Origin of the sequence: Mucilaginibacter sp. OAE612, from assembly GCF_041806395.1 — a bacterium.
Classification (GTDB): Bacteria; Bacteroidota; Bacteroidia; order Sphingobacteriales; family Sphingobacteriaceae; genus Mucilaginibacter; species Mucilaginibacter rubeus.
This window is the reverse complement of sequence record NZ_JBGMUW010000001.1, coordinates 922,743-980,236: the sequence shown is the minus strand read 5'-3', so window position 1 is coordinate 980,236 and position 57,494 is coordinate 922,743. Positions and strand designations below refer to the sequence as shown.

General features: G+C 42.7%; 54 protein-coding genes, 1 pseudogene and 1 riboswitch (2 of these 56 cut by a window edge). Of the genes and pseudogenes, 26 read left to right on the top strand and 29 right to left on the bottom strand.

Annotated elements, in window-relative coordinates:
• Positions 1-620, bottom strand: partial view of a polysaccharide deacetylase family protein gene (locus ABID99_RS04220; protein WP_373612966.1) — the 5' portion only. It extends 442 nt beyond the left edge of the window; the window shows 620 of its 1,062 coding nt (coding positions 1-620); its start codon is at positions 618-620; the stop codon falls past the left edge of the window.
• A 117-nt stretch (positions 621-737) separates the two neighbouring features.
• Between ABID99_RS04220 and ABID99_RS04215 the strand changes: the two genes are divergently transcribed.
• From ABID99_RS04215 to ABID99_RS04205, 3 genes and pseudogenes are all read left to right on the top strand, one after another.
• A complete protein-coding gene (locus ABID99_RS04215; protein WP_188834027.1) occupies positions 738-1,010 on the top strand; it encodes a hypothetical protein in 273 nt (90 codons plus the stop codon).
• Positions 1,007-1,769: pseudogene (locus ABID99_RS04210) on the top strand (MBL fold metallo-hydrolase). The gene ABID99_RS04215 and the pseudogene ABID99_RS04210 overlap by 4 nt, the downstream one beginning before the upstream one ends.
• A 62-nt stretch (positions 1,770-1,831) precedes the next feature.
• Positions 1,832-2,257, top strand: a complete 426-nt coding sequence (locus tag ABID99_RS04205) for a BLUF domain-containing protein (RefSeq protein WP_188833919.1) — start codon at positions 1,832-1,834, stop codon at positions 2,255-2,257.
• Here the strand turns inward: ABID99_RS04205 and ABID99_RS04200 are convergent.
• Together ABID99_RS04200 and ABID99_RS04195 are read right to left on the bottom strand one after the other, a co-directional pair.
• Positions 2,254-2,532, bottom strand: a complete 279-nt coding sequence (locus tag ABID99_RS04200; protein ID WP_090527829.1) for a DUF3072 domain-containing protein — start codon at positions 2,530-2,532, stop codon at positions 2,254-2,256. The genes ABID99_RS04205 and ABID99_RS04200 overlap by 4 nt on opposite strands.
• 67 nt (positions 2,533-2,599) lie before the next feature.
• Positions 2,600-3,067 carry a hypothetical protein gene (locus ABID99_RS04195; protein ID WP_373612965.1) on the bottom strand — a complete coding sequence of 156 codons (468 nt, stop codon included), beginning with the start codon at positions 3,065-3,067 and terminating at the stop codon, positions 2,600-2,602.
• A 187-nt stretch (positions 3,068-3,254) separates the two neighbouring features.
• Here ABID99_RS04195 and ABID99_RS04190 point away from each other — a divergent pair, with 187 nt between their 5' ends.
• Together ABID99_RS04190 and ABID99_RS04185 are read left to right on the top strand one after the other, a co-directional pair.
• Positions 3,255-4,844: a GDSL-type esterase/lipase family protein gene (locus ABID99_RS04190; RefSeq protein WP_373612964.1), complete on the top strand. Its 1,590-nt coding sequence runs from the start codon at positions 3,255-3,257 to the stop codon at positions 4,842-4,844.
• Positions 4,845-5,121: 277 nt separating this feature from the next.
• Positions 5,122-5,625 (top strand): hypothetical protein, encoded by a 504-nt coding sequence (locus tag ABID99_RS04185; RefSeq protein ID WP_373612963.1) that lies wholly within the window; start codon positions 5,122-5,124, stop codon positions 5,623-5,625.
• On the opposite strand, the gene ABID99_RS04180 is transcribed toward ABID99_RS04185, so the two are convergent.
• From ABID99_RS04180 to ABID99_RS04170, 3 genes are all read right to left on the bottom strand, one after another.
• Positions 5,617-6,555, bottom strand: coding sequence for a DUF72 domain-containing protein (locus tag ABID99_RS04180; protein WP_373612962.1), 939 nt, complete (start codon positions 6,553-6,555; stop codon positions 5,617-5,619). The two genes, ABID99_RS04185 and ABID99_RS04180, sit on opposite strands and share 9 nt — an antisense overlap.
• 136 nt (positions 6,556-6,691) lie before the next feature.
• Positions 6,692-7,453: an SDR family oxidoreductase gene (locus ABID99_RS04175; protein ID WP_373612961.1), complete on the bottom strand. Its 762-nt coding sequence runs from the start codon at positions 7,451-7,453 to the stop codon at positions 6,692-6,694.
• A 281-nt stretch (positions 7,454-7,734) separates the two neighbouring features.
• Positions 7,735-7,849: riboswitch (SAM riboswitch) on the top strand.
• A gap of 149 nt (positions 7,850-7,998) precedes the next feature.
• Positions 7,999-9,444, bottom strand: a complete 1,446-nt coding sequence (locus tag ABID99_RS04170) for a DUF3943 domain-containing protein (RefSeq protein ID WP_354486324.1) — start codon at positions 9,442-9,444, stop codon at positions 7,999-8,001.
• A gap of 253 nt (positions 9,445-9,697) precedes the next feature.
• On the opposite strand from ABID99_RS04170, the gene ABID99_RS04165 reads away from it, so the two are divergent.
• Positions 9,698-10,099 (top strand): transmembrane 220 family protein, encoded by a 402-nt coding sequence (locus ABID99_RS04165; protein ID WP_176628551.1) that lies wholly within the window; start codon positions 9,698-9,700, stop codon positions 10,097-10,099.
• Positions 10,100-10,168: 69 nt separating this feature from the next.
• Here the strand turns inward: ABID99_RS04165 and ABID99_RS04160 are convergent, their stop codons facing one another.
• On the bottom strand, positions 10,169-11,017 hold the full coding sequence (locus ABID99_RS04160) for a transglutaminase family protein (protein ID WP_373612960.1): 849 nt from the start codon (positions 11,015-11,017) through the stop codon (positions 10,169-10,171).
• Between the two features lie 4 nt (positions 11,018-11,021).
• On the bottom strand, positions 11,022-11,759 hold the full coding sequence (locus ABID99_RS04155; protein ID WP_090527862.1) for a peptidase: 738 nt from the start codon (positions 11,757-11,759) through the stop codon (positions 11,022-11,024).
• A 140-nt stretch (positions 11,760-11,899) separates the two neighbouring features.
• Here ABID99_RS04155 and ABID99_RS04150 point away from each other — a divergent pair, with 140 nt between their 5' ends.
• Positions 11,900-12,913 (top strand): nucleoside hydrolase, encoded by a 1,014-nt coding sequence (locus ABID99_RS04150; protein WP_373612958.1) that lies wholly within the window; start codon positions 11,900-11,902, stop codon positions 12,911-12,913.
• A gap of 285 nt (positions 12,914-13,198) precedes the next feature.
• Here ABID99_RS04150 and ABID99_RS04145 read toward each other — a convergent pair whose 3' ends face one another.
• The gene (locus tag ABID99_RS04145; RefSeq protein ID WP_176628548.1) at positions 13,199-13,912 is read right to left on the bottom strand and encodes a YdcF family protein; all 714 of its coding nucleotides are present in this window, start codon (positions 13,910-13,912) and stop codon (positions 13,199-13,201) included.
• Positions 13,913-14,051: 139 nt separating this feature from the next.
• Between ABID99_RS04145 and ABID99_RS04140 the strand changes: the two genes are divergently transcribed.
• Positions 14,052-14,261, top strand: coding sequence for a hypothetical protein (locus ABID99_RS04140; RefSeq protein ID WP_090527874.1), 210 nt, complete (start codon positions 14,052-14,054; stop codon positions 14,259-14,261).
• Positions 14,262-14,613: 352 nt separating this feature from the next.
• On the opposite strand, the gene ABID99_RS04135 is transcribed toward ABID99_RS04140, so the two are convergent.
• Both ABID99_RS04135 and ABID99_RS04130 read right to left on the bottom strand, forming a co-directional pair.
• The gene (locus tag ABID99_RS04135) at positions 14,614-15,015 is read right to left on the bottom strand and encodes a helix-turn-helix domain-containing protein (protein ID WP_373612957.1); all 402 of its coding nucleotides are present in this window, start codon (positions 15,013-15,015) and stop codon (positions 14,614-14,616) included.
• A gap of 9 nt (positions 15,016-15,024) precedes the next feature.
• Complete coding sequence (locus ABID99_RS04130; RefSeq protein ID WP_373612956.1) at positions 15,025-16,659, bottom strand: amidase; 1,635 nt, start codon at positions 16,657-16,659, stop codon at positions 15,025-15,027.
• Positions 16,660-16,721: 62 nt separating this feature from the next.
• On the opposite strand from ABID99_RS04130, the gene ABID99_RS04125 reads away from it, so the two are divergent.
• Complete coding sequence (locus tag ABID99_RS04125) at positions 16,722-17,093, top strand: hypothetical protein (RefSeq protein ID WP_373612955.1); 372 nt, start codon at positions 16,722-16,724, stop codon at positions 17,091-17,093.
• Between the two features lie 255 nt (positions 17,094-17,348).
• On the opposite strand, the gene ABID99_RS04120 is transcribed toward ABID99_RS04125, so the two are convergent.
• From ABID99_RS04120 to argH, 4 genes are all read right to left on the bottom strand, one after another.
• On the bottom strand, positions 17,349-18,041 hold the full coding sequence (locus tag ABID99_RS04120; RefSeq protein WP_354486318.1) for a DUF1345 domain-containing protein: 693 nt from the start codon (positions 18,039-18,041) through the stop codon (positions 17,349-17,351).
• A gap of 56 nt (positions 18,042-18,097) precedes the next feature.
• On the bottom strand, positions 18,098-18,304 hold the full coding sequence (locus ABID99_RS04115; RefSeq protein WP_091211944.1) for a YwbE family protein: 207 nt from the start codon (positions 18,302-18,304) through the stop codon (positions 18,098-18,100).
• A gap of 120 nt (positions 18,305-18,424) precedes the next feature.
• Complete coding sequence (locus ABID99_RS04110; protein ID WP_373612954.1) at positions 18,425-19,522, bottom strand: thioredoxin-like domain-containing protein; 1,098 nt, start codon at positions 19,520-19,522, stop codon at positions 18,425-18,427.
• Positions 19,523-19,567: 45 nt separating this feature from the next.
• Positions 19,568-20,902: an argininosuccinate lyase gene (argH, locus tag ABID99_RS04105; RefSeq protein ID WP_373612953.1), complete on the bottom strand. Its 1,335-nt coding sequence runs from the start codon at positions 20,900-20,902 to the stop codon at positions 19,568-19,570.
• 286 nt (positions 20,903-21,188) lie between these two features.
• Here argH and ABID99_RS04100 point away from each other — a divergent pair, with 286 nt between their 5' ends.
• The 5 genes from ABID99_RS04100 (at position 21,189) to ABID99_RS04080 (ending at position 27,812) form a co-directional block, all read left to right on the top strand.
• Entirely contained in the window at positions 21,189-23,858 is a 2,670-nt protein-coding gene (locus ABID99_RS04100) for a family 78 glycoside hydrolase catalytic domain (protein WP_373612952.1), read from the top strand.
• A 138-nt stretch (positions 23,859-23,996) separates the two neighbouring features.
• Positions 23,997-24,641, top strand: a complete 645-nt coding sequence (locus ABID99_RS04095; protein WP_176628541.1) for an START domain-containing protein — start codon at positions 23,997-23,999, stop codon at positions 24,639-24,641.
• A 455-nt stretch (positions 24,642-25,096) separates the two neighbouring features.
• On the top strand, positions 25,097-25,834 hold the full coding sequence (locus tag ABID99_RS04090; RefSeq protein ID WP_373612951.1) for a (Fe-S)-binding protein: 738 nt from the start codon (positions 25,097-25,099) through the stop codon (positions 25,832-25,834).
• On the top strand, positions 25,834-27,222 hold the full coding sequence (locus ABID99_RS04085; RefSeq protein ID WP_373612949.1) for a lactate utilization protein B: 1,389 nt from the start codon (positions 25,834-25,836) through the stop codon (positions 27,220-27,222). Before ABID99_RS04090 ends, ABID99_RS04085 begins: the two co-directional genes overlap by 1 nt.
• Positions 27,219-27,812: a lactate utilization protein C gene (locus tag ABID99_RS04080; RefSeq protein WP_373612948.1), complete on the top strand. Its 594-nt coding sequence runs from the start codon at positions 27,219-27,221 to the stop codon at positions 27,810-27,812. The genes ABID99_RS04085 and ABID99_RS04080 overlap by 4 nt, the downstream gene beginning before the upstream one ends.
• 217 nt (positions 27,813-28,029) lie before the next feature.
• Here ABID99_RS04080 and ABID99_RS04075 read toward each other — a convergent pair whose 3' ends face one another.
• Positions 28,030-29,070: an IS110 family transposase gene (locus ABID99_RS04075; RefSeq protein WP_091169225.1), complete on the bottom strand. Its 1,041-nt coding sequence runs from the start codon at positions 29,068-29,070 to the stop codon at positions 28,030-28,032.
• Between the two features lie 687 nt (positions 29,071-29,757).
• Between ABID99_RS04075 and ABID99_RS04070 the strand changes: the two genes are divergently transcribed.
• The 4 genes from ABID99_RS04070 (at position 29,758) to ABID99_RS04055 (ending at position 33,251) form a co-directional block, all read left to right on the top strand.
• On the top strand, positions 29,758-30,495 hold the full coding sequence (locus tag ABID99_RS04070; protein ID WP_373612947.1) for an SDR family oxidoreductase: 738 nt from the start codon (positions 29,758-29,760) through the stop codon (positions 30,493-30,495).
• An 80-nt stretch (positions 30,496-30,575) separates the two neighbouring features.
• Entirely contained in the window at positions 30,576-32,117 is a 1,542-nt protein-coding gene (locus tag ABID99_RS04065; RefSeq protein ID WP_373612945.1) for an MDR family MFS transporter, read from the top strand.
• A gap of 26 nt (positions 32,118-32,143) precedes the next feature.
• Positions 32,144-32,746: a TetR/AcrR family transcriptional regulator gene (locus ABID99_RS04060; protein WP_373612944.1), complete on the top strand. Its 603-nt coding sequence runs from the start codon at positions 32,144-32,146 to the stop codon at positions 32,744-32,746.
• A gap of 115 nt (positions 32,747-32,861) precedes the next feature.
• A complete protein-coding gene (locus ABID99_RS04055; protein WP_090527920.1) occupies positions 32,862-33,251 on the top strand; it encodes a two-component system response regulator in 390 nt (129 codons plus the stop codon).
• Positions 33,252-33,338: 87 nt separating this feature from the next.
• On the opposite strand, the gene ABID99_RS04050 is transcribed toward ABID99_RS04055, so the two are convergent.
• The gene (locus ABID99_RS04050) at positions 33,339-33,800 is read right to left on the bottom strand and encodes a DUF4268 domain-containing protein (RefSeq protein WP_373612942.1); all 462 of its coding nucleotides are present in this window, start codon (positions 33,798-33,800) and stop codon (positions 33,339-33,341) included.
• A gap of 231 nt (positions 33,801-34,031) precedes the next feature.
• Between ABID99_RS04050 and ABID99_RS04045 the strand changes: the two genes are divergently transcribed.
• Positions 34,032-34,319, top strand: coding sequence for a DUF3892 domain-containing protein (locus ABID99_RS04045; RefSeq protein WP_354486311.1), 288 nt, complete (start codon positions 34,032-34,034; stop codon positions 34,317-34,319).
• Between the two features lie 57 nt (positions 34,320-34,376).
• On the opposite strand, the gene ABID99_RS04040 is transcribed toward ABID99_RS04045, so the two are convergent.
• Complete coding sequence (locus tag ABID99_RS04040) at positions 34,377-34,733, bottom strand: nuclear transport factor 2 family protein (protein WP_373612941.1); 357 nt, start codon at positions 34,731-34,733, stop codon at positions 34,377-34,379.
• A 139-nt stretch (positions 34,734-34,872) separates the two neighbouring features.
• On the opposite strand from ABID99_RS04040, the gene ABID99_RS04035 reads away from it, so the two are divergent.
• The 3 genes from ABID99_RS04035 to ABID99_RS04025 all read left to right on the top strand — a co-directional run bounded on the left by ABID99_RS04035 (position 34,873) and on the right by ABID99_RS04025 (position 37,065).
• Positions 34,873-35,364 (top strand): hypothetical protein, encoded by a 492-nt coding sequence (locus ABID99_RS04035; RefSeq protein ID WP_373612939.1) that lies wholly within the window; start codon positions 34,873-34,875, stop codon positions 35,362-35,364.
• A 618-nt stretch (positions 35,365-35,982) separates the two neighbouring features.
• On the top strand, positions 35,983-36,555 hold the full coding sequence (locus ABID99_RS04030; RefSeq protein WP_090527932.1) for a Crp/Fnr family transcriptional regulator: 573 nt from the start codon (positions 35,983-35,985) through the stop codon (positions 36,553-36,555).
• A gap of 72 nt (positions 36,556-36,627) precedes the next feature.
• Positions 36,628-37,065 (top strand): carboxymuconolactone decarboxylase family protein, encoded by a 438-nt coding sequence (locus ABID99_RS04025; RefSeq protein ID WP_090527934.1) that lies wholly within the window; start codon positions 36,628-36,630, stop codon positions 37,063-37,065.
• 70 nt (positions 37,066-37,135) lie between these two features.
• Here ABID99_RS04025 and ABID99_RS04020 read toward each other — a convergent pair whose 3' ends face one another.
• A complete protein-coding gene (locus tag ABID99_RS04020) occupies positions 37,136-37,426 on the bottom strand; it encodes a YciI family protein (RefSeq protein ID WP_373612938.1) in 291 nt (96 codons plus the stop codon).
• A gap of 96 nt (positions 37,427-37,522) precedes the next feature.
• On the opposite strand from ABID99_RS04020, the gene ABID99_RS04015 reads away from it, so the two are divergent.
• A complete protein-coding gene (locus tag ABID99_RS04015; protein WP_112652862.1) occupies positions 37,523-37,873 on the top strand; it encodes a nuclear transport factor 2 family protein in 351 nt (116 codons plus the stop codon).
• 84 nt (positions 37,874-37,957) lie between these two features.
• Here ABID99_RS04015 and ABID99_RS04010 read toward each other — a convergent pair whose 3' ends face one another.
• Together ABID99_RS04010 and ABID99_RS04005 are read right to left on the bottom strand one after the other, a co-directional pair.
• Complete coding sequence (locus tag ABID99_RS04010) at positions 37,958-39,175, bottom strand: sialate O-acetylesterase (RefSeq protein WP_373612937.1); 1,218 nt, start codon at positions 39,173-39,175, stop codon at positions 37,958-37,960.
• 14 nt (positions 39,176-39,189) lie between these two features.
• Positions 39,190-39,915, bottom strand: coding sequence for a sialate O-acetylesterase (locus tag ABID99_RS04005; protein WP_373612936.1), 726 nt, complete (start codon positions 39,913-39,915; stop codon positions 39,190-39,192).
• A gap of 794 nt (positions 39,916-40,709) precedes the next feature.
• Here ABID99_RS04005 and katG point away from each other — a divergent pair.
• Positions 40,710-42,986: a catalase/peroxidase HPI gene (katG, locus tag ABID99_RS04000; protein WP_188833947.1), complete on the top strand. Its 2,277-nt coding sequence runs from the start codon at positions 40,710-40,712 to the stop codon at positions 42,984-42,986.
• A 470-nt stretch (positions 42,987-43,456) separates the two neighbouring features.
• On the opposite strand, the gene fbp is transcribed toward katG, so the two are convergent.
• Together fbp and ppsA are read right to left on the bottom strand one after the other, a co-directional pair.
• Positions 43,457-44,503, bottom strand: a complete 1,047-nt coding sequence (gene fbp, locus ABID99_RS03995) for a class 1 fructose-bisphosphatase (protein WP_373612935.1) — start codon at positions 44,501-44,503, stop codon at positions 43,457-43,459.
• 76 nt (positions 44,504-44,579) lie between these two features.
• The gene (ppsA, locus tag ABID99_RS03990) at positions 44,580-47,033 is read right to left on the bottom strand and encodes a phosphoenolpyruvate synthase (RefSeq protein WP_373612934.1); all 2,454 of its coding nucleotides are present in this window, start codon (positions 47,031-47,033) and stop codon (positions 44,580-44,582) included.
• 127 nt (positions 47,034-47,160) lie between these two features.
• Between ppsA and ABID99_RS03985 the strand changes: the two genes are divergently transcribed.
• A complete protein-coding gene (locus ABID99_RS03985; RefSeq protein WP_373612933.1) occupies positions 47,161-48,048 on the top strand; it encodes an AraC family transcriptional regulator in 888 nt (295 codons plus the stop codon).
• Positions 48,049-48,126: 78 nt separating this feature from the next.
• Here the strand turns inward: ABID99_RS03985 and ABID99_RS03980 are convergent, their stop codons facing one another.
• The 3 genes from ABID99_RS03980 to ABID99_RS03970 form a co-directional block, all read right to left on the bottom strand.
• Complete coding sequence (locus ABID99_RS03980; protein ID WP_090527961.1) at positions 48,127-49,719, bottom strand: RagB/SusD family nutrient uptake outer membrane protein; 1,593 nt, start codon at positions 49,717-49,719, stop codon at positions 48,127-48,129.
• Positions 49,720-49,739: 20 nt separating this feature from the next.
• Positions 49,740-53,009: a SusC/RagA family TonB-linked outer membrane protein gene (locus ABID99_RS03975; protein WP_373612931.1), complete on the bottom strand. Its 3,270-nt coding sequence runs from the start codon at positions 53,007-53,009 to the stop codon at positions 49,740-49,742.
• A gap of 269 nt (positions 53,010-53,278) precedes the next feature.
• On the bottom strand, positions 53,279-54,286 hold the full coding sequence (locus tag ABID99_RS03970) for a FecR family protein (protein ID WP_373612930.1): 1,008 nt from the start codon (positions 54,284-54,286) through the stop codon (positions 53,279-53,281).
• Positions 54,287-54,493: 207 nt separating this feature from the next.
• Between ABID99_RS03970 and ABID99_RS03965 the strand changes: the two genes are divergently transcribed.
• The gene (locus tag ABID99_RS03965) at positions 54,494-55,135 is read left to right on the top strand and encodes a class I SAM-dependent methyltransferase (RefSeq protein ID WP_373612928.1); all 642 of its coding nucleotides are present in this window, start codon (positions 54,494-54,496) and stop codon (positions 55,133-55,135) included.
• Between the two features lie 14 nt (positions 55,136-55,149).
• Here ABID99_RS03965 and ABID99_RS03960 read toward each other — a convergent pair whose 3' ends face one another.
• From ABID99_RS03960 to ABID99_RS03950, 3 genes are all read right to left on the bottom strand, one after another.
• On the bottom strand, positions 55,150-55,743 hold the full coding sequence (locus ABID99_RS03960) for a sigma-70 family RNA polymerase sigma factor (RefSeq protein WP_354486299.1): 594 nt from the start codon (positions 55,741-55,743) through the stop codon (positions 55,150-55,152).
• Between the two features lie 248 nt (positions 55,744-55,991).
• Positions 55,992-56,861, bottom strand: a complete 870-nt coding sequence (locus ABID99_RS03955; RefSeq protein WP_090527975.1) for an inositol oxygenase family protein — start codon at positions 56,859-56,861, stop codon at positions 55,992-55,994.
• 292 nt (positions 56,862-57,153) lie between these two features.
• Positions 57,154-57,494, bottom strand: partial view of a glycoside hydrolase family 28 protein gene (locus ABID99_RS03950; RefSeq protein ID WP_373612927.1) — the 3' portion only. It continues 1,189 nt past the right edge of the window; the window shows 341 of its 1,530 coding nt (coding positions 1,190-1,530); the start codon falls outside the window, past its right edge — the gene reads right to left on this strand; the stop codon is at positions 57,154-57,156.

Genomic DNA, 57,494 nt, shown 5'->3' with positions numbered 1-57,494 from the left:
GCATTCTTTGCTTCCTCGCGGTAAAATAGATCCTCGCCTCCGGGCAACATTACCGGTATCTTTTTTTCGATGCCGAGGTTAATATATTTTTCGAGAAAAGCCGGCTTGGCAAATAAAGTACCCATATGCGAGTCGAGATGGGTTGGTATAAAGCCCATGGTTAAGGCACGGTCAAGCTGGGCGCGGATCTCCTTATCAATCTCATCGGCAGTAGCATGGAAATAAACGGCGACTACTCCGGGCCAGAAAGCGCCTTCTTTATCAATCAGTCCCTGAACTGTTGCCTTACCCGCAAGCGGCCCCCATCGGTAATTTTTCCATTCGGAAGTTAAGGTTAAGTGCAGCCCTGCATCAATTCCCGGGTGCTGATCCATATAATGCTTAAAATCTGGTACCCAGGGGCAGGGCATCATCACACTGGTTGAAGTGGCTACACCCTCACCAATGGCTTTCTCCACCCCTTCGTTCGATTCATGCGACATGCCGGCATCATCAACATGCAGGATAATTACACGTGCGTCTTTAGGCCAGCCAAGCTTTTCGGCATAGGTTTTGGTTTGCTGGGCATAAACAGCAATGCTAAAAACAATGCCTGTAACGGTAAGCAGTAAGTTCTTCATCCGGATGGTTTTAGGGTATAACAGGTTAATAAAATTAGAAATTAAATTAGCAAATGTGACATGCAAATGCCAATTTAAGCCCGGCAAATACACCCATTTTTGCTACTTTTGAAATTAATGCTACCCGCGACTAACCATACCCTCGAGAAATTGGAACTGCTGTTAAAAACGGCCGGTTACAAGGTGCGTTATGAAAAGGGTAACTTCAAAACCGGCGCCTGCCTGTTGCTTAACAGTAAAATGATCGTTGTTAACCGTTTCTCTAACCTGGAAAGCAAGATCCTTGCCTTAACTGAATTATTACGTGAACTTGAGGTAGATTACAAATTGCTCGATGATAAACAGATTGCATTTTTGCAGGATATTAAACAAACAAAACTGCAGCTGTGACCATAACATTTTTAGGAACCGGAACGTCACAGGGTGTACCTGTTATTGCTTGTAACTGCGAGGTGTGCCTCTCAACAGATAAGCATGATAATCGCCTGCGCAGTTCTGTTTTAATTGAAGCCGAAGATAAGGTTATCGCTATTGATTCGGGCCCCGATTTCAGGTATCAGATGCTCCGTGCCAAAGTACAGCACCTTGACGCTATTGTTTTTTACGCATGAGCATAAAGACCATATTGCCGGCATGGATGATATCCGCGCGTTTAATTACAAACAAAATGCCCCGATTGATATTTATGCCGACGAAAGGGTGCAAAAAGCCCTTGTGCGTGAATTTCCCTATATTTTTGATGGCACTGGTTACCCGGGCATTCCGCAGGTAAACATGCACATTATTGGGCTTGATCTCTTCATGATCGGCAATGTTGAGCTGATCCCTATCGAAGTATTCCATTACAGATTGCCTATAAAAGGCTTCAGGATTAAAGATTTTACTTACTTAACCGATGCCAAAACGATTCCGGACGCCGAGAAGGAAAAAATAAAGGGCACAAAAATATTAGTGATCAATGCACTGCAGAAGGAAACTCATATCTCCCACTTTACGCTTGAAGAAGCCATAGCTTTTGCAAACGATATTGGGGCAGAGACTACTTACTTTACGCATATAAGCCACAGGCTGGGCAAACATGCTGATGTTTCTAAAGAGCTACCTGCCGGTATCGAGCTGGCGTATGACGGTTTAAAACTGGAGATTTAACCCCAACATTAAATCTGCGTTTCTAAATTTCCCGTATCTTGGGGCAAAATTTCTTCTCATCTATGGAATATCTTGTTTATATAAGTACCGCTAAAAAGTTAATGGGCGATGATGAATTATTGAACCTGCTGCAAACAGCACGAATAAAAAATTTCGCCCATAACGTCACCGGTATGCTCCTATACAGTGAAGGTACTTTTATACAGGCGCTTGAGGGCGAAACAGAAGACCTTTACAAAATTTATAACGCAATCCAACTTGATTCACGTCATCGTAACATTGTCCTGATGATAACCGGAATGGTTGAGGAAAGAATTTTCCCAAAATGGTCAATGGCTTTTGCATCAGTAAATGCAGGCTTGCTGAAAAATGTAGAAGGATTTCTTAATCCGGCAAATAAAAATGACATTGCCGATAACAACCATACTGCTGTAATCATGCTCAAAACATTTGCCGAAACCAACGGGCTATCCGTATCTTTTAATTAATTATTTAATCCCCTGCCTGTTTTATGCTGCAGTTCGTCTATCCGTTTTGACGCTTCGGCCTTAGTAAGCGATCCGTCAAACTCTTCACCGGCTTCGTCGGATAATGTTTTGAGATAGGAGTGCTGCGCGCCGGTCATGGGTTCATCACCGGTTGTCCAATCATCCGGATCTTTTACCGTGTTTGAGCCTTTTAGTTTATTTTGATTGATGATCTCTTCATCGTCCGATTCGTCAAAAAAGCCATTGTCGGGTATATCATTTGGGTTGATAGCCATAACTATTTGTTTTATAATTACAACTGTTACCGGGGCACATTGTTTTTATTTTCAAAGGGATTGAAGGTCACAGCTCAATAAAGCTCACCCTGTCGATAGTTCCTCTGTATTGTTTTAAATGTCCTTTATCGCTTGCATCAACCACACCCCGAATAGTTACTTTACGTTTATTCATCCGGATAAACTGGCCATCGTTATAGGTAAACAAACCTATATGAGTGCCCGGCAGATAAAGGGGGCAATCCTGGCTAAAATCAATCCAAATGGCATTATATAATGCGTGGCTCGAGAAGAGGCTGTCATTAAAAAGCGCGGATTGCTCATTTCCTTCCTTGTACTTACCGCTCACTTCAACATATTGTTTATCATATTTTTCAATATGACTGGCCAGCTCTGTAAATGAAATCTTTTTATAATCTTTTGAACTATTGCAATCGCTTTGAAAAATCCTTTTTTGTTTGGCACATGCACCAAGCAAAACTAACAGCGGCAAAACCCGGAGCAAATTTTTGATATGTATAAATACCGCGGTCATTTTAAATTGGAAATGATTAAGATAATGAAAATATCTGTCAATAATCCTGATAACAGATATTTTACAGCGAGGTTACAGGTGCTGTAATTAAAACGGAATTTATCTTTGCTAAAACGTTTAGGCAACTTGCGTTTTAGCTTTATGCTGTTATTTTTGTACATCAACATTTAACCTGAATTAACCTCCCATGAAATTAAAACTGATAGGCACCTTACTCCTATTGTCGGCACTTGGCGTACAGGCCCAGCAAAAAGTTATTCCGCTGTACCCCGGCGCGGCCCGCGGTTCCGAAAACTGGACCTGGGACGAAGGTGAAAGCGATAAAAATGCCTTCAACACCAAAGTGGTTTACAACGTTACGCACCCTTCTCTAAATGTTTTCCTGCCCGATTCAACTATTGCTAATGGTACAGCGGTAGTTATTTGCCCGGGCGGCGGTTTTCATACCCTTTCTATCAACAGTGAGGGCTATGACGTGGCCAAATGGCTCAATAAACAGGGAGTTACCTGTTTTGTACTAAAATACAGGCTGGCACATAGCCTCACTACCGACCCTGTAAAGGAGCTGGTAACTAAAATGAGCCAAAAAGATTTCCCTAAACAGGTAGCCCCTATCATTCCGCTGGCAATTGCCGATGCACGTGCAGCGCTTACTTATGTACGCGAGCATGCTTCCGAATACCATGTTTCGCCGCAACGTATCGGCATCATGGGCTTTTCGGCGGGTGGAACATTAGCAAGCGCGGCCGCTTTAAATTATACGGCCGCTAATAAGCCCGACTTTGACGCACCCATTTATCCTTATGTACCGCCCGAACTGCTCTCAAAAATCCCTGACGACGCGCCGCCGATGTTTATAGTTGCAGCTACTGATGATCAGCTTGGCCTTGCGCCGCACAGCATTGAGCTTTATAGCAAATGGCTGGCATCAAAACATAGCGCCGAACTGCACATGTACGCAAAAGGCGGCCATGGCTTTGGCATGCGCAAACAAAACCTGCCTGCTGATAACTGGATTGAGCGTTTTAACGACTGGCTGGAGCTTAAAGGCTTTCTGAAACCTGTAGATCCAAAGATAAAAACAGTTAAAGAAAAGACTGAACAATGGGAGGCTTACCACAAACAATGGGAAGACGCATTCCATAAAGATTGGGCGAATATGACCCGTTACAAGGCTGACAATGAAAAGGTAAAGGCATCGGCGCCAAACCCTAAAAGCGTAGTTTATATGGGCGATTCTATTACCGATTTTTGGATCAGCAGGGACTCATCGTTCTGGAATGGTAAACCTTATTATGACCGCGGGATCAGCGGGCAAACTACCACTCAGATGCTGGTACGTTTCCGGGAAGATGTGATCGATCTGAAACCGGGCGCCGTAGTGATCCTGGCAGGCATCAATGACATCGCCCAAAATAACGGCCCAATAGCTATTGAAGATATTTTTGGTAATATCGAATCCATGGCATTGCTGGCCAAAGCTGCCAATATAAAAGTGGTATTATGTTCGGTGCTGCCTGCCTATGCTTTTCCATGGCGCCCCGGGATGGAACCGGCGCAAAAAGTAATCCAACTTAATGCCCTGATCAAAGCCTTCGCCGATGCTAATAAAATGGTTTATGTAGATTACCATAGCGCCATGGCCGACGAGCGCAAAGGCTTGCCGAAGAACCTTGCTGCCGATGGTGTACATCCAACTGTTGAAGGATACCGGATAATGGGGCCATTGGTTGAAAAAGGGATCGCGGAAGCGTTGAAGACGAAGCAGGCCAGATAAACTTTAGCAAATGTTGCTGAGTTTTGGAATCTGCCGGACTTTTAAGGAGGAATGATAAAGCCGGGGAAGACTTGCGAAGTTTTAAAAACTTCGCAAGTCTGTCTTCTACAACATGGCCTGGGGACACGCCTTTAAAACAGGCAAACAAATACCTTCTTTTAAAAATGTTGATGTTTTTAACTTAGTAAATCGGATATTGGGGCTTAAATACAATAGCAAGGTTGATGGTACCGGCCAGCTTGCTGATAACATCCTTACAAAAAAATAAAAACATCCTATGAAAAACGCATTCAGGCTCCTGATCTTCATATTATCGCCACTGGCTCTACACGCCCAAAACCCTGCCGTAGTAAAGCAGCAGGCAACCCTAATGACCCAAAGCATGACTAAAGGCGACTATAAAAGCATAGTTAATTATACCTACCCCAAAGCCGTTCAAATGGCCGGAGGCAAAGAAAAAATGACGGCCATGATTAGTGCCGCTATGCAACAGATGAAAGCAGCGGGCATTAGTTTTGAAAGTATCACGGTAGGCACACCGGGCAAATTTTATAAAGCAGGAAAAGAAACCCACTGCCTGCTGCCCGAGACGATTATAATGGCAAGCCCAAAAGGCCGTATGGCCATGCATAGTAACCTGCTGGCAGTTAGCGGCGATGGCGGAAAAAGTTGGTCGTTCCTGGATATGAACAATTCAACTGCTGATAAAGTGCAGCAACTGATCCCCAACTTTAACCCGGCCCTAAAAATTCCGCCGGCTACTACCGAACCTTTACAATAACAGCGAGGTTTGGGGTGTTGGCTTATTATCGTCCCTTTGGATAAACGTTGGGCGCATAAGCTGTGTGCCCAATGCTTTATTTAATTCTTCAATCACGTAATCGGCCAGCTCGGGCGAGTAACGCTCATCATGCTGGTGCATAAAAAACCATACCGATTTAAGGCCTTGCTCCTTCCAGTTTTTGATCCGTTCAACCCACTCGTCAACGCGGGCATAATCTGTAGGGTGTAAACTATTGCCTACAAACCGGATAAAAGCATGCGGTGTAGGCAAAGCCATATGCACCACATCCCGGCGGCCGCTGGCATCAGTAATAACAGAACCGATGTTTAAATCGCGGAAAAGGTTAAATACCCTGTCGCGGTTTTCAGCTACGGCAAACCACTCTTTATGGCGCAGCTCAACAAACACCGGGAGGTCTTTTGGTAGTTGCTCAAGATAGGCCTTAAGCTCCGGGAAACTCTTTGGTGTGTAGTTATCGCTCAACTGCAAAAACAGCGGGCCAAGTTTTTCGCCAAAAGCCAAGACACCTTCATAATAGGTGGTTGTAATATCTTCGGCATTTTTTAAGCGGCGGATATGGCTGATGCTCTGCGAAAATTTAGGGCAAAATTTAAACTCAGGATTACTATCGGCCTTGGCCTTCCATTTGGCAATGGTATCGGGGCCGTAAACATTGTAAAAAGTGGCGTTAAGCTCAATACAGTCAAAGTGTTTAACGTATTCATCTAAAAAATTAGCGTCTTTGGTTTTTGGCGGATAAATTTTCCCAATCCATTCTTTGCGCCCCCATTTTGCGCAGCCAACATGTACTTGCAAAGGCACATCATTTTTCGCAGCGGCAAGCGTATCAACAGTTATCTGCGGATCGGCCGGCAAGGTAAAATCAACCCTTGCTAATTCTTCATCGGTTACTCTGCCAAATTCCATATCGCTTTTTTGTGGGAAAGATAGGAAATTGTCTGAATCAGAATTTACAGGATTAACGAATTTTCAGAATAAATGATTTGTTCGCAATACATCCTGTTAATTTAAAAATTCTGTAAATTCTGATTCAGACAATCAACTACAAGAACATCCCACCCGAAGCTTCGATACGCTGAGCGTTGATCCAGCGGGCATCTTCGGTGCAGAGAAACGCTACTATACCACCGATATCATCCGGTTGGCCTACCCTGCCCAAGGCTGTTGACTTCGACATCATTTCTTCCAAACCGGGATGCGAATCAAATGCCGCTTTGGTAAAATCGGTTTGGATAATACCCGGAGCCACAACGTTTGCGGCTATACCACGGCTGCCTAACTCTTTTGCAAGGTATTTGGTGAATACCTCAATAGCGCCCTTCATAGAGGCATAAGCGGCATACCCGGGAGTTGAGAAACGGGCCAGCCCGGTCGAAAAATTAATGATCCGGCCACCATCAGCAATTACGGGTAAGCTCTTTTGTGTTAAGAAGTAAACGCCTTTAAAATGCACATTAAACAGGTTATCAAAATCCTCTTCCGTAGTTTGCGCAAATGGCGAAGCGGCATCAATACCTGCATTGTTGATCAGGAAATCAAAGGTATCCCGGCCCCACTTTTTGTTAAGCGTTGCTTTTAATGTTGTAATAAAAGCATCAAAGGTAGATACTATACCTGTATCCAACTGTAAAGCAACGGCCTTTTGCCCCATTGATTCAATTTCGGCAACTACGGCTTCAGCTTCTTCTTTCTTGCTACGGTAAGTAACAATAACGTCAATACCTTTTTGGGCGATATGTTTAGCGGCATTTTTGCCAAGGCCACGGCTGCCGCCGGTTATTAATGCAATTTTATTTGTTCCCATTGTGATGTTTTTTAATGTTTTAACAATACAAAGGTGCAATAGTTAGGAATGAAAATTATGGTGACTACTTCAGATTAAATGGTGACCATTTCAGTCTTTTTTTAAAAATACCTCTACCAGAAACTCCCAAAAAGCATTGGATCGAAACAGCTTCAATAAATTTATCAGCCTCAAAATCAATGAAGAACAAATAAAAATTAAATTAAACTACTTAAACTATAGGAATTATATAATTTATTATTACATTTGCACTGTCAACAACGACAAAGTGTTCTTTTAATAACTTATCAAGAAAGACTGAGGGAAAGGCCCATAGACGTCTTAGCAACCTGTACATCCGCATAATGTAAAAGGTGCTAATTCCTGCTCCTGTGCAAAACGGGAGAGAGATAATTATATCTACACCCCACAACCGATCTGATTAAGTGAATTTTTATGGTTTTCAAGTCGCGTGACCGAGAGGATAGGTGGGGGTCCGCAATACCCTAAACGGCAGTTCGAATCTGCCCGCGACATCAAATTTTTCCAATCCTTTTTTTTATAGCTTACAGGTTAACTCTGTACCTTGTTGAGATCCGCAGGTACGGGTAAATTTTGTCTACATCCGGGTGATTTTTATAGTTTCCTTCCAGCCTGAAATATCCGGGTTCGGCACTTATCGAGAGATCTTTTAACACACGATAACTTATCTCATTGGTTATGGTATGTAAAAAATAGTGCGACTTATTTCCATTGATAGTCATGAGCCAGCTACCGCGATAATTAATACTATAATAAAATCTGTTACCTATATTAAAACCAGCTCTGCCGTTTATGGCGAAACCCGAGCCGTAGTCATAATTACGCCCTCTATACAGGTAGGGATCGGGAGCGGCTCCTAAAATGATAAGCCCCGCACCCACCGCCGTATTCACTTTAAAGCCATTCAATAATCTAAATTCGGATAGTAAATTAGCCTTTACGCTTTGCCCTCCGTAAAAGAAAGCGGCATTACGTATATAATCATAATTAGCCGATATGATGATCAGGTTTTCCACGCTATCCGATATTGACACGTCCCATCCTGCAAGAGATCCATAAACACTGATCACATTAACCGCACTGCTATCGTCTTTTCCAAACTCGGCTGTGATGGAAATATTGCTGAAAGGTGTGTGCAAATTTTCGTTAGAAGCGCCGTAAAGCAGCTTCGCCCGGCCAAACCAACCAAACCGTCCATGGGTTAACAATCCCTGGTTGCCGCTGTTAAACTTACGTGCGCCCAGATCAAATTCGGCACTTACTTTTGATGAATCATCCTGCGACCTATTTGCCGGCCCAACAACCTTTCCCCATTTTCCATCAATAATGCGGTTAAGCCCATTCATCGGGTTAACCAAAAAACCCAGCACCTCACTGGCCTGCCGTTTAAAACCGCGGCGATGGTTATTAATGATCTTATTTGATAGCCGATAGGTCATTTCACCCAATACTATGCCGCCAAAGCTGGTGTTGATAAAATCATTAGGGGCGGGTGCCTGGTTTTCGGCAAATGTTTCCCACAGGTAACTGCCCACCATAGTAGCCGGTACTGATTGCCAAAAACTATAACCATTACTCCTGAAAGCGCTATAAAACATGCTGCCGTGATATGGATGTCCAAACTGGTTGGTTTGAAACGGATCATTGTCCCAGGTCCAACTGCCTGGGTTCAGGTTATGGCCTGTTGTTTTCCAGGAAATCCGGGCATAATCAACGTTGACTATATAGCGATCATATGTCCAGGGCGCAATCTCGGCGAGGCCAAGCTCTAAGGCAGCCCTTCCAAAACGTTTCTGTTTTGCCGGCGGATCTGAAAATCGTGTTATGGTATCTTTTTCCTTACGCAGGTCAAAAATATTAACCTGGGCCCCTACTTGCCGGCTGCAGAAAAGCATGAACAGTAAAAGCGGCAGTATAATTCCTAACCTTCCGGAGTATTGCCTGGTAAAATGGTAATCCGTTAAAGTCATATACACTAACAATTTAAAAGATACAGCTACGAAAGTTATAAAGGATGAAGTGAATTAGGTTAAAAAATGTTTGAACAATATTTAATTAATGTTAAGGCGGATATAATTTTGATAATGCATTGGGCGGTAATGGGTGCCAATAATTGTTATTTCCTTATTTAAGTACTGAAACATATTTTCATATATTTAGCATTGCTTAACCTGTATATTAAGCACCATAACCAGTATAAATTATTGCAATTACTTTTTACTTATGAAGATCTTCAATATCATATGGGTTGTACTTTTTGTCACATTTGCAGGTTTACAGTATAACGATCCAGATCCTTACCTTTGGATGCCTATTTACCTTTATTGTGCCTGGTTTTGCTACCTGGCAGCAAAAAAAGAATTTTACCCCATTGGCTATGCAGCCGGCATAATCATTTTTACAGGTTATGCCATTTATAAGATATTTGATAACAACGGCCTTATCGACTGGTTTAAGTTCCATCATGCCGAAAGCCTTGTGCAAACCATGAAAGCCGAAAAGCCCTGGATTGAAGAAGTGCGTGAGTTTTTCGGGTTACTGATCTGTGTAGCAGTACTGGCAATTAACTGGATCTATGCTATAAGAGAAAACAAAAAAGTACCGGTAAAAAAGGGAAAAAAGTAAGCCCCCTCTAAATCTCCCCCGGTAGGGGAGACTTTTAAGGTCCCTCTCTCCTGGAGATGAGGCTTCTTTTTACAAATACGACAACCCATTAAATTCCCCATCACTATAATAAAAGGGCTCAAAACCGTCTTCGGCAAGTTCACAACTTACCTGCATGGTGGTAAAAGTAACATCGCCAAAAATATTGGCTATGGCCGAGTCGGCAGCATCATGGCCGGTAGCTATTTTGATAAGGCCGTTTAAAGGTATCAGCCGCGTTGCATCAAACAGGATCCACTTGCCGCCAAGATAAGCCTCAAAGCAGGCGTGGAAATCGGCAGGTTTAAGACGATAGGCGTACCCTGTAAAATAGCGGGCAGGTATGGTAAGCGCACGGCAAAGGGCAATGCCCAAGTGTGCAAAATCACGGCAAACGCCGGCCTGCTCGGTAACGGTATCAAAAGCTGATGTTTGTGAATTGGTTGATCCGCTTAAATATTGTACGTTTTTATTGATCCAGTTGGTTAATTCAACCACCTGCTCAAAAGGGTTGGTAACATGCCCGAACATATTATGTGCAAGCCGGTATAATTTGTCCGACTGACAATAGCGGCTTGGATTTAAATATGGCAGCACCGGCGAAGGCAGCTCAGAAACGTGGGTTTCCTGTAAATTACCGAAATTGGTTATTTCATAACAATTATCAACCGTAGCTTTGTAGGTAACTTTAATATTGGGCGTATCGGCACTTACATCAAAACGTACCAAACGATTTTCGCCTTGCAGGGTTTGCAGCTCTTCAAACTTGATATATGGTTCCAGGCCAAATTCTTCACTTATTACCGTTTGATTTGGGCTGCGTAACGCGTGTATGTTTAAAATCAATGTGCCCGGCGACCGTACTACATATTCCATTTGGGTAAACACATCGAATTTCATGTTATCAGCTTTCTGTTTTTATTTCTTCTAATTTGTTAAATGTGGCATCCATCCAATCCTCCGAAATATGCTCAAGTGCCAGTTTCAGTTCCTCGGCCCATTGGGTTGAGATATGTTCAAGGTCCTGCTTATTATAACGCTGCTCAACAATATTGAAACTATCCTTTTTATAAACAGCCACATCTATCGGAAAATCGACATTGTTCGAGCTTACCCTTGTTGAATCGAATGAAAGAAAACCTGTTTTTAGCGCCAGTTTCAGGCTCGAATCTTCATTAAGGATACGGTTAAGGATAGCTTTACCATGCCCCGAATTTCCGATAACCACGTATGGCGCCCCCTGCCCTAACTCCACCCAGTTTCCTTCGGGATATAGCAAAAAAAGCTTGTGTTCATCATCATCGCGCAGTTGCCCGCCAATGATGGTATTCAGGTCAAATCGTAACCCGGCTGCATCAAGCGACGCTTTATCTTCCTGTGCGGCACGCTTTACCTGTTCGCCAAATGCATTCACGGCCTTATACATCTTATTAAACTCGGCTGTCTCCAATAATTCATTAAAATATATCACGGCCTTATCACGCACCGAGCGCAAACCGCTGGTCATGATAAACAGCGAAAAATGATCCTTTTGTTCTATAGTGATCTTCTTTTTTACAGTGGTATCCGTCCCCGAAGTTATACGGGTATCGGCAATGGCCAATAAGCCCTCTTTAACTTTAATTCCCAGGCAATAAGTCATTTGATTAGCGTCGTTCGTTATAAATTAATACTTGCCAAAGTAATTAAATAATGCGAGATTTATTTACCGGTTATTCATAAACCATTTATTTGCCGATACATCTTTTTCGGGCCTAACTACCTTTTATTTTATTGCATACAATGAAATTCAAATCAGCATTACTCATCCTGGCATTTATTTTTAACCTCAACTTTGTCAAAGCGCAAAAACACAGCCCTGTCCCTGTTATTTTCGACACGGATATCGCCGGAGATTATGACGATGTTGGTGCGATGGCTATGCTGTATGCCTTTGCAGATAAGGGTGAGGCCAAAATATTAGCAACCATATCCTGCAATGCCTTCGAAACTACCGCACCAACCATCAGTGTGATCAACACCTATTTTGGCAAGCCCAATATCCCCATAGGTATTGTAAAAAAAGACAAACCTAATAAAGACTGTGCACAGCAATGGGCCCAGGCTATTATTGCCAAATATCCGCATAACATAAAATCAAACAGCCAGGCAGTTGAAGCGGTAGCACTTTACCGCAAGGTGCTGGCAAAGCAAGCCGATGGCAGCGTAACTATTATTTCGGTAGGATTTTTCACCAACCTGGCCGATCTGCTCCGGTCGGGAGCTGATAAATACAGCAAACTGGATGGAGAACAACTGGTGAAAAAGAAAGTAAAACAACTGGTATCCATGGCTACGGGAATAGGTACCGACGGTAAAACCTTTAGCGAATACAATGTAAATGTGGACGCAGCCTCTGCGCAAAAAGTATTTAAAGACTGGCCTACACCTATTACCCTTAGCGGTTTTGAAATAGGTGAAAAAATCCTGACCGGAATCCGCCTGATCAACAATACATCAATAAAAAATAGCCCCGTAAAAGACGCCTTCCAGATAGCACTTACAAAAGACAAGAATACAACCGGCCGTAATAGTTGGGACGAAACCGCCGTACTAACAGCCATCAGGGGGCCCAAACCTTATTTTACCTATCGCAAACTTAACATGGAAATAAAGGACAACGGCACCGATGTAGTGGTGCCGGGAGAGCGGTTTTTATATCTTCAATTTGCCATGCAGCCCGGGGATATTGCAAAGGATATTGAACAATTGATGATGCACCAGCCTGTTAAAAAACAACGGGTAATATACCGCTAAAAATACCAACTACTTGGTATTGAATTTTCACGCGATAGATAGCACCTTAGTTTAATTATGAGCGAACCCATTAAAATTCAGGTATCCATCTTTTGCGAGCCTTGCATTATCTGCGGCAGCAGGCCTGTAATTGCACAGGCTAAAGGTAAATTTATTGTAAGATGCGGCGCCAACCCAAATCATTATCAAACGCCGCCCGGAATGGTGGATATAGCCAATTGGAATAAACATAACCGCCGGGAGCCTGGTTTTACCCCAAATATAGGGCATCTTAAACAATGCTGATCACTTAAAATAACGAGTTACCACATAGCCGATGGCTTCCTTTATATAGGTCCCCCAACCTGCTAAAGCACCTGCATTAGGTAGGAAATCATCGGCAGATACCGAAAACCTGCGGCTGGAAAAATTGCAGGGGTATGCAACCACGTCAACTCCCTGTTTTTTAAATATCATCAGGGAACGGCGCATATGAAATGCCGAGGTAACCAGTAAATATGGTGCTTTAAGTTTATGCTGCTGCAAGAGTTCTTTTGAAAAAGCGGCATTTTCAATGGTATTCCGAGATTTCGGTTCGCTTAGTACGCAACTGTCCGCAACCTGCATTTCCCTGAGTTGCTCCCTTACCCAATCAGCCTCCCTAAAACCCGATGGCCTCAAAAGCCCGTTTCCTCCTGTGATAAGAAGATGGCTGACTTTACCTGTTTTTTGCAAACGAACACCCTGGATAAACCTATCGGCAGCAGAGTTAAAGAAACCGCCGCCATTGCCATCATCCGAGCTAAAACCACCCAGCACTATAGCACAGGTATACTTTTTATCGGCTGGTACAGTAATCTCCCTGATATCCCAACACCAGCTAACCAGGTTAAGTAACAATGAATTAGAGAAAATATAAAGCACAATAATACCTGCAAGCAAAAATTTCCGTTTACGTTTTACGTTCTTTGAAAAAAGGGCGATCAATAAAAATGCGAATACCCATAGAAGCAAATTCATTAAAAACGAAAGGACTTTTGAAAAAATAAAAAACATATGGCGGTTATGGTGTTTAAGTACTTCAAATATAGAAGCTTTTATTGGGTGAAGTAACAAACTGGCATCATCATTGTCATATATCAGAAAAGAAAAATAAATTATGGGCTTTATCAAAACTCTTGCTATAGGTGCTGCAGTTGCTTACGGAATAAATTACGTAACCAAAAAAGGACCCGACGGTAAATCGATTATCGATAACCTGGTTGACAACGCCCCCGAATGGGCAGATCGCGCTAAAAAATACGGCGAACTTACTTTAGAACAAATTGCCGTACGTACTCAAAATTTCAGGGATAACAACAGGCGTTAATACGCCCTGCCTCGTGCTTTGTCCAATAATGTTTGGAGGATGATACAGAAGTTATTATTCGACTATAACAATGACATGCCTTTGGAATAACATAATACATACTAAACGGAGCTGATTAATATGTTTAGGCACAGTTGTCATCATCTCTCATAACGACGTGATTGTAAACTATTGATTGGCAGATTTATTTAGAATCATATTATATGCATGGGCGTTGCCTGCGGCCCGGGCTTTTCGTTACAAGTCCTCGCCTTCCGACGCCCCAACCTCCGCACACTGTGGGCTTTACACTGCAATCCCTAACGCTCCCGCCGCACAACACTTCAGCACAATATCATATAATCCTCCAATCCTATAAATCAAGGTTCCTTACCAGCCACTGTTCACGATACTGTTTTGGTGTAACTCCCTCAAAACGCTTAAAAAACTTGGTAAAGTTCGACGGATCAAAAGTAAGCCGGTTAGCTATTTCGGCTACACTGGCCTTGTTTTCCTGCAGCATGGTTTTGGCAATCCCCATGATTTTTTCCTCGAAAAAGAAACAGGGATGTTTGCCTGTAGTAAGTTTAATAGTATTGCTCAAATGGGTAGGATGGATATGCATTTCATCAGCAAAATCACGGATCTCGTACATGTCCAATACTCGGTTGTTCAGCACATCGTCAAGATGCCTATCAATAGCTTTCAAATAGTCGGCGGTAATTTCGTGCTGACGGACCAGTATTTTTTTCGGAACAGTGAGCGTCGTTTCCATCATACAAAACTAAGCAAACAGATCGGGCTTAAACAATGGTGCCACCCGCTTTTTAGATGCCTGCTCATAAGCATACCCCAACTTTATGATGTCGCCCTCTTTGTAGGCTGTGCTAAAAAACGATAACCCAACCGGCAGGCCATGGGCCAACCCCATGGGCACTGTAATATGCGGATACCCCGCCATAGCTGCAGGGCCCGAAAAGCTAAAACCATTATCATAGTCGCCATTTACCAGGTCGATACATACAGCCGGACCATTAGTGGTGCCTATGATGGCATCAAGTTTATATTTGGCCAGCATATCGTCAATAACTTTACGGGTACCTGTATTGGTTTGCTTAACTGCGTCAAGATATTCCTTACTGTTCAGGTCACCTTTGGCTTGAGCTAACTCCATCGTTTCCTGTTTAAAGAAAGGCATTGATTTAACCTCATTTTGCTTGTTAAAGGCAATTACATCGGCCAGGGTTTTTATTTTGCTGTTGGCATTGCCAAAGTATTGATTAAGGCCGTCTTTAAATTCATAAAGCAGCACGGTGAATTCATTTTTGCCTATGGTTTTTAGCTCCTTGTTCAATTCTATCTCCACCACTTCGGCACCTTTACTTTTCAGGGTTTTGATGGCATCCTGTAATAATGCCACAACGGCCGGGTTATCATTAAGCGCAGATTTCTCAATCCCCAGGCGCTTACCCTGTAAACCATTAGCGTCTAAAAATTTGGTATAATCCGCCTCAATCCTGCCTTTACTACCAAGTGTTGCCAGGTCGAGCGTATCAATACCGGTAAGCGCACCAAGCAGTATGGCGGCGTCCTTAACTGTACGCGCCATTGGTCCTGCCGTATCCTGCGTTTTGGAAATGGGGATTATGCCCGACCGGCTCCACAAGCCCACAGTTGGCTTAATGCCCACCAGGCCGTTAACCGATGCCGGCGACACTATCGAGCCGTTGGTTTCTGTACCGATACCAATAACGCAAAGATTGGCTGCTACAGCCGTTCCGGTACCGGCGCTTGAACCGCTGGGGTTCCTGTCTAAAACATAAGGGCACTTAGTTTGCCCTCCCCTGCTGCTCCAGGCGCTGGTTGAATGTGTAGACCGAAAGTTTGCCCACTCGCTTAAATTGGTTTTGCCCAATATCACAGCACCTGCCTCACGAAGCTTGTGCACTATAAAAGCATCTTGCTTGGCAAAATTATCGGCCAAAGCTAATGAGCCCGCCGTGGTGTGCATGTTATCGCCGGTATTAATATTATCCTTTATCAGCACAGGTATACCATGCAGCGGACCACGCACCTTACCCTTTTCACGTTCCCGGTCCATCGCATCGGCCATGTTCAAGGCATCTTTATTAAGCTCGATAACCGAGTTAAGCATGATGCCTTTTTTATCTATCTGATCAATGCGTTTCAGGTACAGCTCGGTAATCAGCCTTGAAGTAAACTGTTTGCTCTGCATTTTTTGCTGCAGATCGGTAATGGTTATCTCGCTCAGTTCAAATATATCGTCCTTACTGTTATCGGCAGCGGCAGTTTCATCGGCTTTATTTTCGGCAGATGGCTGATTGCAGGAAGCCGCTACTAAAGTAGATATCGTTAACCCAGCTAATGAACCGGTTTTGAGGAAATTTCTTCTGTGCATAACTGTTTAAATAAAGGCATTACAAGTAACAAAATATTTAACTACTTTGAAAGGTGTGGAGGTTGGAGATAGTTAAATGTTACAATAAAGTGGCGGTGCAAATCGTGTTTACTCATAACAGGATAAAAACAGATGTCACGCTGCCGGTCGAAGCATGGCGGGCAAGCCTCTACGAGCGAGTCTCCGACAAGCTACCCATGACATGTTTAAAAAATACATTTTTGTCAGCAGGTAAGCTTCGGGCAAAAACGGGCAGAACAATGGTGGCCTTGAGCGAAGGAAAGGGCATAGCAAGTTTTTGCAGAAGCTGGGGATATGTGTGGGCGAAGCGGGGCAAAATAATTGCAGCCGTGGTTCTGACCGTTTGCAGGGAAAAGGCCGGGCGATGGATATTGGGGCAGGGTGAGCGCAAAGAAGCCTTTCTGCTGACTTGATTTTTTGGTTACTTTTTTATCAAGAAAAAAGTAACTGGCCCCGCGCGGCCAAAAGCGCGACGATGTAAGTTAACTACTAATGAAGCCTGTTACCAGTCTGTCCGCAGATTGCTTCGTACCTCAATGACGTTGCGGGGATGTCATTTTACCTTCTGAGACTCTGGATTTAAATCACTCAGACTGACGGCCTCACTCTTGGCTTCAGAATGCCGTTGGTTTGATCGGCCGTCATGACAACAGCAATCTGACATAATCTTATTTAGATATCATCCCCGATATCACATTAATGCTCAATGCCACAATAGCTGTATTAAACGCAAAAGAAATCAACCCGTGCAGCCAGGCCAGCCTGCGGATAGAGCGTGCGGAGATCTCCACGTCAGATACCTGGAAAGTCATGCCTACTACAAACGAAAAGTATACAAAATCGAGGTAATCCGGCTCTTTTTCATCACCCGGAAATTCAAGACCGCCGAGATGTTTGAGTTTTTTATCATCATCGGGATCTGTAGTATAATACATATGGGCATAACGCAAGGCGAATATAGTGTGTACCAGCCACCATGAAACAATAACCGATGCCATGGCCAATAAAACCCGCGCCGTCACAACCGCGTCCGATTGGTTTTTTGTGGATAACAACAGAAATACTATTGCCAGCAAGCTCATCAGCGATGATACTATCACAAACAAAAATATCAGTGTGCGGCTTGAGTCTTCGATACTTGCTATTTTACGGATCTCGGCGGGGTTAGCCGTTAGGATAATGATCCAATCCATAATAATGATGCATAAACCAAATGCTATCCAGGTTACCAAAGCAACCGTTGGCACCGAAAAATGAGCCCAGGAGAAAAACAGTGTTATTGCTGCGGCCCCTAACGAGATCAGGAGGCGGTGATGAGCATCAAGACTAAAAAAGACTTTGGTTTTTGTTTTTTGAGGCATACAATTTAAGCTACACCATAAATATTATAATGTTTGATGTAGATTAAATGAAGATACTAAAAATCGTCTTCCTCAACAATCCAGGCCACACGGCCTACCTGCCCGTCATCCAGTTGTACTTTGATACCGCGTGAATGATACGCCGCGCTGGTTAACAGCCGTTTTACGAAACCCCTGGTCAGCGTACCTGTACGCTGGTCTTTTTTTAGTATGATGTCAACCTCAAGGCCGGGGTATATATCGCTTCTGTTTTGTCCATTCATGACCGTTGATTTATTTGATTACGTTGATTTCGCTGATTTTATTTTTTGATTTTTTTGATTGATATGATTTCACCGATTGAATAGATCGACAATAATCTTATCACAAAAACCAGGCAAATATCAATTTTTCGCAAGATAATCGGCTATAAAAGTTTTAACGCGTTCTTCGTTGCCATTGTCAAAACCATCAATTTTTTTTACTACTATATTTTTATTATTAACCAGGTATACCTGTGGTATGAACCCCAAATTGTACTGTGCCTGTGCTTTAGAAAACACCTGCTGAGGTATGATGAGTTGCTGCCAGGGCATATCTTCAGCTTTCATAACTGGTAACCAGTTCTCTTTCTTTGCATCTATTGATACGCTAACAAATCTGATATCATCTTTATTAAATCGGGCTGCTATCCGCTTTAAGGAAGGGATTTCCTGGCGACATGGGCTGCACCAGCTTGCCCAGAATATCACCATATTTAACTTTTTTGTATTATCCACCAGGTTCACCGGCTTTTCATCAGCATCATTGAAAACGCTATTAGCAAACTGATTTTTATCTGCAGGCTGATTATCAATAAACTGTTTCAGTTTTTTCCCATAGTACGATGCTTTTGCTTCATCGCCAAAAGAGTTGAATAATTCTTTCAATTGGGAATGATCTAAGTAAAATCTAAAACCATGCAACGCAAGTAAACTCCAATAAGAGTCGGGATTCTCACTGATAATTTTTTTTATCCTTTCTGCTTGCGCGGTTCTCCTGATACCATCTTTACTTATACGGATGTAAGGCAGCGTTATATTCTTCAAAAACGAATCGGATTGTGGCCCACCTTTTAAGATCGCTCCTTCAGTTTTTGAGAGGTCTCCGGTTATTGTGGTTATTCCCGAACTTATAACAAAAAAAGTATACCTGGAATGATTTTTTGAAGGCTCATACGGATTGGCAACATCTATAAATTGCTGTTTTCCTTTTTCGTCGAGATAATTTAACTGAACAAGATCGGCAAAAAAAGGGGTATCCCGTTTAAATCTAATTTCGAACTTTCCATCAGTAACTTTGGCAGAGTCTGTGGCTTTACTAAAAAATGAATAAGCGGGTTTGTAATACACCCATTTACTTTTAAGGCCTTTTATATCTCCTTTAATTATTACGGTATTATCATGTTTACAGGAAAACACGCTGATAAGCATCAGCAGGATGGTGTAATAAGGTTTTTTCATTGGTTTAGTATCAGGCTGCTAAAAAAATTCCTGATACCATTATAACTATTCAACCAGCCCTTTTATTGCCTGCTCTACTTTTCCGAAATCAAAATTATCGATCAGTTTATCAAATGAGGCAGCAATCTGCTCGTTTCCAAGGTTACCGATGCTACCCTCGTGGGTATGGTTCACCGTTTTATCAGGATTAAAATTTCCTGCTTCAATAGCCAAACCAACCTGTTTATAAGCATCGCGGAATGGCGTGCCGCTTAAGGTTAAACGGTTCACTTCCTCAACACTAAACAGGTAAGCGTATTTGGCATCATCCAAAATGTCCGTTTTTATGGTTATATTTTGCAGCATGAAGGTTGCCATTTGCAGGCAGTGTTTCAAATCGGCAAAAGCAGGAAACAGCAATTCTTTCAGTAATTGAAGCTCACGGTGATATCCTGATGGTAAATTAGTGGTCATCATGGCTACATCGGTAGGCAGTGCTTGCAGGCGGTTACATTTGCCGCGCATAATTTCCCAAACATCGGGGTTTTTTTTGTGCGGCATAATGCTGCTGCCGGTAGTTAATGCGTCCGGGTAACTTACAAACGAGAAATTCTGGCTCAGGTACAAGGTTTGATCCATCGCCATTTTTGCCAGCGTAGCCGCAATGGTTGATATGGCCTGAGCAATAATGCGCTCCGTTTTACCCCGCCCCATTTGCGCGTAAACAACATTATAATTAAGGTTATCAAAACCTAAAAGCTGTGTAGTTAAAGTACGGTTAAGCGGGAACGATGAACCATAACCGGCAGCCGAACCCAGCGGATTTTTATTGGTAATGCGGTAAGCAGCCAGAACCAGTTCAAGGTCATCAACCAGGCTTTCGGCATAGGCGCCAAACCATAAGCCAAATGATGATGGCATGGCCACCTGCAGGTGGGTATAACCCGGCAATAAAACATCTTTATGTTTTTCACTCAATTCAATAAGCTGGCGGAACAGGGTTTCGGTGCTTTCAACAACTTCCTGCAACTGGTAACGGAAGAAAAGCTTTAAGTCGACCAAAACCTGGTCGTTACGTGAGCGGCCGCTGTGGATCTTTTTACCGGCATCACCAATGCGTTGGGTGAGCAGCAGTTCAACCTGCGAGTGAACGTCTTCCACATGCTCATCGATCTTGAAACCGCCTTTGGCAATATCTGCATAAATGTTTTTCAACTCGCGCTGAACAAGCTCCAGATCGGTGCTATCCATCAGCCCTACGCTTTGCAGCATCCGGGTATGGGCCAACGATCCTAAAACGTCAAACGCCGCCATTTGCTCATCAAATTCACGGTCGCGGCCAACAGTAAAGTTTTCAACCAGTTCGTTAACGTTGGTAGTTTTTTGCCATAGCTTGCTCATGGTGCAAATGTATAAATTATCTGAACTGTCTTATTTTGTCTGAACTCGAATTTATTGAATTAAATGAATTTATTGAATTTGCTCAGCATTCTGTTAATTCCTTAATTGCATAAATTCGGGTTCAGAAAAAAATCAGCGTAATCAACGTAATCAGAAAAAATCAATGGTCAAAATTCAGGTTCAGACAGTTCAGGATGCCAATCTCAATCTATCCATTTAACATTGTTGATTGTGACAACTTATCATAGGCTTTGGCCAATATTGTATAAACCGCTATCTTAACCACATGAAACACCTTTTATGTAAGCCATTGCTTAGCATTGCCTTATCATTTTGCTTTTATTCGGTAACACAAGCTCAAACGCCTGGGGCAACAGGTCTTAAATCCGAATACCTTGTAAACCCTATAGGCATCGATAACACTCACCCCCGCTTAACCTGGCTCATGAACGATAAAGCACAGGGTGCAGCTCAGAGTGCCTACCAGCTTTATATAGGTACCGATTCAGTTGCTGTTTCAGCAAGCAAAGGCAGCGCATGGACTACATCCAAAATTGCTTCATCAAATAATCTTGTTATTTATAGTGGTCAACAACTAAAACCTTTTACTAAGTATTTCTGGAAGGTTCAGCTTTGGGACTGGGCAGGTAAAAAGCTTGCCCCATCAGTTGTAAACAGTTTCGAAACAGGCATGATGGGCATGCAAAACTGGAAAGGCTCATGGATCAGCGATAATAAAGGGATAGCAGTAAACCCTGCCCCTTATTTTCGCAATACATTTAAAGTAGCTAAGCCAATCCGCTCGGCGAGGGCTTATATTGCTGCGGCTGGTTTATATGAATTATATCTCAACGGAAAAAAAATCGGCAATCACCGCCTCGATCCTATGTATACCCGGTTCGACAGGCGTACATTATATGTTTCGTATGATGTAACCGCCCAGTTGCAAAGCGGCAAAAATGCCGTTGGCGTATTGTTAGGTAACGGCTGGTACAACCACCAGAGTACGGCTGTTTGGTTCTTTCACCAGGCGCCTTGGCGCGGTCGCCCGGCATTTTGTATGGACTTGCGCATCACTTATACCGATGGTACGGTTGAAACTGTAAAATCAGGTACCGACTGGAAAACTTCGCTTAGTCCTATCGTTTTCAACAGTATTTACACTGCCGAGCATTACGATGGCCGGTTAGAGCAACCGGGCTGGAACACAGCCAACTTTGACGACAGCAAATGGAAGCCGGTTATTAACCGTTCTGCTCCATCAATGAACATTGTATCACAAGCTATGCAGCCTATCCGTGCGGTTGATACCATCAGCACCAAAAGCGTTACCAAAATTGACAGCGACGTTTGGGTGTTTGACATGGGCCGAAATATTTCGGGCGTAAGCCAGATCACTGTTAAAGGTGATTCGGGCACCGTGATCCGTCTTAAACATGCAGAAAGATTGAACAAAAACGGACATGTTGATCAATCAAACATCGATCTGCATTACCGCCCTACTGATGATAAAGATCCATTCCAGACCGATATTTTCATTTTAGGCGGCAAGGGCGAAGAAACATTTTCGCCGCGTTTTAACTACAAAGGTTTTCAATATATTGAGGTAAGTAGCAGCAAACCCATCCAAATTGGCAAAGAAAACATCAAAGCGTTTTTTATGCACAGCGATGTAGAGCCCATCGGTACCGTTAAAGCATCCAATCAAACCATTAACCAGATCTGGACGGCTACCAACAATAGCTACCTCAGCAACCTGTTCGGCTATCCCACTGATTGCCCTCAACGTGAAAAGAACGGCTGGACCGGCGATGCCCACATTGCCAGCGAAACCGGCCTCTATAATTTTGATGGCATCACCGTTTACGAAAAATGGCTGGCCGATCATCGCGATGAGCAGCAACCTAACGGCGTACTCCCTTCAATTATCCCAACCGGCGGCTGGGGCTACGAGTGGGGTAACGGGCCCGACTGGACCAGTACCATCGCCATTATTCCTTACAATATTTATTTATTTTATGGCGATAGCAAACTATTGGCCGATAGCTATAATGCTATTGAAAAATACGTAAACCACATCGATGAGCTTTATCCGACCGGCTTGACCACCTGGGGCCTGGGCGACTGGGTGCCGGTAAAATCGGTTTCGCCGGTTGAGCTTACTTCGTCTGTTTATTATTATACCGATGCCAGCATACTGGCTAAAGCAGCCAAAATATTAGGCAAACAGGTCGATTATGTAAAATATTCGGCATTGGCCAATAAGATCAGGAACGCCATCAATGCTAAATATTTAGATACTACAACTGGCCTTTACGGCAAGGGCTTACAAACAGAATTAAGTGTACCACTCTACTGGGGTGTAGTGCCCGATAACATGAAAAGTAAAGTTGCCGCCAATCTGGCTAAACGTGTTGAAGCCGATAACTTCCATTTGGATGTAGGCATTTTGGGTGCCAAGGCCATCTTGAGTGCACTAAGCGATAACGGTTATCCGGATGTTGCCTACAAAATAGCCTCGCAGGAAACCTTCCCATCATGGGGATGGTGGATGGTTAACGGCGCTACCACACTATATGAAAACTGGCAAATAGATGCAAAATCTGATATTTCGCTCAACCACATTATGTTTGGTGAAATTGGCGCATGGCTATACAAGGGCATTGCAGGTATTCACCCCGATCCGGAGCATCCCGGCTTTAAAAATGTATTACTGCAACCGCACTTTGTACCAAACCTAAACGAATTTACGGCTACCCACAAAGGGCCTTATGGTAACATTGTTTCATCGTGGCAACGCACCGGTAACAGTGTAACTTATAAAGTAAGTGTGCCTGCAAACTCAAGTGCAACAATTAGCTTCCCGGCTGGTAAAGTTTATCTTGCGGGCAAAGCAATCAACAACCCTGCGTTGTATAAAATAAATGCGGGCAGCTATGTGTTCGAGGTAAAATAATATCACCGCAAATGCCATAGTATTTTCATATTTTAATATCTGCGCATATCAAATGACCATTTACTGACAGGCCGGGGCAACCCCGGCCTGTTTTTGTATATAAATTTGTCGCACCTTATTTACAATCACTGATACACCATGCGCAGGATACTTACTATCGTATTTTTATTATTTGTTACCAAATTTGCCATGGCAGGCCCTGAAGAGCCATGGTCATTAAGCACCGACAAAGACGGCATCAAGGTTTACACCCGCCATATTGCAAATTCAAAAATCAAAGCCATAAAAGTAGAGTGCACATTTAATGCTTCAGCAGCACAATTGGTGGCGGTTCTTATGGATATCAAAACCTGCAGCGAATGGGTTTACCACACCAAGTCGGCAACTGTTATTAAAGAAGTTTCTCCTTCAGATATTTATTACTACTCGGAAGTAAACATACCATGGCCGGTTCATAACCGTGATTTTGTAGCACATTTAAAAGTTACGCAAGACCCTAAAACCAAAGTGGTTACCATCGACGCGCCGGTTATCTCAAATATGGTACCCGCGAAAGATGGCATCGTAAGAGTTGAAAACTCAACCGGCAGGTGGGTTATCACTCCCGTTGATAGCAATCATGTAAGTATCGTTTACACCCTGCACCTTGATCCGGGAGGCTCGGTACCTGCCTGGCTTATCAATATGTTTGCCGCACAAGGCCCTACCGAAAGTTTTAAAGGTTTAAAAAAACAATTGCAGAAACCGGCTTATAAGGATGTGAAGCTGGCATATGTGCAGTAGTTGCGTTCTGTCTGAACTCGAATTTTAGGAATTAAAGAATTTATCGAATTGGTTTGTTAGTTCCACAATTCCCGTGCTATTCTAAGTCTGTTAACTATCGGGGAGTATGTAGTTATAACTACACACATAGTACATCCATAGACAGAGTCTGCGAACAGCAAACAGTGAAGAATTTGCTTGGTAGTTCACTGCATAAAGATTCTGTCTATTCTTTAATTCCTAAAATTCGAGTTCAGACAAAATCCTGTCTTCCAAAAATCCCCCCAAATCCAGGTTCAGACAACTTGCAAATAAACGTCAGCATTTTGCAAATAAAATTGAAAACTCGTATCACACTTAGCTGTACTTTCGATGTTAGTATATAACCGTTTAATTTGCCTGCAGGATACCAAAGGATAGTTGTGCAAATTATAAACGCTAATATTGCTTTAACCAATAAAGTAAACGTGTAAACGATGAGAGTTGCCTTGTTTGTTCCTTGCTATGTTGACCAGTTTTACCCAAAAGCGGCCATTGCCACGCTGGAATTACTGGAAAAACTTGGCTGCGAAGTCCACTACCCTAAAAATCAAACCTGCTGCGGGCAGCCGATGGCCAATTCGGGTTATGAGCATTTAACCGGCGGCTGCAATAATCTATTTGTCGATAATTTTTCGGGATACGATTATGTCGTTTGTCCGTCGGGAAGTTGTACCCTGCACATCAAAGAGCATTTACATGCCGATGGAAAAGAGGAACAGGCAACAGAGATCCGCAAAAAAGTTTATGAGCTTACCGAGTTTTTGGTTGATATATTGAGAGTTAAACAGCTTTCGGCCAGTTTCCCATACAAAGTTGGTTTACACCAGAGCTGCCACGGTTTGCGTGGTTTACGCATAGCCCAAATGAGTGAGCTTGTTGCCGAACCATTCAGCAAACCGGCCCAGTTACTGGATCTGGTAAATGGACTGGAACTGGTACAACTTAGCCGCCAGGATGATTGCTGCGGTTTTGGAGGAACGTTTTGTGTGGTTGAGGAGGCGGTATCGGCCAAAATGGGGAAAGACCGTGTAGCTGATCACATATCGCACGGGGCGCAATATATTACCTCGGCCGATCTTTCGTGCCTGATGCACCTTGAGGGCATCCTGCGTCGCCAAAACAGCGATGTTAAAGTAATTCACGTAGCCGAAATTTTAAACAACAGCCTGTAATGAGTACCGCTACTACCAAAGATCACCCGCATTTAGCTGCCGAATTTAACCGCGATGAGCCCCGTGTAAACTGGCATGATGAAACCCTATGGTGGGTACGTGCCAAACGGGATATTGCCGCTCATAAACTCCCCGAATGGGAATTGCTGCGCGAAACGGCATCCCAAATAAAATTTAACGTACTCTCAAACCTGAGCATCTACCTGGAGCAGTTTGAGGCCAATGCCACCAAAAATGGGATCATAGTACACTGGGCGGCCGACGCCACAGAACATAACCAAATTGTACACGGCCTGCTTGAACAAAAGGGCATTACTAAAATGGTAAAAAGCAAATCGATGCTTACCGAGGAATGCCATTTGAACGAATACCTGAAAGAGCAGGGCATTGATGTAATTGACTCCGATCTCGGAGAGCGCATTGTACAGTTGGCCCATGAACCGCCAAGCCATATCGTACTGCCTTGTATCCATAAAAAGAAGGAAGAAATAGGCGATATTTTCCACGAGCATTTAGGTTCAGCCAAAGGCGAATCAGATCCTAAAATATTGACTGAAACTGCCCGTCAACATTTGCGCGAGGTATTTTTAACCCGTCGCGCAGCACTTACCGGTGTTAATTTCGCAGTGGCCGAAACAGGTGAGTTCGTGATCTGTACCAATGAGGGTAACGCTGATATGGGGGCACATTTAGCCGAGATCCATATCGCATCAATGGGCATCGAAAAGCTTATTCCAGAAAGGAAACACCTTGGTGTGTTTCTGCGCCTGCTTACCCGCAGTGCTACCGGACAGCCTATTACCACTTACTCGAGCCATTTCAGCAAACCGCAGGAAGGCACCGAAATTCACATTGTTATTGTTGATAACGGGCGCAGCATTCAGCTGGGTCGCGAGGACTTTCGCAACTCGTTGAAATGTATCCGTTGCGGGGCTTGTATGAATACCTGCCCGGTTTATCGCAAAAGTGGCGGTCACAGCTATCATACCGCCGTTGCCGGGCCAATAGGATCCATCCTGGCCCCTAACCTCGACATGAAAATATATGCCGACCTGCCATTTGCCTCTACCCTTTGCGGTTCGTGCAGCAACGTGTGCCCGGTTAAGATAGATATTCATGACCAGCTGTATAAATGGCGGCAGGTGATTGTGAAGGAAGGATATTCGCCCAAAGCAAAAACTATAGCCATGAAAGCTATGGCTTTAACACTGGCCTCACCAGCCCTGTACCGCATGGGAGGTAAAACCGGCAGACTGGTATTTAAATATGCCCCATTTGCAGTAAATAATAAACTAAACCCCTGGTACAATCAAAGGGAAATGCCTAAAGCACCCGATGAATCATTTGGCGAATGGTATGCCAAAAGGAAAGGAGCAAAAAACTCATGAGCCGTGAAAAGATCTTAGCCGCTGTAAAATTTAATCAGCCCGCTGCTATGCCGCTGCCAGATATGGATGTGTTGAATACGCTAACCGATGTCAGAACTGATCTGGTATCAAAATACAAAACCATCGCTACAGCAGGCGGCAGCTTTGTTTATGAGGTTAGTGACTTTGATGAGATCAAAACCATCATTAATAACGAATTTAAAGCCGGCGTTAAGATCATATCTGCCCTTAGCGAACTGAGCGATTACATTTATGCCGAAAACGTGAAACACGAAGACGGGCACACTTTCGCAGATGTTGAATTGACCGTACTTCGTACTAAACTTGGTGTTGCCGAAAACGGGGCACTCTGGCTTACCGAAAAAGATATGGGTAGCCGGGTACTACCTTTTATTGCCCAGCATTTGGCAGTAGTAATCGGTAAAGATGATTTTGTACCTACCATGGCGCAGGCTTACCAGGTAATTGCCGATGCCGATTATGGCTATGGTTCGTTTATCTCCGGCCCTTCAAAAACTGCAGATATTGAACAGTCGTTGGTTATAGGGGCTCATGGGCCAAGAAGTTTATCGGTGTTTATACTTTCTTAAAGATCTTTTAAAAGCGACCTAAAAGTAACGTCATTGCGAGTAACCATCAGGGAAGCCCTGAAAAAAAACGTAATGACATGTAAAATATATTTTAGCGGTGTTGCGCGTGGGCCGCGTTAGATTCTGTGTTGATATGCAAAAGTTATTTTTTATTTTTGAGTCTTAGGCAGCTTTATGTTAGCCTGTTTAGGGCAGTCCTTCAATTGAAGCGACTGCTCTAACTATTTTCGGATATGTGTGCATTCTGTTGAAGGTAGTCTTTTTCGAATGGTTTGTTGGTTTTGTATATAGTGTATACCATCTCCAATAATTTTCTTTGTACTGCTACAGTAGCTTTCATTTTCACGCTATTTCGGGATACGATCCGGACAAATATAGCTTTATATCTTTCTGAATGTCTTATGGCCGCTAATGCAGGTAAGTGCATGGCTTTTCGTAAATGCTTGTTCCCCCTTTTAGATATCTTGGGTTTGCCCTTAACGGATGAGCCGGATTCTTTTTCCCTGACATCCAGCCCGGCGTAACTGGTCAGCTGCTTTTTACTCCTGATCAGCTCAAAGCCGTTTGTTTCGGCTATGATCACAGTGGCCGTTAATAAGCCGACTCCAGGAATAGTGGTAATGGTAGCCAGTGTTTGTTTTAAATGTTTGTCCTGTGCTACAGCTGTTCTAATCTCAGTAAGTATTTCTTTAAGTTGTTCACCAATCATCTTTATCCTGTCCATCATTCTGCGGATAGTATCTTCCCCCGGAAAAGCTTCGGACTGTTCAGCATGTAGCTGGTTCTTGATCATGGTTCTTTCTGCAATAAGTTGTTCTCTTTCACGGGTTATCTGCCGCAGGGTCCTGAACACCCTTTTGGGTTGTACCCAGTTATCCAGTTTCTTTTCAAGTCCGAACATGGCTATGGCAAAAGACATTGATTTATCGGTAATTGTTTTGATCTCCAGTGTCTTGAAGAAGTTTGAGATCTTGTTGGGCATGACAATACTTACAGCATACCCTTTGCCGGCCAGATAATAAGCAAGGCGCTCGTGGTATACACCTGTGGCCTCCATTACATATCTTAATGGATATTGGGGGATGCTTTGCTTGTTTATCCATACTTCCAGGTTTGCAAATCCTTTTTCATTGTTTGGAAAAATCTTGTTCGCATAAACTGTTATAACTGCCTGCTCATCCATCTTGCCGATAGAAACCACCAGCTCTTTTTGAGCCACATCAATACCTACTACTTGTTTTAATAATCTGCTTGCCATTGATCAAAGTTTTTAACTGTTATAAGTGAAAACCTTTCTTCGTTTTTCCTCCTGTTGGTTATCCTGGATATACTGCCTGGTCGTATTCCTTACATTCTGTTCAAACTCAAAAAAGTAAAGGAGTGAGGCTATATCTAACGCTCAACATGCTCAAGGCTGTTTGGGATTGCTGTGCTCTCACTCTTTTCACTCATAAAATCATTACAATAATATTAGATGTAAACATAGGAGGGATTGAAGTGTAAAGCCTGGAGCGTGTAGAGGGGTTGCGGGCAGGAAAGGCGAGGACTTGCAACGGAAAGCCCGGGCCGCAGGCAACGCCCATGTTATAAAATCCATTAGAAAAATACACTTAATAACCTGTACTGTTTGGGATTGCTTCGTACCTCTGCAATGACGCTTTTCATTTGCATCCCCCCCAACTCTCCCCCCTAAAAACCTTATCTCGCGCTCGTTTGTAACGAGTGTGTAACATGGGTTTGCGTTTGTAACGCAACTGGCAATGCAATCGCCAAACCATTTTAAGCACTCGTTACAAACGAGCGCAAACGAGCGCAAGAACTTAACTTACTAAGCCCATACTTTTACTCTAAAAATCAACAATTTACAACAATGACAAATATATGATACAAAAATATACCGATTGGTATATTTTTGTATTGTCAAAACTAAAGGACACATAACAACATGAAAACTTCACAAAATACAGTATTGATAACCGGCGGCAGTGCCGGTATAGGTTTTGAAATTGCAAAACAACTATCAGCTAAAAATAACCATGTAATTATTATTGGCCGCAACCAGGATCGTTTGGATAAAGCCGCCGCTCAATTACAAAATGTAACCGCAATTAAAGCAGATATATCTAATGCAGAAGATGTGGAAGCATTAACCGCACAAGTGAAAAAAGATTTCCCTCAGCTAAACGTGGTGATCAATAACGCCGGTGCAGCTTCAATCAACGATCTGCTTACTACGCCCAACGTTTTTGAAAACGCACAAACTGAAATGTTTACCAACTATATTTCAGTAATCCGCCTTAACGAAAAACTGCTGCCGGTTTTACAGCAGCAAAGCGAAGCGGCTATCGTAAACGTATCATCAATAGTTGCCTTTTTGCCTGGCAAGCAAACTGCCACCTACTCAGCAACTAAAGCCGCCCTGCACTCTTATACTATTTCATTAAGGGCCGCTTTAGAAGAAACTAACATTAAAGTATTTGAGCTAATGCCTCCATTGGTCGATACCGAATTTTCGGCAGAGATTGGCGGGCACAATGGTATCCCTGCATCGCAGGTTGCTGATGAATTTGTTGCAAGCTTTGAAACCGACAACTTCGAGATCCGCGTTGGTGGTACCGAACCATTCTACCGCTTGTTCCTGTCAAACCCAGCCGAAGCATTGAAAGCCCTGCATCAGAGATAAATCTCTGATTTAATTTTTGTCCTAAAAAATACCGATTGGTATTTTTTAGGACAATTTTTAGTTTTTCAATTCATATTTCAATGAAAAAAAGCATCCTTATCATTACCGTTATAGCCGCTGCTATCATGGAACTGATAGATACCTCAATAGTAAATGTTGCCCTCTCGCACATGAGCGGTAACCTTGGCGCTACGCTCGAAGATACTTCCTGGGTTATTACAGCTTATGCCATTGCCAACATCATCGTAATACCGATGACCAGTTTTTTAACCACCAAGCTTGGCCGTCGTAATTATTATATCGGTTCAATCATCGCGTTTACTTTCTTTTCGGCTATGTGCGGACTATCGTCAAACATATGGACACTGGTTGCTTTTCGCTTTTTGCAGGGCATCGGTGGCGGCGCGCTGTTATCAGTATCTCAGGCTATTGTATTTGAGGTTTACGGCAAGGAACGTGTGGGCATAGCCAGCGCGCTATTTGGCGTGGGTGTGTTTTTAGGCCCGACTATTGGCCCTACTCTGGGTGGCTTCATTACCGAAAATTATAGTTGGCCATGGATCTTTTACATCAACATCCCTATCGGTATTGCTGTAACTATATCCAGTTTATTGCTGGTCACTGAACCGGAGATCAAAGCCAAAGTAAAAAGTGTAGACTGGTGGGGCATTCTCCTGCTGATTATAGGCATCGGCTCGCTTCAAACTGTATTAGAACGCGGTGAAACTGACGACTGGTTTGCCGCCGGTTACATTATAGTGCTTACTATAATAGCCATTATAAGTCTTAGTACTTTCATTTGGTGGGAGCTTACAACCCCTAACCCGGTTATTGATCTGCGGGTACTGAGAAGCAAGTCGCTCGCTGTAGCGGCTATACTGACATTTGTAACCGGGTTTGGCCTGTTTACGTCTGTATTCCTCACACCTGTGCTTGCCCAAAGGGTGCTTCTGTTCCCGCCAACCATTACGGGGCTTATTCTGTTGCCAGGCGCGGTACTGGCCATTGTGGGCTTGTTATTTTCGGCCACATTGTTAAAAAAAGGCATATCGCCATTGATCATCATTACTGCGGGGTTCGTGATATTCATCAGCTTTACCTGGCAAATGTCGCGCATGAACCTGGAGGCGGCTCCTGGCGATTTAGTTGGCCCGCTAATTTACAGGGCAATGGGTATTGCCTTATTAACCGTTCCGCTTACAGCTTTGGCTGTATCGGGGCTCGAACCTAAAGACATTCCACAGGGAACTGCTTTAAATAACATGATGCGGCAGTTAGGTGGTTCATTTGGCATCGCCGTAATCAATACCTATGTAGCCCAACGTTTCGGATTACACCGCAATGACCTGTTATCTAATATTAATATTTTCAACGATCAAACTACGGCGCGGATAGCCAAGCTTAGCAATTATTTCAGCAGCCGGGGCTTTTCATCATTAGAAGCACATAAAAAGGCCATTGCGGTTATTGATAATACCATTAACAGACAATCATTTTTATTAAGCTATCTGGATGCTTACCTGTTTTCGGGTTTGATATTTTTACTGGCTATGCCGCTCTTGTTCCTTGTTATCAACCGTAAAAAACAAGCCCGTCCTGTTGTTATCATAAATGACCACTAATTAATACCAATTGGTATATTTGCATTATGGAAAACGAATTGTCAAAAGCCGAACGTACACGTCAATTCATTATTGAGCGTACCTCACCCGTATTTAATAAAAAGGGGTATGCCGGTACATCCCTTTCCGATCTTACCGAAGCCACCGGCCTCACCAAGGGCAGTATTTATGGTAACTTTAAAAATAAGGAAGAAGTAGCTGCCGAAGTATTTGAATATAACTCGGGCAAAGTGCGCAAACAGATCCAGGAGCGGATTCAGCGGGCCACCAGCTACCATGACAAATTATTGGTTTATGCCCAGGTATACCACAGTTTTACGCGGGGTGATTTTATTCCCGGCGGTTGCCCTATTCTGAATACTGCTGTTGATGCCGACGACACCAACCCATTGCTGAAAGATAAAGCCGCCAGGGCGGTGATCCGTTGGAAAACGGGCATCGAAAACCTTATTAAAGCAGGCATCGATGCAGGCGAGCTTAAGCCGGGCATCAACACTACAGAAACGGCCTTAAGCATGATAGCGCTTATTGAGGGCGGTATCATGATCTCGAAAGTGACAGATTCTCCTGCAAATTTGGATATCGTTTTGGCATCTATTCATAACCTCGTAGATAACCTGAAGCTGTAAATAATAACCAATATCTTAGAGCTACAGGTTGTTACTTGATTGTTACAATAATTGGATATAACTTTGAAAACAAAAGAAACGTTCCCCGCGTTATCTTCTTTACCAATTATTAATTATGTCAAAAAAGATCTTGATCCTCGATGATAGCGAGGATATTTTGGAAGTGATGAAAGAAGCTCTGGAAATGGAGCACTATGAAGTTGAGGTACTGAACTATACTGATGACATATGCAAGGCGGCCCTATCAGCTAACGCCGACCTTGTAATTTTGGATTACATTTTGTTCGGTATAAACGGTGGCGAACTTTGCCACATGCTAAAAACAAACCCGGCCACGGCGCATATCCCGGTGGTGATGGTATCGGCCTACCCGCGTGTGCTGGAATCATTAGGCAGCTATGGTTCCGATGCTTTTATTGCCAAGCCTTTTAATTTGAGCGATGTTATCGACACAGTTAACCATTGCTTTTTGGCAGCCGGTGATGATGTGGCACACATGGTTTAAAGATTTTTCTTATTGCACTCTTAAACTTACGAAGTTTTAAAAACTTCGTAAGTTTTTCACCATATCCGTTCAGGAAATTTATTCGATCTACCTGAACAAATCAAAACTATACTGCGCTATGCTCCAAAACTCATCAAGTGCAATAATTCTTGGTTTAAAGAAAGAGATCAGCGCGGGCCAGTCTTGTTGGTTAAATACGCTTACGCCGGGTAATGTCTTGATGATCCGGCTTACAGTTTTTCCGTACCCGTCTGTAGTGTGCAACTGCCAGTCCCATTCCTCATCAAGCTGGCTATTCAGAATATTTTTCAACTCAACAAACTGATCGAACATCAATTGCTGGATATCAGCATCGGGATGGCTCATTTCAATAGCGATAAAAGCAGATCTTTTATCGGCCTCCATTTTAAAGTACAGGTGCTTAATGCCCGTTTTATAGTTAACCCAGTTAGTGCGCAAGCCATCGGCGGAAAGCTGGGGTTTGAGGTATTGCCCAAACGCTGTCCAGAACGCTTGTTTTAATTGAGTTGCCTGTTCTTTTGAGTACAATTTTATGCAGATTGGTAAGGGGCAAAAGTAAGGGTTTTAAAATAAAACTAAAGGAAGCTATTAGACATTGAAAGGCGAAATGACCAAAGAGGACAGTCAGTCTGAGCCCGTCGAAGACTCGTGCGGAGGGGCCTGCTTACCATGCTTCGACGAGCTACCCATGACACCCAATTTTTTAACTTTCCGATTATCTAATAAACCATATCTTTACAAATACCACACTCATATTTTATGGCAAGCTACCAGATAAACTGTATTGACAAACCCAAAGCCTCAAGTACACAAGAGCAAATAACCCACATCGGTTATTATGAATCGTTAGACAGGCCGAGGGTAGTGATCTCCGTAGCTGAAGCCATTGCCCGTATCGAAGCCAACAGCCAGGCTTTTTATGTAAGCACTGAGCGGGGCAAAACCTACCTTACCGTGGTAAAACCCGAAAACGGCGGCAAAAAACATCTCCAATCTCTAACTGACAGGGCCGGTATCGATAACCTGCTGACATTAGAAGAAGTTTAGATAGCAAAGGTCAAAACCTTTCGCCTTTAACCTTTACCTTTCGCCACTAAAAACAATTTACTCCTTTTTATCAACTATGTACGATGTAATTGCTTTCACCTTATCATTTTCCAGCTCATAAAAATCGGCATAGTACATAGCCATTTCTTTGCCATCTTTGTCTTTGCACTGAACACGGCCGTCAACAGCTGCGGTGTTACCCTCCACTAAAATGTGATCCTTGGTTGATGACACCATTTTCACGTCTTCCATTCCGCCTAAAAATTGCTCCACTTCATTCTTCCCGTTCATAATAGTTACAGATGAGCCTTTCATAGTCCATTTTACGTCGTCGGCAAAAAAACTTAAGATCTTTTCAACGTCATTATTATCAAAAGCGTCGATAACCTGCTGTACAATTTCTTTAGTTGTCATGATAGTATGTTTTTGTTTAGTATAAAGTTAGGGCGTGTACCCGCGGGATGAGAGGGGCAAAAATGACATTATCAGGGTGCTTTGCGACGGTTTCATATTTATTACTTAACTTGCTGAAAACTAACACCAGCCATATCACATGATCAGCAAACAAGCGCAAAACCAAACTCCGTCTTTAATATTAAAACAAATTACCATCATTCACCTCGCTTTGGTTGCCGGGCAGATATTATTTGGTATTGTTGTTTTTGCAATTGGAAAACAACAGCCACTAAACCCTAAAAACGATGCACTGATATATGTAATGCCGGCAATAGCATTAGGATGCTTCCTCGTGTCTATGCTATTACCAAAAAACATGATAGGCAATATCAAAAACGATCAGCCCCTGCTTGCTAAACTTAAATTGTACCAGACAGCATTTATTATACGCATGGCCTTATTGGAAGGCCCTTCGTTATTTGGTATAGTATGCTTTTTATTAACCAACAACGTAGTATTTATTTCCATATCGGCTGCGCTTGTTTTATATGCCATATACCAGCGCCCAACACGGCAAAAAATTGAAGATGATTTGAATTTAGGATACGAGGAAAAAGCCGAATTTGAAGGTACAGATAAAGCTTATTAATAACAATTTCTTAAACAAATGAAATCCAGGTTCCATTTTTGGCCGGTATTTTTTATACTGATGTGTCTGTTTTTGAACTGCCTGATATTTTTTTATGTTTTCATTAATTTCGATATTCTTTTTGCACATGGAAAGCCCCTTCACTTCCTGTCATTTCCTTATGTTATCTTTAATTGCAATACCATTAGTTTAATTGGATATCAACTAAATCATAAAGCACATAAAATCATTATTAATGATAGTTCAATAATCAGGGTTCGCTGCTTTGGATTTGGGTTGAAGAAGGTTTATAAAATAAGTGACATTGAAGGCTTTTTGACCTATGCAGTATCCTATAAGAAAAATGCTGGTGAATATTTATACCTAATTTCCGGAAACGAAAGAATAGTAAAACTATCAACCTATTATCACCAAAACTATCAAGAACTGAAGTTGTCATTAGTTCAGCATCAGATTAGAAATTTAGCCAATGAACATTGGACGATATGGAAACATATCAGCGCATAAATAATGGGGGCTTTTATATAAACAGCATTTATTTTTTATGAGATATAAGTTTAATTCGCGCAATTCAAACCTAATTTGACAAATTTGCTCCTGCTAATTCATACCTGATCTATGTATCCCGAACTAATCAGCCATGTTAAACGATATGTTCAGTTGTCACTGGCCGACGAGGAAACTATTTGCCGGCATTTTGAATTAAAGAAGTTTAAAAAGAAAGAGCTCATTTTAGAACCGGGCAAACATTGTGCAGGTAATTATTTTGTACTCAAAGGGCTTGTAAGGCAGTACTTTGTTAACAATAAGCTTAATGAGCAGATCATCCAGTTTGGCCTGGAAAATTGGTGGATTGCCGATCAGGATAGTTTGCTCAACCATCAGCCGGCTACTACTTACATTCAAACCATCGAAGCTTCAGAAATGCTGTTGCTTACCGAAAAGAACCGTATAGCATTATTTGAAGCGGTTCCGCAGATGGAAGGTTATTTCCGGATCATGATGCAAAAAGCTTTCATTGCATCACAGCGCCGCATAGGTTATATCTTTAATCAAAACGATGAGGAGCGTTATCGCCATTTCACCGGTTTGTTTCCAGCTTTTGTTCAGCGGGTGCCCCAATACATGCTGGCATCCTATTTAGGCTTTACCCCGCAGTTTTTGAGCCGGCTCAGGGCTAAAAAAATCTGATTTTCTTAAACTCAGTTCATTTTTTGAGGCCATGTTTATCCCCAATTTTGTATTAACAAAAAAGAAAAAAACATGAATCGCTTAAAAATCAACATCGCCGAACCGGCTGCATACAGGGCCATGTTTGCCCTTGAAAAATACATCGAAAGCACTGAGTTAACCACCCGTCATAAAGACCTGATCAAGATCCGCGCTTCACAAATTAATGGCTGTGCTTACTGCGTGGATATGCACACTACAGATGCACGCAAAGCCGGCGAAACCGAACGCCGCATCTATAACATCAGTGTTTGGCACGAAGCACCTTTCTTTGATGAGCAGGAACGTGCAATATTAGCCCTTACCGAAGAAGTAACCCTGATCGCCGGCCGCGTATCTGACGAAACCTATAAAAAAGCCGCAGAATTGTTTGACGAAAAATACCTGGCACAAGTGATTATGGCTATCATCACCATCAATGCCTGGAACCGCATTGGTGTAACTACCCAACTTCAGCCACCACTCGATTAATCCTTTTTAATTTTGTTGTTTTGATTTTAGGCCGCCTGCATTACCGGGCGGCTTTCTTGTTAACTTAAAACTAAGCCGATATCCAGGCCATCATCAACGCCACTTCATAAGTACCTAAAACATTGGCCGGATCATTGGCAATAATTTCGTGCACCTGAGCTTCGTCATCAACTGTAAGGATGCCAAGGCCATAAACGCCTCTCGGGTCGAAAACCGGGCCAAAAATAAGCACCAGGCCTTCTTTCATTTTCCCTTTCAGATATTCGGAATGAGCTTGCATAATAACGCGTTCGTCATCGGTCATATCGTTAGGAAACGTTGGGCGGTTGCCGGTGAGTTTAATTACGAAATGCTTTTTCATCCTAATAAATTTAAGAATTATTACTGAATGGATAAGTAAGGGAATAATTATTGATGGTTATATTAAATCATTTTGTAACCTTAAATAACCATTCCTATGACAACAGAAGCAGGTGCAACAGTTGGCAGCGCCAATGACGTGGTGCTTTCCTTCATAAAAGCATTAAACGAAGAAAATTTTGCAGAGGCCCGCAATTGCGTGGCAGACGACTTGAAATTTGTAGGCGTACTTGGCCAGCGCGACGGTGCCGATGCCTATTTTACTGATATGCAGCACATGAAGCTAAAATATGATATTAAACGTGTGTTTAGCGATGGCGATGATGTATGTATCTTTTATGATATTGATATGGACCGCGCCACCATATTCAGCTGCGGGTGGTATCATGTGGTTGATGGTAAGATAAACTCCATCAGGGTAATATTTGATCCGAGACCATTGTTGTAAGTAATAGAACAGTTGAAGACTTACGAAATTTTAGAAACTTCGTAAGTCTGGATTTTAGAAGATGGTTACGTTATACTCTGTTATTTACTTCCCTGCCCAATTATCCGTGCGGAAAGGCGAAGCCGGTAATCCGACGCCATTGTACAACGAACTTACCGGGTTATTGGCCCAGGCGTACCTTACGGCAACCGGGTTTGTAACATCCGGGCTGCTCACTATAACCTTATCGCCTTTTATAATTGCGGTGGCCCAATGAAACTTCATATCTTCACCGGCTATGGCAAAACCCTGCATATTGTCGCCTCCCTGTGCTTTTAAACCGCCATCGGTATAATTAAAGCTTAATTCAATTTTATCACCTTCGATTTTTTGTGATTTGTACATCGGCCCGGAATAGGGCTGTTTTTTATGATAGGTTTTATCAAGCGCGACCAATGCCAGCCTCCGGCCAACTTCCTGTTTATTTTTTGGGTGGATATTATCAGCTTCGCCCAGATCGGCAGCTACGGCCATGCCAGTGTTAGGCAGTTCAAGTGTTTGGGTTTGAGCCTCCCGCAACTCTGCCCATCCTGATGCAACGGGGTCGGCTTCACGTTTTTGCCAGTTAGCTAACTGTACAAAATAAAACGGAAAATTGCCCTGATCCCAGACACCACGCCAGCCGTTTATCATGCCTTCAAATAATTCTTTATACTGGCCCGACCTGCCTGTATTGGCTTCGCCCTGGTACCAGATTACGCCACGGATAGCCATAGGTGTAAGCGGATTGATCATCGCATTATACAACACAGCCAACCGGTTCGGGTTATTGGCAACAGGCATAGGTGGCAGGCTTTTTATATTAAAACCAACTTTATAATCCCAGGTACCGGCTAAGGAGATCTTTTCACCCGATGCTGATACCAATTGCATTTCGTCGGCGCCGTACAGACCGCCACCGCCACCGCTGTCAAAAACCCGCACGGTGATCACCGACTCCCCGGCCTTTACCTTTGCAGCTGGAATAATGTAATTACGCGACTGTGTGTAACCATCCGTAGCGCCTATCTTTTCACCGTTAAAAAATGTTATTTCATTATCATCTATCTTACCCAGGCTAATCTTTACATCCTGCCCGGCCCAGGCTGCAGGAATGATGATCTTTTTACGGAACCAAACAACGCCATCGAAATCTCCTAAAGCGCCTTTTTCAAAAAACTGGGGCAGCAACATGCTCCGCCAGCCGGCAGTATCAGGATTAAACGCGTTATTATTGGTATACCCCCAATCAGCAGCGGCGGCAAGTTTGTTCCAAGCATCCATTTTTTGTGCAAAGGTTAATGGCGTTTCTGTTTTAGCAGATTCCTTTGCTGCTGTTTGATCTGTGCGCTGAAAACCGGGTTATTAGTAAGCGTGTTTTCATCGCTCCAGGCTTCGATCATAGTACCCCCCCAGTTTGAACTGATGAGGCCGATAGGAATTTTAACCTGTTTATTGATCTCCCTGGCAAAAAAATAAGCTACCGACGAAAATTCGCCGATAGTTTGAGGTGAGCATACCATCCAGCCGTTATTGGCAACTTTAATATTGGTTTGCGGGGTAAGGCTCGTTGCCTGCGATACCTGTAACAAACGGATCTCCGGATAATTTGCGTTGGCTATTTCTTCTTTATAGTTATTTACCTGGCCCCAACCGGCCACGGGCATTTCCATGTTCGACTGTCCCGAGCAAATCCATACCTCTCCTATCAGTACATTATTTAAAACCACCGGGTCGCTGCCGTCGGTTATAGTTACCTGGTAAGGCCCTCCATACGATGGCGTCTTGATCTTCGTTTTCCAGTTACCATCAGCATCTGCAATGGTTGTATAGGTTTTATTGTTCCATGAAGAGGTAATGGTTACTGTTTTACCCGCATTCGCCTTGCCCCAAACCCGAGCCATGGTTTTTTGCTGTAAAACCATATTATCGCTAAAAACACCCGGCATGATCACTTTGGCAAATGCACCGGCATTAAGCAATACACTTCCGATTAGTATGGATAAACACTTTTTAAGGTTCATTAATTTAGGTTTAATACGGTAATTATTGACGAATTGACTGGCCCTAAGTTAAGTGTAACCGACAAATTAAAAAACGTCCTGGCAACATTTAATAAACAATTCATTTCCGTAAGGCTAACGAATGCAGCATATCAATGGTCAGTAAGGAATTTGCATTTATAAGTTTCGAAGAATAATGGGAGAAAGTGCCTGGATAAAATGAGCTGGCCCGGAAGGCGAATAAACAATGTGCTATCCCTGGCTAACACATTGTTTTTTTAACTAAAACTGTATTTTACAATGAAAATACTCATTAAAGAACTATCGGGAATATCGTTAGGCAGCATTAAACGCTGCCTGGTATGTTTAAATTATACCGTAAATTTTTCAGCAAAAACACATCGTTAATCCAATCAACCGGACACAGCCGTTAACATCTCCATATTTCAAGAAGACGACCTTGATAGGGTTATTGTTACAGGATAGGATATTTTTTTCAATACTGATAAGTTTAGGGTTGATGCAAAACTAAACATTTCGTTAATAAAAAGATCAAGAAGGATGTAAAAAAGGTGTTTTTTACCTATTAATTAATATAAAGATTATAAGTTACAGTTACCGGCACATCCAATTTGGCGGATATAATCCCATCTTTTTACCATTTTTTAAGCCCGGCCATCATTAACTATGTTATAGCTTTTAGCTATCCGCTTATAGAATTAATTGATTGTGATTGTTGCTATTAACATCCTACTTTTATAAAACTTAATACCCAACGGCGGTTTAAGCAGTCTATTCAATTTATAACTATAATTATGGAAAACGGATCAAATGACATCAGTAAATGCCCGTTTCACAACGGTACAATGAAGCACAATGTTGGCGGCGGCGGTACACGGAACCACAATTGGTGGCCTAACCAGCTAAAGCTTAATATCCTTCGGCAGAACTCTTCATTATCAAACCCTATGGATGAAGGCTTTAATTATGCCGAAGCCTTTAAAAGCCTCGACCTTGAAGCTGTAAAAAAAGATCTGCACGCGCTTATGACCGATTCGCAGGATTGGTGGCCGGCAGATTTTGGTCACTATGGTGGTTTGTTTATCCGCATGGCCTGGCACAGTGCAGGTACCTATCGTGTAGGTGACGGTCGCGGAGGTGCCGGAGCAGGCTTGCAACGTTTTGCGCCGCTTAACAGTTGGCCCGATAACGTAAGCCTTGATAAAGCCCGCAGGCTGCTTTGGCCTATTAAACAAAAATATGGCCGCAAAATTTCATGGGCCGATCTGATGATCCTTACAGGAAACATAGCACTTGAATCAATGGGTTTTAAAACCTTTGGCTTTGCCGGCGGCCGCGAGGATGCCTGGGAAGCAGATGAATCGGTATACTGGGGTTCAGAAACTACCTGGCTGGGCGGCGATATCCGTTACGCACATGGTTCGCCGGGTGTGCAGGAAGGTCATGGTGTACTGGTATCAGATGATGATGCCGATGGCGATATTCATACACGAAACCTCGAAAAACCGCTTGCAGCCGTACAAATGGGCCTGATTTATGTAAACCCTGAAGGCCCCGATGGCAATCCTGATCCTATCATGGCAGCTAAAGATATCCGGGATACCTTCGGCCGGATGGCGATGAATGATGAAGAAACCGTTGCGTTAATTGCAGGCGGCCACACTTTTGGCAAAACCCACGGTGCTGCATCTGCAGATAATGTAGGGAAAGAGCCCGAAGCTTCTGACATTGGCGCACAGGGCTTTGGCTGGCATAACGGTTATGGCTCAGGCAAAGGTGCCGATACTATTACCAGCGGCCTGGAAGTAACCTGGACTACAACCCCTACCAAATGGAGCAATAACTTTTTCGAAAACCTGTTTGGCTTTGAATGGGAATTAACCAAAAGTCCGGCCGACGCGCACCAATGGGTAGCTAAAAACGCGGAAGCTATCATCCCCGATGCTTATGATGCTTCGAAAAAGCATTTACCAACCATGCTCACCACCGATCTTTCTTTAAGGTTTGATCCTGCATATGAAAAGATATCAAGGCGATTCCTGGAAAACCCTGATCAGTTTGCTGATGCCTTTGCACGCGCATGGTATAAATTAACACACCGCGATATGGGGCCAAGAGCACGTTACCTTGGTGCCGATGTGCCTGAAGAGGTATTGCTTTGGCAAGACCCTATCCCGGCTGCTGATTATGCGCCGATAGTTGAAAGCGACGTTGTTGCTTTAAAGGGAAAGATACTGGCATCAGGCTTAAGTGTACCTGAGTTGGTTTCAACAACATGGGCTGCTGCTTCTACCTTCCGTGGTACTGATAAGCGCGGTGGTATAAACGGTGGCCGCATTCGCCTGGCCCCGCAAAGGTACTGGCAGGTAAACAACCCTACGCAACTGCAAAAAGTACTGAGTGTGCTTGAAGGCATTCAAAATGAGTTTAACAGTGCTCAAACCGATGGCAAAAAAGTTTCACTGGCCGATTTGATCGCGCTGGCAGGAAGTGCCGCTATTGAAAAAGCTGCTAAAGATGGCGGGCATACTATCACCGTTCCGTTCACTCCGGGCCGTACCGATGCCTCACAGGAAGAAACCGATGTAGAATCATTTGGCTATCTTGAACCGGCAGCCGATGGCTTCCGCAACTACCGCAGGTCAAAATTTGCAGTATCAACCGAAGAATTGCTGATTGATAAAGCGCACCTACTCACCCTGACCGCTCCTGAGTTAACCGTATTGTTAGGTGGTCTGCGTGTATTGAACATTAATTTTGACGGATCGAAACACGGTGTATTCACCACGCGCGAAGGTGTGCTTAGCAACGATTTTTTTGTAAACCTGCTTGATATGGGCACTGCCTGGAAAGCCACAGCTGCCGATAGAGAACTTTACGAAGGCAGCGACCGTGCTACCGGTGCAATAAAATGGACAGCAACCCGCGCCGACCTTGTGTTTGGCTCCAATGCCGAACTAAGAGCTATTGCCGAAGTATACGGAAGTGCCGACGGACAAGACAAATTTGTAAAAGATTTTGTAGCTGCCTGGACCAAGGTGATGAACCTTGACAGGTTTGATCTGGCTTAATATTAAAGTGATACTGTAAACAAATACAGTGTTGGAAAAAAAATGGGTGTCATGCTGAGTGTTTAAATCCGGCGGCCTCTGAAGGTAGTATGACATCTCTCCTTAGTCATGCCGAACTTGTTTCGGCACCTCACAAGAAAAGTGGCAAATTTGATTAGCATGGTTGCTTAGCGAGTGGGGTGCTGAAACAAGTTCAGCATGACCTTAATTTTATTATGTCATGGGTAGCCAGTCGAAGCATGGCGGGTAGGGTCTCTGCGCGCGTCCTTCGACAAGCTCAGGATGACAGTCCCTCTACACCTAATGTCATTTATAAATACAACTGTGAGCTATTACTTTACGTGTTTAACATGTAAAATAATAGCCACAGTTTTTTAATTAAAAATCCGGGTAAATGTAAATAGCGCCCCCGCTTCCCCGGTTTGTCTTTAAATTAATTTATAGCTGTTAGCGTTGTGCTTTTAGCTTCATTATATTAATTCCATATAACTATAGTCAACGTTGGTTGTAATTGGCGAAAAGCGCTTCATCATTTCTTCGGCTTTGGTCACCATATTTTTTGAGCCGATGAAGATCCCCGAACGCTGATGAAGTTCTGTAACCTCCAGGTCCAAAATACGTTCGTATCCGTTACTGGCTCTGCCTCCGGCCTGTTCAATAATGAACGCCATGGGGTTACATTCATAAATTAAACGCAGTTTCCCCTTCGGATCGCTTGCGTTGGCCGGGTAAATAAAGATCCCGCCTTTTATCATATTCCGGTGCAGGTCGGCCACCATCGATCCGATATATCTTGCTTTAAACGGCCTGTTTGTTGAAACATCTTCAACCTGGCAATATTTGATATATTTTTTCACACCATCAGGGAAATGAGAATAATAGCCTTCGTTTATAGAATAGATGACACCATCATCCGGGATCCGCATTTTGGGGTGCGAGAGGCAAAACTCGCCCAGGGAAGGATCTAACGTAAAACCGTTTACCCCTTTCCCGGTAGTGTAAACCAGCATGGTTGATGAACCATAAATCACATATCCCGCGGCTATCTGCTCGGTACCCCTTTGTAAAACATCTTTAATGGTAGCTCTTCCCTCTGTTGTTGTTCTGCGGTAAATAGAAAAAATGGTGCCCACGCTCACATTTACATCAATGTTAGACGAGCCATCCAGGGGATCTATTGCTACAATGTATTTAGCATTTTTTGAGATCTCACTGTCGATATCAATATATTCATCGCTTTCTTCCGATACTACCACACAACATTCGCCGCCGTGCTGTAAGGCCGAAATAAACTGTTCATTGGCAAAAACATCCAGCTTTTTCTGGCTTTCGCCCTGTATGTTTACCGAACCGTTATCGAGGGTCAGATCAGCCAATCCCGCCCGGTTAACCTCCCTGTTAACAACCTTTGCAGCAATGCCTATATCTCTCAGCAACCTGGATAGTTCGCCTTTGGCGTATGGAAATTCTGCTTGTTTTTCGATGATAAATTGGCCTAAAGTTTTTACCGCTTTCATATAAATAAAATTTTAATATTAGTACCGCTACCCGGATTGAGTAGCGGCTTTAGCATTAGTTAATAAATCGTTCGTATCAGGCAGATAGGCAGAGCCGTTTTGCCGCTTCAATCTCATCCTCTATTTTCCTGATAGCCATTACGGTTTTAAAAAATGAGTCGGGAGTAACGGAGATGCTGTCAATCCCTTCTTCTACCAGGAACTGGGCAAAATCAGGATAATCGGATGGCCCCTGCCCGCAGATCCCCACTTTTATACCTCTCTTCTTCGCGGTTTTTATCAAGGATGAGATCATGAATTTTACCGCGTCGTTACGCTCATTATACAAGCCGGCCACTAAGGATGAATCACGATCGAGTCCCAATACCAGTTGGGTTAGGTCGTTGGAGCCGATTGAAAAACCATCGATGTAATCAGCAAATTGCTCGGCCAAAATCACGTTCGACGGAACTTCGGCCATCAGATAAACTTCAAGCCCGTTTTCCCCGCGTTTCAGGCCATACTCGTTCATGGTTTCGTATACCAATGAAAGTTCATTCACTGTGCGGCAAAAAGGGATCATCACCACCACATTATCAAGGCCCATCATTTCGCGTACCTTCTTAATAGCTTTACATTCCATCCCAAAAGCATCTTTATATACTTTTGAATAATACCTGGACGCTCCCCTCCAACCGATCATTGGATTTTCCTCATTCGGTTCGAAATACTTGCCGCCCGGCATATTGTAGTATTCATTGGTTTTAAAATCCGAGAAACGTACAATTACTTTATTGGGATAAAATGCAGCGGCTATCTTGGCTATTCCGTAGGATAACTTTTCAATAAAATAAGCTTCTTCACTCTCATAACCCAGCATAGCTTCCTCAATATGGGCGGTCAACGAAGCATCATTCAGGTTTCGGTGTTCGAGCAGGGCCAACGGGTGAATTTTTATATAATTATTGATAATAAATTCCTCCCTGGCAAGGCCTACACCTTTTCCTGGATAATGCGCATAATTAAATGCTATTTCGGGCGACCCGATATTCATCATCAACGGGGTTTCAATTTCAGGCAGGTCATTAAGATCATGTTCCCGCTTAGTAAATGCTACTATGCCGCTGTAAATAATTCCGGCATCTCCTTCGGCACATGAAGCTGTTATTTCATCACCGGTTTTTAGGATAGTGGTAGCGCATTCGCAGCCAACTATTGCCGGAACGCCTAACTCGCGGGCAACAATGGCGGCATGGCAGGTTCGGCCACCTTTATTGGTGATGATGGCCGATGCTTTTTTCATTACCGGTTCCCAGTCAGGGTCGGTCATATCAGTAACCATGATATCGCCGGGCAAAAAGTTGATTTCGTGGATATTTTGCTTACCAATACCGGAGAGATTATGTACCCTGCCTGTCGCTATTTTATCGCCAACAGCGATACCTTTCAGCAAGATCCTGTCCGCTCTGTCCGGGTCATTGATACGAAATTCGGTAAGCAGGTTTACTTGCTTGCGGGAGTGAATAGTTTCGGGCCTTGCCTGCACTATAAACAAGCGGCCGCTGATGCCGTCAACGGCCCATTCAATATCCATAGGGCACCATTTGCCTTTTAATTTGGTGTAATAGGCTTCAATGATAATTACCCAATTACTCAATTGGATGATCTGATCATCCAACAGGCAAAACCTTGAACTATCCTCAACTGGGGTGTCAATGATTTTTACGGCAGCTTCCCCGGCGTTTCCGTAAATCATTTTTTGATGCTTTTTGCCCAATTTTTTTTCGAGGATGGGCCTGAAACCGCTTTTAAGCAGCGGCTTATAAACGATAAATTCGTCGGGATTAACCGATCCCTGTACCAGCATTTCGCCTAAGCCGTATGATCCGTTAATAATCACGGCATCTTTAAAACCGCTTTCTGTATCTAATGAAAATGCAACCCCTGAAGCGCCCTTATCTGAGCGCACCATTTTTTGAACACAAACAGAAAGGCCGACATTGAAATGATCATAATTAAATGATTCCCGGTAGCTGATTGCCCTGTCGGTAAATAATGAGGCAAAACAATTCTTTATCGCTGTTAATAGGTTTTCTTCTCCCCTGATATTTAAATAAGTGTCTTGCTGGCCTGCAAATGATGCATCGGGCAGGTCTTCAGCAGTAGCCGATGAGCGGACTGCAACGTCGGCTGCGTTATCTGCATATTGGATCAGCAGATCCTTATAAGCTTCAAGAATCTCATTCTGCATAACAGCAGAAAACCGGCCGTTTTGTATAAGCTTTCGTATTTTACTGCCACAGGATAACAGAACCTGCAAGTTGGACAGGTCTTTATCCTCAAGGATATCCCTGATCATTTTATCAAGCTGATTATCTGCAATGAACTGGTAATAAGCCTTACTTGTGATGATAAACCCATCAGGGATATCAATGCCAAATTGAGAGATGTTCTGCATCATTTCTCCAAGCGATGCATTTTTACCCCCTACTAATTCAATGTCACTTATCGAAGCTTCAATAAGCTTCATAGTAAATTTCTTTTCCTTCATGGCTAAAATTTTATAAAACGAAGTTAGCCGCTTAGCAAATTGCCCAATGCTTAAATATTCATCACAAGTAATACTATATTCACAATATAATGGCTATTTTTATTTTTTATCATCACTATAGTATAAAATGAGAGAGTTTTTCGAGCAAATTCTGAAAGTCGACAATTCAGCTTTTACAATAGCCGAAGCAAAAACCTACCATGCTATCAATAATTTTCACAACCATCCTGAACTGGAACTTATTTATATTATAAGTGGCGAAGGCACTTTTTCGATAGGAAATACTTCAAAAAGAATTTCAGGGGATACCATGATCATGATAGGCTGCAACGTGCCCCACATGTTCAAATTTGAAACTAACCGTTATTATGATTACTCCATGAAAAGCGGTAAAATACCCAAACCGCTACAACTGCTTACCCTTCATTTTGATCCGAATAAATTAGGGAGCGCCTTCATGATGCTGCCCGAAAACAGCCTCCTGAACAACCTTTTAAACAGTGCTAAGAATGGCTTGCTGATCAATAGTAATTCAAAGGCCCTGGCGATTGACTTTATCCGGCAAATAGAAGGTTCGGCGAAGTATGAACAACTTCCGTTATTGCTGCAACTGTTAAATAAAATTGCTGAGGGCGAACAGCTCTCAAACCTGGCCGCTGAAACTGAAAAGAAGATCTTCAACAGAATAGATGAAGTGCGATTGACAAAAATCTACCTGTATACTATGGACAATTTTTATAAAGACATTAAACTTAAAGATATAGCAAACATCATACATATGGTACCGAAGGCATTTTGCCATTATTTTAAATTGCGTACCGGCCAAACCTATTTTGATTTTTTACTGAAGGTAAGAATAGAAAACTCGTGTAAACTGATCAGGGAGACCAATGAAAATATAAATTCAATCAGCCGCGATTCGGGGTTTAACAATCTTTCAAATTTTAACAGGTATTTTAAATTAGCTACCGGGAGCACACCAATGGAATACAGGAGAAAATTCAGGGAGTTTTAGGATCGTTAAAAGCCCGTTAAAAAAAACAAATGCAGGCTTCTTAGGGCCTGCGTTTGTTAAATAAATAATAGAACTAAATTAATACCCCGGATTTTGTACCAGTTTCGGGTTCAACTGCATTTCCGGTCTTGGGATCGGGAAAATACGTTTATTAGGATCGGCATCTGTTTTTATACCCCATTTTTTCTCAAACTGACCAAAGCGGATCAGGTCATTACGACGCCACGTTTCCATAGAAAATTCGCGGCCCCGTTCATCTAAAATATCAGACAGTGTTACCGAAGTTAAAGGCGAAGCTTTTGCACGCGCTCTCACCTGGTTAACCAATGATAAAGGCGAATCGCCATTGGTTGCTGATGCGCCGCGTAAAATAGCCTCGGCTTTTTCAAGCAAAATATCAGCATACCTGAACATAGGCACATCATTGCCCTGGTTACGGTCATTACTTAAGCTATCCGGATAAAACTTATTGTTCCTGTAACCTTCTTCGTTAGCAAGCTCATCATTACCGATGTCAAAAGTTGCCGGGTTTTTCCACACAATATCAGGTGTAAACTCTAACTGGTGGATCACTATATCATTTGGCTTAGGGCCGGAATAACTTGCATCCAGTCCGATATTAGTTGTTGTGATTAATATTGGAGAGCCATCATTGTTGTACTGCTTGCCAACTAAAAATTGCTTTTTGCGAATATCATTTGCATCATTAAACAAGGCATAATACTCCTTGTAGGTGTACACCGGCCCATCTGGCGTGTACGGCATTTTATACTTACTTTTCAGGTTAGGGTTCAGCGTCCAGCGTGCGTAGTACTGTCCCTGCGCCAAAATGCCGTCATAAGGTATGGCAAAAATAAAGTCTTTAACACCCGGGCCGTTATTAGGTTTAAACATGCCTAAATAATCTGCATCTAAACCATATTGACCGCTTTTAATAACGTTATCACACATGGTAACCGCGTCCTGGTACCTTGGTGTACCAATGTAATATTGCGCGTTAAGGTACATTTTTGCAAGTATGGCATACGCCAAACCTTTGGTCGGCCTGCCATAAGTAGTTACCCCTGCTGTGCCGCTCAGATCAGGAATCTGGGCAAGCAATTCACTTTCAATAAATGCAAACACTGCCGCCCTTGGCTGGGTGCCCAGGTTGGTGGTATCGCCAAAGGTTTTGCTGATAGGCACGTTACCAAACAGGTCCATCAGGTAAAAATATGACAGGGCACGCATGGTTTTAATTTCGGCAATGGTTTGTTTTTTTGAATCGCTTTCGGGCGTAGGTGCCAATAACGACAATACCTGGTTACATAAACTGATGGTTCCGTAACCTCCCGACCAGCAAGTTTCGGTCATGCCGTTATCAGGCGTAACAGTGTGCAGGTTTACGGTTGAATAGGTACCGCCGTCAAGCCAGTTACCACCACGTGCCACAAGTACGCATTCATCGGTACTTAAATTTTGCAACAACCAGTATTGCCTGCCCGGCGCCCCGCGAAACGAGGTATAGATAGGCCCGGTAGCAGCTACATACTGCGCTGGTGTAGTAGGAAAGTTAGCCGTTGTAAGCGCCGATTTTGGCGTGATATCCAATTTAGTACAACCTGAAAGGTAAATTGCTCCTATAAACATGGCAATGAGGCCAGGTTTTATATATCTTTTTAAATTATTCATGTCAGTTAGGTTAAAATTTATTATAAATCAACTTGTACGCCGGCAAGGAAGCTCCTTGTTTTTGGATAAAAATTATTGCTGTCTACCCCGATAAACTGGCCGCTTAATTGGTTATCGATGTTCAGGTTCAATTCAGGATCAACGCCTTTGTATTTGGTGATGATAAATAAATTAGTACCGGTAACATACAACCGGATACCATGTACATAATTACCCGGAACATTTATTTTATAAGATAGTGTAGCATTACTTAACCTGATAAAGGCTCCACTTTCAAGATAACGTGTTGAATAATAATAGGCATTAACATCGGTGCCCGGCTCGCTTAATGTTAAAGCTGGTACGCCATGTACCGAAGCCTGGGTAGGCTGGTTAAAGCTGGCTAATGATGCATTCATGATCTTGTTACCGCCCTGTCCCCTGAAAAAGAAGTTAAGGCTGAAGTTTTTATAGGTAAGATCATTACCAAAACCAAATGTGTATGTAGGTTGGGCATTGCCTGCATAAGTCTGATCGGTACTTTGAGGTGTTGTTGTTGGCTGGCCATTAGCACCCATAAAGGTAGATACACCATTGGTGCGGCCAAGGTATTTCAGGGTGTAAAATTCGCCAAGCGGATAACCGGCCTCAATGATTGATGTTTTGATACCGCTTTGTCCTGGACCTTCCGGATCGCCTGCATATATTTTTGAAAGGTTTGGCGCCAGTGCAGTGATCTTATTTTTATTAAATGAGATATTGCCATAGCTGCTCCAGGTAAAATCTTTTGTTTTTATTGGTGTTCCGTTAAGGGCTATCTCAACACCTTTATTGGTCATACTACCTACGTTTTCAACTTTTGTATTTACAAAGTTGTTAATAAGCGACACCGGTACCGTGGTGATCATATCGGTTGTTTTTTTATTGTAGATATCAACCGAACCGCCCAAACGTCCTTTAAATAAGGAAAAATCAACACCGCCGTTTAACGTAGCTGTACTTTCCCATTTCAAATCAGGGTTTGGGTTTTGAGTTACACCAATTGCACCAATATAGGCGTTATTATAATAAAAGCTACCGGTGGTACCATAAAGCGTAAGGGGCGTATAAGGCGAGAAGCCTAATGAGTTACCGGTTTTACCATAGCCAACGCGCAATTTCAAATCATCAAATAAGGATTGAGATTTCATAAAGCCCTCGTCGATAACCCGCCATGCGGCCGAAGCTGCCGGGAAATAACCCCAGCGTTTATTAGTACCAAAGGCGTTTGAACCGTCACGTCGTAAAGATGCCTGTAAAAGGTATTTGCCCCTGTAGCTATAATTAAGACGAGAGTAAAAGGATATCAAACGTAAAGTTTCGACGTTAACGTTACCATAATCAACCCGGTAGTTCCCGGAAGGCGTACCTAAACTAAGATTGTCTGAACCCGTAGCATCCGAAATAAATCCTTGATTGGTTGATTGAAAGCCATTCCCGGTGGTAGTTTGATCTATTGAATAGCCAAACAGGGCTTTAAAATCATGTTTATCGCCCCATTTATGAGCATAGGTCAAATAGTTTTCAAACAACTTTTTGTTATCCTCATAAGTTGAACGGATGGCTTTGCCGTTGAGGCCAGGTGCCAGTTCTGATGCAGAGTTGTAATAGGTATTGTTGTCGGTATTTGTTTCCTGGTAAGCTAAGTTAAAATTGTAAAGCAAGCCTGCAGGCAGTATCAACTCACCGCGTACATTACCCAGCAACAAGTTAACTTTTTGTTTGTAGCTATCGTTAGTAATAAGCCCTACCGGGTTATAACCTAATTTTAAAGTAGGATCGTTGTAAAAAGTACCATCGGCATTGTAAATAGTGCGGGTAGGTAAATACTGTACTATCGATTTAAACAACCCGGGGCTTTGTCCATTTGCCGATGATAGCGGAATATCATTAACTAACAGGTTAGAATTGGTTACCGAATTACTTAGCGAAAAATCCAATTTCAATTTATCATTCAGTGCTTTTTGGGTGATATTAAGCCTGCCTATAACACGCTTCATATCGCTGCTTTTAACTATACCCTGGTTTTGCAGGTAGTTTATGCTTCCGTTATAAGTAGTTTTATCGGTGCCACCGCCAAAAGAAAGGTTATGATTTTGGGAAAATCCGGTGCTGCGTTCAACGGCTTTTTGCCAGTCGGTATTTCCACCGTTGTCATTCGCAGGGGTAAAACTTTGTCCGTTAGCTTTTACATAGGCCCTTAACTGGTCGGCGCTGGCAACTTTAAACTGGTTAGATACTTTTTCAAATGATCCGTATCCGTTATAAGTCATCCTCAACTGGCCTGCTTTTGCCCTTTTAGTAGTAACGATAATTACACCATTGGTAGCCCTGGTTCCGTAAATTGCCGCTGCCGAAGCATCCTTCAACACATCTATCGAAGCAATATCTGATGGAGCCAATAGGTTAAAATCGGCGCCGGGCACGCCGTCAATTACATAAAAAGGCACAGACGCCGCGCCAGCCCTTATTGAAGATGGACCGCGCAGTGTTACCGAAGCTTTACCATTAGGGTTACCATCGTTGGTGATATTTAAACCGGCTACTTTACCTTCCAATAAATCGGCAGGAGTTGCAACAACACCGGCATTAAATTGCTCGGCTTTTACAGTCGCAATAGCGCTGGTCAATTCCTTTTTGGTAGTAGTACCGTAACCAATTACTACAACGGTAGATAACGAGTTTGCCGAAGGCAGTAAAATTACTTTTATAGATGTTTGTTTGCCTACGGCTATTTTTTGAGTTTCAAAGCCTATGTAAGAAAACACCAGTACAGCTTTTTCGTTGGCAACCTGCACCCTGAATTTACCATCTATATCGGTTACCGCACCTGTTGCAAGGCCTTCTATTTTAACAGAAACACCTATTAAGGGCTGGCCTTTATCATCTACTACAGATCCGGTAACGATAACTGGCGGCGGGAGCTCGATCTTCTTCTCAACCGGTGGCTTTGGGGCGGGTTTAACCAGCAAACTTCCTTCAACTTCGGTATAAGTAAACTGGTTATCTAATAAAACTTTTTTCAAAACAGCCTCCAGCTTTTCGTTATGAGCTGTAAGGGTTACTTTAACATCGCTTTCAATGTTATTCCCGGTGTACATGATCCGTACGCCGGTACTGGCCGAAATCCGCTCCAGTGCATCAGCAAGAGGGGTATTTTTTAATTTAACGGTAACTGGCTTTTCCAGCACGCTTTGTCCGTATGAGTTATCAGCCATGGCAATGGTTGACAGGGAACAGACTACTAATAAAATGATCGCATTAATTTTCATAACAAATGTTATGGCTCGAAAGACTCTTTCGGGTATGTTTATTTTCATATTTTTGCTATATTAAAGTGTTATAGGTCAAGCTGGAACGTGCTGCGGTTGTGAGAGGCCCTGTGCATGGTCCATTAAAAAATCTTTACATTTTATTCCTCCAAAACTGGCCCGGCCATTTTGGAGGATCATTTTCTCTTTCCTTGGTTTAACTCATAGCAATTTCATTTTTTTAGGTTGTCAAACATTTATTTGTTTTTATAATTGGTATATCAGGTACATTAATTACAGCCTTTGCCCTTTAACGTATAAGCATCGCCTGCCTTTTTAAAATGGGCATTTATAAGGGCTTCCGTCAGCTTCAATACTTTTTCTAATGGCATATTGTTAAAATCGGCGTATAACGTACAGTTCAGTAAATTTTTGTCGGCCCTGATTGTTACATTATATTTTCGCTGCACATCGGCCAAAACATCAAATAAAGGGGTGTTATGGTATTGCAGCTTGCCCTGCTGCCAGCTGATTACAGACGAAGCATCTCCAATTTTTTCGGTAATCAGTTTTTGGCTGGTTTTATTATATACCATTTGCATATTCGCTGTGAGTAATACAGCTACATGTTTTGAGATCGTTGGAACAACTCCTACTTTTCCGCTTACCACGGTGATCTTAACCGATTTATCTTCGGTATAAGCTTTAACATTAAAGCTGGTACCTAAAACAGTGGTTTTAATTTTACCCGAGTGAATGACAAACGGTTTGCTGCTATCGTGCGCTACTTTAAAGAAAGCCTCGCCTGTAAGTGTAACCTCGCGCATCTTCTCTTTAAACTTATCCGGGTACTTTAAACTACTGCCGGCATTAAGGCAAATGCTCGTTCCATCGGGCAAGGTGATCAGTTTAATTTCGCCGTTTAGAGCCACCGTTTCCTGGTAGTGAACCGGGTTTAACCAGTTGTCCAATTGTTTTCTGAATATATATGCTGCACTGAAAACGGCTGTTACAGATGCGGCTACAGCTATTTTCACCAGCAACCGCCAAATTGGGAATACCTTACGTGCAGGTGGAGGCTTTATTATACGCTGATGGATATTATTAAGTATCTGATCAGATGCCTCTCCACTCAGAGAGACCTTCTTTTCCAGTGCATCCTTACTGAAACCTTCAAGCGCAACAAGATATAATTCCGAAACATCGCCCTTCAGGTATTCAGCAAGCCAGCGCCTGTCTTCTGGAGTTAAGTTCTCAGTATTATAAAGCCTTTCTAAGCGTTTGACAATAGTTTCCACAAGCTGTTTTTATATAAATACGCCAGGAGCTTTAAAACGGGGGGATAGGTTTGTGATATTTTTTAAAAAAATAAAAACTCATAAAATTGAGCCACATTTAATTTTTTTTCACAGCCACATTATTGTCATCAATGTACTGCAGCCCTTGTGTTAACTTACTTAAATACTACCTTTATCATTAATAAATAGCTAAATAATTACCTCTGTATGAAAAATGCCTGGACAGAAAAATGGGACCAACGATATACCGAAGAAGAATTTGCCTATGGTGAACAGCCTAATAATTTTTTACAACAACAACTGTCACTTTTAAAACCAGGCAAAATTCTTTTCCCTGCAGAAGGCGAAGGGCGCAATGCTGTTTTTGCCGCCGGGCTTGGCTGGGCAGTTTCCGCATTCGATATTAGTATTGAGGGTCAAAAGAAAGCCCTGAAACTTGCAGAAAAAAAACAGGTAGCTATTGATTATCGGGTTGGAGAATTGCAGGAACTCAACTATACAGAGGGGCAATTTGACGTGATCGCCTTGATTTATGCGCACTTCCCTGCTAATATCAAATCACTTGTACATCAAACCCTTGATAAATATTTAAATACCGGAGGGCTTATTATTTTTGAAGCTTTTAGTAAAAGCCACCTTAACTACCTTGCAAAAGATGAAAAAATGGGCGGTCCCAGAGATATCGAATCACTATTTTCTTTAGAGGAAATTAAGACAGATTTTAATAATTACGAGATTTTAGAACTTCTGGAAACGGAGATCCATTTAAATGAAGGACCTTATCACAGCGGACAAGGCTCGGTTATCAGGTTTGTTGGAAGAAAGAAACTAGTTGGAGCAATTGTTTAAAATAAATCCCATCATTAATTTGTTCCTATCCAATAACAAACCATTATAACCCCTGCGGTTTTCCATTCAGCCTGGTGTTCTTTGATGTGGTTTTTAACTGCTACAACCGCATGTCCGAGGTATTCCTTAACAGTATGTTTAGAAAGGTTCAATTTCTCGGCAGCCTCTTCATAGGTTTTCCCTTCCAATTTGCAAAGGGTAAATACCTTTTTTCGCTGCGGCGATAATTGGTTAATAGCCTGTTGTAATAAATAATATTGCTCATCCATTAACTGTACGTCGCCGTTATCGGTTTCCATTTCGGCAAAAGGCATGGCGTTAACAACAGCCGTTTCGCGTATCTTTTTGCGGAGATAGGAGATGGATTTATTGAAGCTCAATACAAATAACCAGCCACTTACCGATTGATCGGGGTTAATATCAGCCCGTTTTTCCCATAGGGCAACAAAAATATCCTGCAAAATATCCCGGGCAATATCATCGTCTTTAGTGAGTTTGAATATGTTACGATAAATAGCCTGGTGATACTTTTGATAAAGCATATCAAATGCGCCGATGTCATCATCGTGTAAGCGAAACACTAAATCTTTATCTCCATTTGAATCCATAAAAACTGATAATTATTTATTTATTCTTTAATCAACAGGCAGGAATTATTGTTAAAAGTACAACTATTTTTCAATCAACGAAGCCACGCCATAGCAGCGCCATTAATTATTTATTCAGTAACAGGTAGGAGGCTTATCGCCTTTTGTAAAGCTTGACCCAGACTATAAACTTATTTTTTATAGCCTGGGCTAAACAGGTAACTGGAATGACCAATATATAAAAACGGGCTTAACTACCGCCCATTAAATTACAATTTAACTGTTGCGGGCAGATATTTGGCAATTAAATCCTCATAATAAGGTTTTAACTCCGATACTACCGGCGGTTTCGGGCTTTTCGAATACAGATCGTACGGATTAAATTTATCAACCCATTTAAACATTTCCTGGTCATGCGCATTCAACAAATGGTCATACGCTTTTTCGCGGTGCTGTGAGTAAAATGAGTGATAGCGGATCATGTACAAAGCTTCTTCGGGCAGGTAATCTTTGGTGATATGGTACAGGTACTCATCATGCCCCCATGACATATGCACATTTTCGAGCCCGCATTGATGAGTATAAACGCCATACTTGGTATTGTAACGCTCATCGTAGCTATCAGGATTTGCGGCAAAAAATTCCGGGTAAACTATCTTATCCGAAAACTTGCAGCCTACCGGGAACGTATCGCCCACTACATTCCATTGCGGTTCGCCAAAAAGGCAAAGTACCTTGCCTAAATCATGTATAAAGCCTGTTAATACAAACCAATCCGGATGGCCATCAGCACGGATAGCCTCAGATGTTTGCAATAAATGCTGTAGCTGATCAAGCGAAATATCCGGATCTGATTCATCAACCAGTGTGTTCAGGTATTCCATTGCCGACCACCATGGCATCTCTTTTTTATCAAACTGTAAAAAGTTGGCCTTTTTGGCCAATACGTTACCATAGGTTTGATAAGTATGGTTAAGCCTGTAAAACTCCCGCACCGGGTTATTTTCATCGTCGTTATAAACCCTAAACTCCTCTTTGGCCTTTTCGGTACCTGGTTCCGGGTACCTACTCAATACATCATCTTCCCATACGTCAAGACTCGGCAATGGCGATATCTCTTTTTCAGTTAACTTTTCCATATTGTAAACCTTTTATTAAATATTAAGCACCTTGATATTTATTGCGCTCCAAACCAAATACCACAGAAAAATCCAATTAATTATTGCGGCTTTAAGTTTTACTGGAGCTGCAATTCAATGCTCCGTTTAGTTTTATAATGATTAAATTTTGATAAAAAAAACGGTCCTTTTATATTAACTGCAATATTTATTTACGTAAACGATTAAGTTACACTAACGTTAAAAGCTGCACGCACAACGTTAAAAGCCCTTAAATTGATTTAGCAAGGCTGATTCCTACTGTGAAATGGAATTACCTCTTAAGGATCTTATTTTTACTTGTTCCGGGAATCTGAATGCCTTTAACCGAAGATTTGCTTACCCCGTTAAACACAATCACCGGCAGTGATTTAACCTGTGGTATTTTGAGGCCATTAATAGTCAACCCATCCACATTATCAAACACGCCGGTAGCCCTGAAATCATTTCCCAGGCAACTAAGGGTTACATTTTTAAACGTTACCCCTTCTGCATGGCGCGTGTAAAAGCCCCAGGCTGGCAATTCACCAAACATTGAAAATTCGGGATAATCATGCGGGTTTTCGGGGATCTTCGCCAATGAATCGAGGCTAACACTTGCCACAGCTTTGCTGG

What these genes read in the sequence shown, in the direction of transcription:
- ABID99_RS04150 (WP_373612958.1), top strand. Translation starts at nt 11,900, where the DNA reads ATGAAATTCAAATCAGCATTACTCATCCTGGCATTTATTTTTAACCTC.
- ABID99_RS04020 (WP_373612938.1), bottom strand. Translation starts at nt 37,426, where the DNA reads ATGAAAAAGCATTTCGTAATTAAACTCACCGGCAACCGCCCAACGTTT.
- ABID99_RS04190 (WP_373612964.1), top strand. Translation starts at nt 3,255, where the DNA reads ATGAAATTAAAACTGATAGGCACCTTACTCCTATTGTCGGCACTTGGC.
- ABID99_RS04035 (WP_373612939.1), top strand. Translation starts at nt 34,873, where the DNA reads ATGATCAGCAAACAAGCGCAAAACCAAACTCCGTCTTTAATATTAAAA.
- ABID99_RS04185 (WP_373612963.1), top strand. Translation starts at nt 5,122, where the DNA reads ATGAAAAACGCATTCAGGCTCCTGATCTTCATATTATCGCCACTGGCT.
- ABID99_RS04130 (WP_373612956.1), bottom strand. Translation starts at nt 16,659, where the DNA reads ATGCACAGAAGAAATTTCCTCAAAACCGGTTCATTAGCTGGGTTAACG.
- ABID99_RS04030 (WP_090527932.1), top strand. Translation starts at nt 35,983, where the DNA reads ATGTATCCCGAACTAATCAGCCATGTTAAACGATATGTTCAGTTGTCA.
- ABID99_RS04135 (WP_373612957.1), bottom strand. Translation starts at nt 15,015, where the DNA reads ATGGAAACGACGCTCACTGTTCCGAAAAAAATACTGGTCCGTCAGCAC.
- ABID99_RS04205 (WP_188833919.1), top strand. Translation starts at nt 1,832, where the DNA reads ATGGAATATCTTGTTTATATAAGTACCGCTAAAAAGTTAATGGGCGAT.
- ABID99_RS04165 (WP_176628551.1), top strand. Translation starts at nt 9,698, where the DNA reads ATGAAGATCTTCAATATCATATGGGTTGTACTTTTTGTCACATTTGCA.
- ABID99_RS04055 (WP_090527920.1), top strand. Translation starts at nt 32,862, where the DNA reads ATGTCAAAAAAGATCTTGATCCTCGATGATAGCGAGGATATTTTGGAA.
- ABID99_RS04120 (WP_354486318.1), bottom strand. Translation starts at nt 18,041, where the DNA reads ATGCCTCAAAAAACAAAAACCAAAGTCTTTTTTAGTCTTGATGCTCAT.
- ABID99_RS04025 (WP_090527934.1), top strand. Translation starts at nt 36,628, where the DNA reads ATGAATCGCTTAAAAATCAACATCGCCGAACCGGCTGCATACAGGGCC.
- ABID99_RS04090 (WP_373612951.1), top strand. Translation starts at nt 25,097, where the DNA reads ATGAGAGTTGCCTTGTTTGTTCCTTGCTATGTTGACCAGTTTTACCCA.
- ABID99_RS04180 (WP_373612962.1), bottom strand. Translation starts at nt 6,555, where the DNA reads ATGGAATTTGGCAGAGTAACCGATGAAGAATTAGCAAGGGTTGATTTT.
- ABID99_RS04175 (WP_373612961.1), bottom strand. Translation starts at nt 7,453, where the DNA reads ATGGGAACAAATAAAATTGCATTAATAACCGGCGGCAGCCGTGGCCTT.
- ABID99_RS04095 (WP_176628541.1), top strand. Translation starts at nt 23,997, where the DNA reads ATGCGCAGGATACTTACTATCGTATTTTTATTATTTGTTACCAAATTT.
- ABID99_RS04040 (WP_373612941.1), bottom strand. Translation starts at nt 34,733, where the DNA reads ATGACAACTAAAGAAATTGTACAGCAGGTTATCGACGCTTTTGATAAT.
- argH (WP_373612953.1), bottom strand. Translation starts at nt 20,902, where the DNA reads ATGAGCAAGCTATGGCAAAAAACTACCAACGTTAACGAACTGGTTGAA.
- ABID99_RS04005 (WP_373612936.1), bottom strand. Translation starts at nt 39,915, where the DNA reads ATGAACCTTAAAAAGTGTTTATCCATACTAATCGGAAGTGTATTGCTT.
- ABID99_RS04015 (WP_112652862.1), top strand. Translation starts at nt 37,523, where the DNA reads ATGACAACAGAAGCAGGTGCAACAGTTGGCAGCGCCAATGACGTGGTG.
- ABID99_RS04215 (WP_188834027.1), top strand. Translation starts at nt 738, where the DNA reads ATGCTACCCGCGACTAACCATACCCTCGAGAAATTGGAACTGCTGTTA.
- ABID99_RS04170 (WP_354486324.1), bottom strand. Translation starts at nt 9,444, where the DNA reads ATGACTTTAACGGATTACCATTTTACCAGGCAATACTCCGGAAGGTTA.
- ABID99_RS04140 (WP_090527874.1), top strand. Translation starts at nt 14,052, where the DNA reads ATGGGCTTTATCAAAACTCTTGCTATAGGTGCTGCAGTTGCTTACGGA.
- ABID99_RS04060 (WP_373612944.1), top strand. Translation starts at nt 32,144, where the DNA reads ATGGAAAACGAATTGTCAAAAGCCGAACGTACACGTCAATTCATTATT.
- ABID99_RS04155 (WP_090527862.1), bottom strand. Translation starts at nt 11,759, where the DNA reads ATGACTTATTGCCTGGGAATTAAAGTTAAAGAGGGCTTATTGGCCATT.
- ABID99_RS04075 (WP_091169225.1), bottom strand. Translation starts at nt 29,070, where the DNA reads ATGGCAAGCAGATTATTAAAACAAGTAGTAGGTATTGATGTGGCTCAA.
- ABID99_RS04080 (WP_373612948.1), top strand. Translation starts at nt 27,219, where the DNA reads ATGAGCCGTGAAAAGATCTTAGCCGCTGTAAAATTTAATCAGCCCGCT.
- ABID99_RS04045 (WP_354486311.1), top strand. Translation starts at nt 34,032, where the DNA reads ATGGCAAGCTACCAGATAAACTGTATTGACAAACCCAAAGCCTCAAGT.
- fbp (WP_373612935.1), bottom strand. Translation starts at nt 44,503, where the DNA reads ATGAAAGCGGTAAAAACTTTAGGCCAATTTATCATCGAAAAACAAGCA.
- ppsA (WP_373612934.1), bottom strand. Translation starts at nt 47,033, where the DNA reads ATGAAGGAAAAGAAATTTACTATGAAGCTTATTGAAGCTTCGATAAGT.
- ABID99_RS04115 (WP_091211944.1), bottom strand. Translation starts at nt 18,304, where the DNA reads ATGAATGGACAAAACAGAAGCGATATATACCCCGGCCTTGAGGTTGAC.
- ABID99_RS04200 (WP_090527829.1), bottom strand. Translation starts at nt 2,532, where the DNA reads ATGGCTATCAACCCAAATGATATACCCGACAATGGCTTTTTTGACGAA.
- ABID99_RS04145 (WP_176628548.1), bottom strand. Translation starts at nt 13,912, where the DNA reads ATGAATTTGCTTCTATGGGTATTCGCATTTTTATTGATCGCCCTTTTT.
- ABID99_RS04065 (WP_373612945.1), top strand. Translation starts at nt 30,576, where the DNA reads ATGAAAAAAAGCATCCTTATCATTACCGTTATAGCCGCTGCTATCATG.
- ABID99_RS04070 (WP_373612947.1), top strand. Translation starts at nt 29,758, where the DNA reads ATGAAAACTTCACAAAATACAGTATTGATAACCGGCGGCAGTGCCGGT.
- ABID99_RS04100 (WP_373612952.1), top strand. Translation starts at nt 21,189, where the DNA reads ATGAAACACCTTTTATGTAAGCCATTGCTTAGCATTGCCTTATCATTT.
- ABID99_RS04110 (WP_373612954.1), bottom strand. Translation starts at nt 19,522, where the DNA reads ATGAAAAAACCTTATTACACCATCCTGCTGATGCTTATCAGCGTGTTT.
- ABID99_RS04195 (WP_373612965.1), bottom strand. Translation starts at nt 3,067, where the DNA reads ATGACCGCGGTATTTATACATATCAAAAATTTGCTCCGGGTTTTGCCG.
- ABID99_RS04160 (WP_373612960.1), bottom strand. Translation starts at nt 11,017, where the DNA reads ATGAAATTCGATGTGTTTACCCAAATGGAATATGTAGTACGGTCGCCG.
- ABID99_RS04085 (WP_373612949.1), top strand. Translation starts at nt 25,834, where the DNA reads ATGAGTACCGCTACTACCAAAGATCACCCGCATTTAGCTGCCGAATTT.
- ABID99_RS03985 (WP_373612933.1), top strand. Translation starts at nt 47,161, where the DNA reads ATGAGAGAGTTTTTCGAGCAAATTCTGAAAGTCGACAATTCAGCTTTT.
- ABID99_RS03975 (WP_373612931.1), bottom strand. Translation starts at nt 53,009, where the DNA reads ATGAAAATTAATGCGATCATTTTATTAGTAGTCTGTTCCCTGTCAACC.
- ABID99_RS03955 (WP_090527975.1), bottom strand. Translation starts at nt 56,861, where the DNA reads ATGGAAAAGTTAACTGAAAAAGAGATATCGCCATTGCCGAGTCTTGAC.
- ABID99_RS03965 (WP_373612928.1), top strand. Translation starts at nt 54,494, where the DNA reads ATGAAAAATGCCTGGACAGAAAAATGGGACCAACGATATACCGAAGAA.
- ABID99_RS04010 (WP_373612937.1), bottom strand. Translation starts at nt 39,175, where the DNA reads ATGGATGCTTGGAACAAACTTGCCGCCGCTGCTGATTGGGGGTATACC.
- ABID99_RS03960 (WP_354486299.1), bottom strand. Translation starts at nt 55,743, where the DNA reads ATGGATTCAAATGGAGATAAAGATTTAGTGTTTCGCTTACACGATGAT.
- katG (WP_188833947.1), top strand. Translation starts at nt 40,710, where the DNA reads ATGGAAAACGGATCAAATGACATCAGTAAATGCCCGTTTCACAACGGT.
- ABID99_RS03980 (WP_090527961.1), bottom strand. Translation starts at nt 49,719, where the DNA reads ATGAATAATTTAAAAAGATATATAAAACCTGGCCTCATTGCCATGTTT.